Annotated in this window: 33 protein-coding genes (2 of these 33 running past the window's edge); 17 read left to right on the forward strand and 16 right to left on the reverse strand. The window is 62.1% G+C overall.

Annotated features, from left to right (window positions below; all coding sequences use genetic code 11):
* Positions 1-199 carry the final stretch of a response regulator gene (locus R4P64_RS16775; RefSeq protein ID WP_033232028.1) on the forward strand. It extends 461 nt beyond the left edge of the window, so only the last 199 of its 660 coding nucleotides appear in the window; its start codon lies beyond the left edge, outside the window; the stop codon is at positions 197-199.
* A gap of 12 nt (positions 200-211) precedes the next feature.
* Here the strand turns inward: R4P64_RS16775 and R4P64_RS16780 are convergent, their stop codons facing one another.
* On the reverse strand, positions 212-904 hold the full coding sequence (locus tag R4P64_RS16780) for a hypothetical protein (RefSeq protein WP_317821856.1): 693 nt from the start codon (positions 902-904) through the stop codon (positions 212-214).
* A 230-nt stretch (positions 905-1,134) separates the two neighbouring features.
* Here R4P64_RS16780 and R4P64_RS16785 point away from each other — a divergent pair, with 230 nt between their 5' ends.
* The 5 genes from R4P64_RS16785 (at position 1,135) to R4P64_RS16805 (ending at position 7,076) form a co-directional block, all read left to right on the forward strand.
* Positions 1,135-1,698, forward strand: a complete 564-nt coding sequence (locus R4P64_RS16785) for an FxsA family protein (protein WP_317821857.1) — start codon at positions 1,135-1,137, stop codon at positions 1,696-1,698.
* A gap of 18 nt (positions 1,699-1,716) precedes the next feature.
* Positions 1,717-3,315 carry an amidohydrolase gene (locus tag R4P64_RS16790; RefSeq protein ID WP_317821858.1) on the forward strand — a complete coding sequence of 533 codons (1,599 nt, stop codon included), beginning with the start codon at positions 1,717-1,719 and terminating at the stop codon, positions 3,313-3,315.
* A complete protein-coding gene (gene lnt / locus R4P64_RS16795; protein ID WP_317821859.1) occupies positions 3,305-4,906 on the forward strand; it encodes an apolipoprotein N-acyltransferase in 1,602 nt (533 codons plus the stop codon). The genes R4P64_RS16790 and lnt overlap by 11 nt, the downstream gene beginning before the upstream one ends.
* Positions 4,899-6,206 carry a TerD family protein gene (locus R4P64_RS16800; protein ID WP_317821860.1) on the forward strand — a complete coding sequence of 436 codons (1,308 nt, stop codon included), beginning with the start codon at positions 4,899-4,901 and terminating at the stop codon, positions 6,204-6,206. The genes lnt and R4P64_RS16800 overlap by 8 nt, the downstream gene beginning before the upstream one ends.
* A gap of 72 nt (positions 6,207-6,278) precedes the next feature.
* Complete coding sequence (locus R4P64_RS16805; RefSeq protein WP_317821861.1) at positions 6,279-7,076, forward strand: hypothetical protein; 798 nt, start codon at positions 6,279-6,281, stop codon at positions 7,074-7,076.
* A gap of 405 nt (positions 7,077-7,481) precedes the next feature.
* On the opposite strand, the gene R4P64_RS16810 is transcribed toward R4P64_RS16805, so the two are convergent.
* A complete protein-coding gene (locus R4P64_RS16810; RefSeq protein WP_033232034.1) occupies positions 7,482-7,820 on the reverse strand; it encodes an RNA polymerase-binding protein RbpA in 339 nt (112 codons plus the stop codon).
* A gap of 201 nt (positions 7,821-8,021) precedes the next feature.
* Here R4P64_RS16810 and R4P64_RS16815 point away from each other — a divergent pair, with 201 nt between their 5' ends.
* From R4P64_RS16815 to R4P64_RS16830, 4 genes are all read left to right on the forward strand, one after another.
* A complete protein-coding gene (locus tag R4P64_RS16815) occupies positions 8,022-8,363 on the forward strand; it encodes a hypothetical protein (protein WP_033232035.1) in 342 nt (113 codons plus the stop codon).
* Between the two features lie 315 nt (positions 8,364-8,678).
* The gene (locus tag R4P64_RS16820) at positions 8,679-35,213 is read left to right on the forward strand and encodes a non-ribosomal peptide synthase/polyketide synthase (RefSeq protein WP_317821863.1); all 26,535 of its coding nucleotides are present in this window, start codon (positions 8,679-8,681) and stop codon (positions 35,211-35,213) included.
* Between the two features lie 129 nt (positions 35,214-35,342).
* Complete coding sequence (locus R4P64_RS16825; protein WP_411742683.1) at positions 35,343-36,533, forward strand: lipase family protein; 1,191 nt, start codon at positions 35,343-35,345, stop codon at positions 36,531-36,533.
* 48 nt (positions 36,534-36,581) lie between these two features.
* The gene (locus tag R4P64_RS16830; RefSeq protein WP_033232036.1) at positions 36,582-37,025 is read left to right on the forward strand and encodes a DUF5709 domain-containing protein; all 444 of its coding nucleotides are present in this window, start codon (positions 36,582-36,584) and stop codon (positions 37,023-37,025) included.
* 19 nt (positions 37,026-37,044) lie between these two features.
* Here the strand turns inward: R4P64_RS16830 and R4P64_RS16835 are convergent, their stop codons facing one another.
* Positions 37,045-38,106 carry a GGDEF domain-containing protein gene (locus R4P64_RS16835; protein WP_317821864.1) on the reverse strand — a complete coding sequence of 354 codons (1,062 nt, stop codon included), beginning with the start codon at positions 38,104-38,106 and terminating at the stop codon, positions 37,045-37,047.
* Positions 38,107-38,989: 883 nt separating this feature from the next.
* On the opposite strand from R4P64_RS16835, the gene R4P64_RS16845 reads away from it, so the two are divergent.
* Positions 38,990-40,012 carry a hypothetical protein gene (locus R4P64_RS16845; RefSeq protein ID WP_317821865.1) on the forward strand — a complete coding sequence of 341 codons (1,023 nt, stop codon included), beginning with the start codon at positions 38,990-38,992 and terminating at the stop codon, positions 40,010-40,012.
* Here R4P64_RS16845 and R4P64_RS16850 read toward each other — a convergent pair.
* Positions 40,009-40,452, reverse strand: coding sequence for a MarR family winged helix-turn-helix transcriptional regulator (locus R4P64_RS16850; RefSeq protein ID WP_033232226.1), 444 nt, complete (start codon positions 40,450-40,452; stop codon positions 40,009-40,011). The genes R4P64_RS16845 and R4P64_RS16850 overlap by 4 nt on opposite strands.
* A gap of 228 nt (positions 40,453-40,680) precedes the next feature.
* Here R4P64_RS16850 and R4P64_RS16855 point away from each other — a divergent pair, with 228 nt between their 5' ends.
* The gene (locus tag R4P64_RS16855; RefSeq protein ID WP_317822079.1) at positions 40,681-41,448 is read left to right on the forward strand and encodes an alpha/beta hydrolase; all 768 of its coding nucleotides are present in this window, start codon (positions 40,681-40,683) and stop codon (positions 41,446-41,448) included.
* A gap of 21 nt (positions 41,449-41,469) precedes the next feature.
* On the opposite strand, the gene R4P64_RS16860 is transcribed toward R4P64_RS16855, so the two are convergent.
* The 10 genes from R4P64_RS16860 to R4P64_RS16905 form a co-directional block, all read right to left on the reverse strand.
* Entirely contained in the window at positions 41,470-42,006 is a 537-nt protein-coding gene (locus tag R4P64_RS16860; protein WP_317821866.1) for a nitroreductase family deazaflavin-dependent oxidoreductase, read from the reverse strand.
* 496 nt (positions 42,007-42,502) lie between these two features.
* A complete protein-coding gene (locus tag R4P64_RS16865) occupies positions 42,503-43,261 on the reverse strand; it encodes a metalloregulator ArsR/SmtB family transcription factor (RefSeq protein ID WP_317822080.1) in 759 nt (252 codons plus the stop codon).
* A 164-nt stretch (positions 43,262-43,425) separates the two neighbouring features.
* Complete coding sequence (locus R4P64_RS16870; RefSeq protein ID WP_317821867.1) at positions 43,426-43,764, reverse strand: hypothetical protein; 339 nt, start codon at positions 43,762-43,764, stop codon at positions 43,426-43,428.
* A gap of 213 nt (positions 43,765-43,977) precedes the next feature.
* Positions 43,978-44,355: a helix-turn-helix domain-containing protein gene (locus tag R4P64_RS16875; RefSeq protein ID WP_261984561.1), complete on the reverse strand. Its 378-nt coding sequence runs from the start codon at positions 44,353-44,355 to the stop codon at positions 43,978-43,980.
* A 153-nt stretch (positions 44,356-44,508) separates the two neighbouring features.
* The gene (locus R4P64_RS16880; RefSeq protein WP_317821869.1) at positions 44,509-44,910 is read right to left on the reverse strand and encodes a hypothetical protein; all 402 of its coding nucleotides are present in this window, start codon (positions 44,908-44,910) and stop codon (positions 44,509-44,511) included.
* Between the two features lie 184 nt (positions 44,911-45,094).
* Positions 45,095-45,295 carry a hypothetical protein gene (locus R4P64_RS16885; RefSeq protein ID WP_045067746.1) on the reverse strand — a complete coding sequence of 67 codons (201 nt, stop codon included), beginning with the start codon at positions 45,293-45,295 and terminating at the stop codon, positions 45,095-45,097.
* A gap of 152 nt (positions 45,296-45,447) precedes the next feature.
* The gene (locus R4P64_RS16890) at positions 45,448-46,584 is read right to left on the reverse strand and encodes a nucleotidyltransferase family protein (RefSeq protein ID WP_317821871.1); all 1,137 of its coding nucleotides are present in this window, start codon (positions 46,582-46,584) and stop codon (positions 45,448-45,450) included.
* A complete protein-coding gene (locus tag R4P64_RS16895; RefSeq protein WP_317821873.1) occupies positions 46,563-47,438 on the reverse strand; it encodes a hypothetical protein in 876 nt (291 codons plus the stop codon). Before R4P64_RS16895 ends, R4P64_RS16890 begins: the two co-directional genes overlap by 22 nt.
* Positions 47,439-47,446: 8 nt before the next feature.
* A complete protein-coding gene (locus R4P64_RS16900; RefSeq protein WP_317821875.1) occupies positions 47,447-47,719 on the reverse strand; it encodes a PqqD family protein in 273 nt (90 codons plus the stop codon).
* 28 nt (positions 47,720-47,747) lie between these two features.
* Positions 47,748-49,817: a glycosyltransferase family 2 protein gene (locus tag R4P64_RS16905; RefSeq protein ID WP_317821877.1), complete on the reverse strand. Its 2,070-nt coding sequence runs from the start codon at positions 49,815-49,817 to the stop codon at positions 47,748-47,750.
* 44 nt (positions 49,818-49,861) lie between these two features.
* Between R4P64_RS16905 and R4P64_RS16910 the strand changes: the two genes are divergently transcribed.
* Both R4P64_RS16910 and R4P64_RS16915 read left to right on the forward strand, forming a co-directional pair.
* Positions 49,862-50,134 carry a hypothetical protein gene (locus R4P64_RS16910; RefSeq protein ID WP_033232045.1) on the forward strand — a complete coding sequence of 91 codons (273 nt, stop codon included), beginning with the start codon at positions 49,862-49,864 and terminating at the stop codon, positions 50,132-50,134.
* 1,179 nt (positions 50,135-51,313) lie between these two features.
* Complete coding sequence (locus tag R4P64_RS16915) at positions 51,314-52,705, forward strand: NAD(P)/FAD-dependent oxidoreductase (RefSeq protein ID WP_045067742.1); 1,392 nt, start codon at positions 51,314-51,316, stop codon at positions 52,703-52,705.
* A 75-nt stretch (positions 52,706-52,780) separates the two neighbouring features.
* On the opposite strand, the gene R4P64_RS16920 is transcribed toward R4P64_RS16915, so the two are convergent.
* Both R4P64_RS16920 and R4P64_RS16925 read right to left on the reverse strand, forming a co-directional pair.
* On the reverse strand, positions 52,781-53,209 hold the full coding sequence (locus R4P64_RS16920; protein WP_317821878.1) for a PaaI family thioesterase: 429 nt from the start codon (positions 53,207-53,209) through the stop codon (positions 52,781-52,783).
* Between the two features lie 259 nt (positions 53,210-53,468).
* Positions 53,469-54,224, reverse strand: a complete 756-nt coding sequence (locus tag R4P64_RS16925) for a hypothetical protein (RefSeq protein WP_242484429.1) — start codon at positions 54,222-54,224, stop codon at positions 53,469-53,471.
* Between the two features lie 208 nt (positions 54,225-54,432).
* Between R4P64_RS16925 and R4P64_RS16930 the strand changes: the two genes are divergently transcribed.
* The 3 genes in view from R4P64_RS16930 to R4P64_RS16940 are tightly spaced (at most 2 nt apart) and all read left to right on the forward strand, a layout consistent with a single transcriptional unit that may run on beyond the window.
* The gene (locus tag R4P64_RS16930; protein ID WP_072782575.1) at positions 54,433-55,893 is read left to right on the forward strand and encodes an iron chelate uptake ABC transporter family permease subunit; all 1,461 of its coding nucleotides are present in this window, start codon (positions 54,433-54,435) and stop codon (positions 55,891-55,893) included.
* Positions 55,894-55,895: 2 nt separating this feature from the next.
* The gene (locus R4P64_RS16935; protein WP_141486181.1) at positions 55,896-56,999 is read left to right on the forward strand and encodes a FecCD family ABC transporter permease; all 1,104 of its coding nucleotides are present in this window, start codon (positions 55,896-55,898) and stop codon (positions 56,997-56,999) included.
* On the forward strand, positions 56,996-57,671 hold the 5' portion of the coding sequence (locus R4P64_RS16940) for an ABC transporter ATP-binding protein (protein ID WP_045067741.1). 179 nt of this gene lie beyond the right edge of the window; only the first 676 of its 855 coding nucleotides appear in the window; its start codon is at positions 56,996-56,998; its stop codon lies beyond the right edge, outside the window. The genes R4P64_RS16935 and R4P64_RS16940 overlap by 4 nt, the downstream gene beginning before the upstream one ends.

Consider the following 57,671-nt stretch of genomic DNA (forward strand, 5'->3'; position numbering starts at 1 on the left):
GTTGACCGAACGTGAACGGGAAGTGCTCAGCCATATCGCGGCGGGGCGATCCAATACGGAGATTGCCCAGGAACTGTACTTATCGGAGTCGACGATCAAGTCTCATGTGGGACGCATCCTCACGAAGCTGGATCTTCGCGACCGCGTGCAAGCTGTCGTGCTGGCCTACGAGACCGGGCTGGTGACTCCGGGCTCGTAGGCCGATACGAACTCAGGCGTCGAAGGAGCCGACCGTCGGAAGCACGATGCAGGACTTTCCGTCGGTGTAGTCGACCTTGCCGAACATCGCGGCCAGGACCTTGCCGTCACCGGTGTCGACGACCTTCGACAACAGGGGAGTGTCCAGAATCGGGAGGGTCTCGTCCAGAGGAACAATTCCGCCCTTGAATGTGCTGGTGTTGATCCAAGCGACACTCAACTCGGACGTTTTCGGAATCCCCACGTATGCGGGAATGGCCTGGAAGCGAAGCTGGTTGTCTTCCACCCACGGTGGCAGCGGGTAGTTGGGGCCGGATTGTGCCGTTGCCAGCGTCACCGTCGCCATCTGTCCGTCGAGCCCGCAACCAACCGTCGGTGCGGGATACATGAACGGCGCCGGTGTCGTGAAGCCGAGATCAACGCCCAATGCGTCAGCGATCTGGTCAGCTGCCGCCGTGCCGATCAATTGATTCAACGCAGCGGTTGCCTCGGGCGAGATTGCGCCGGCTTGATCGATCAGTGCCGCGAGGTCGGTAGGCACATTGATCTCGATGGGCACCGTGAACTCGGCAGGTGCCTGCGGATCTGCCACCGCAGAACCGGCTCCGACCAGGGCAGACCCTGCAGTCAGGGCTACGACGGCGGCAGCGCCGGCCAGCGCAGCGGGTAGACGCCGGGAAAGTCTGTTGCCGGGGAGTCGGCTCATGTCGGGCTCCTTCACGTTCACTAGGTCCGCTGGAAAGCGGGTGAAACGACTTGACCACACGCAGAGTCTAAAGATCAACTTTAGGGTTAGATCGTTAGCGGAGCGTTAGTTAACGTCGCGCACACCCGGCGTGGTGGGGAAGTGACTCACTACACAGGCAATGTCGGGCGCTCGGGAGAAAAACCGAACCGTCGTGCGTTGTAGTGGTAGACCGTCTGAAAGGGGACGTCATGATTGCCGCCATGTTCCTGCTTTACGTGATCGTCGAGATCGCCGCACTTGTCATCGTGGGCAACGCCATCGGCATTGCCTGGACAATTCTGCTGTTCCTGGCCGGTTCACTGGTCGGGATGGTGCTCATGCGTTCGCAGTGGCGAAAAGTCATGGACGGATTCCGCAAGGCAACGCGCGGTGAAGGTTCACCGTCGCTCGCCGTGGCAGACGGCGCGCTCGTTGCTACTGGCTCCGCGTTGATGTTCGTTCCCGGTCTTGTCACATCGGTCCTGGGTCTGCTCCTACTGATTCCCCCGACCCGTTGGGCACTGCGTCCTCTTGCTGCCCTCCTGGCAGGCCGGCGGGCAGCGGCGTTCGCAGCGGGCGGTGACGCCTTTGCAGGCACCGTCGGATACGCAGCCCGGATGCGTGGAAACGGTGAGGTCATCGACGGCGAGATCATCGTCGAAACACCTACCGCGACCACCGAATATGTGGCCAGCAACGGCAAGGAACTTGTCCTCGAGGGTGAGATTCTCGACACGGATACACCCACCCGTTCGCGGGGGCCGCAGTACTAACAGGCAGACTTGGCGCTCGTGACTACTCGATTGCTGGTCAACGGCCGGATCTACAGTTCCTTTGCACCTGACGCGACTTCGCTCGCCATCACCGACGACACCGTCGTCTGGGTAGGTGACGAACGCGCCGGACGCGCATTGCATCCCGGCGCCGAGATCGAAGATCTGGACGGTGCGTTTGTCACTCCCGGTTTTGTCGATACTCACGTCCACATCACTGCGCTCGGATTGTCCATAGTCGGACTTGATCTTGTCGGTGCACAGTCGCTCGACGAATGCCTTTTGCGTGTAACGGCATTCGCCGACGCCAATCCCGACGCCGTCATCTGGGGGCACGGTTGGGACGACACCGAGTGGGCCGATCAGACTTCGCCCTCGACGGCTGACCTTGATGCCGCAGCGCCAGGGCGCAAGGTGTACCTCTCCAGGATCGACGTGCACTCGGCAGTGTGCTCGAGCACGCTGCGGGACGGGATCGATGGACTGGCAAACGAGGCCGGTTACTCCGCCGACGGCCCGCTGACTTTCGAAGCCCACCATCTCGCCCGCGCCGCCGCACGCAACCTCCTCACGGCAGATCAGCGCGCCGCCGCCCGCACCGCCGCTCTCGATCTCTGCGCCTCACGCGGAATCATTGCCGTGCACGAGTGCGGTGGCCCGGATATCTCCGGCCTCACCGATTTCCAGGAACTCCTCGCTCACGATCACGGCGTCGAGGTCCGCGGATACTGGGGTGAGCACGTCAGTACAGCGGAGGACGCTCGAGCGCTCCTCGACAAGACCGGCGCGCACGGCCTCGGCGGCGACCTCTTCATCGACGGTTCGCTGGGATCGCACACTGCGTGGCTCGCCGAACCCTATGCAGATCAACCGGATTCGACCGGAAACGCCTACTTGGGCGTCGACGCCATCGCGGCGCACGTACGGGCATGCACCCTCGCCGGAATTCAAGCCGGGTTCCATGCAATCGGTGATGCCGCCGTCTCGGCCGCTGCGACAGCATTTCAGCAGGTTGCCGACGAACTCGGCGGACCCAAGGTCGCCGCACTGGGTCACCGTCTCGAGCACGCCGAAATGATGTCTGTCGCTGACGCCGAAACCTTCGCCGCGCTCGGCGTCATTGCCAGCGTCCAGCCGGTCTTCGACGAATTGTGGGGCGGCACCGACGGCCTGTATGCCACGCGACTGGGCGGCGAACGCGCCGTTGCACTCAACCCGTTTGCCCCGGCCGCATCCAAGGGCGTTTCCCTCGCATTCAGTTCCGACGCACCGGTCACTCCGGTGGAACCGTGGGCGATGCTCCGTGCCGCAGTGCATCACCGCACCGACGGAAGCGGCATCTCACCTCGAGCGGCCTTCTCGGCCGCAACCCGCGGCGCCTGGCGCGCCGGCGGAGTCCGCGACGGCGCGGCCGGAACACTCAACCCGGGTGCTCCGGCGTCGTATGTCATCTGGGAAGCGGGAGACCTCGAGGTAAGCGCGCCGGCCGACTCGGTCCAGCGATGGTCGACCGATCCGCGCTCGCGTGTCCCGGCGCTACCGAGTCTCGACGCCGACGCGCAGGCACCGGTGTGTGTTCGATCGGTGCATCGTGGACGCGTCGTTTATGAGCGTTGAGTCACCCGCCGGGCAGCGGTCTCGGATAACCGAGGTTCTGACCCGTTCGGTGTGGTTGCGGTCGCTGTACTCGGCAGCGGGTGGATATCTGATCTTTGTGGGGTTTCCGCCGCGGCCTCTGTGGTTTCTCGCACCGGTGGGCATTGCACTCCTCACGTGTGTGCTGACGAACTTCGGCCGCGGGGGACTGCGGCTGCGAGCTGGATTCGGATTCGGCTACCTGGCAGGTCTCGGCTTCCTGATTCCACTACTCCCGTGGATCGGGGTATTTGTCGGCGCAATGCCGTGGATCGCCCTTGCCGCCGTGGAGTCACTGTTCATCGGATTGTTCGGGCTCCTGGCAGTTTTGGTGTCTCGGTTACCGTGGGCTCCGCTCTGGATTGCCGCAATCTGGTCATTGACCGAATGGCTGCGCTCCAGTGTTCCGTTTGGCGGATTCCCTTGGGGCAGGCTTGCTTTCGGCCAGTCCGAAGGTTTACTGCTTCCGCTGGCCAGCCTCGGCGGAGCGCCGCTGCTCAGTTTCGGGGTGGCCTTGACCGGCACCGGTTTGGCTGCCGTAGCTATTGCCGTTGCAGGCAAACGCTGGGACAGGGGATTTGTCGGAGCGGTTGCCGCATCCGTCGTACCTGTTCTGCTGGCTGTTGCCGTGGCGCCGTTCCTCGCAACCATGGACTCCGGCGAGAAGACGATCACCGTCGCGGCAATTCAGGGAAGCGTCCCGCGGTTGGGGTTGGACTTCAATTCCCAACGCAAGCAGGTGCTCGACAACCATGTTGCCGAAACTCTGAGGCTTGCGGACGAGGTCGACGCCGGACGCGTCAAACAACCCGACATTGTCATCTGGCCGGAAAACGCCTCCGACATCGATCCGCTGCGCAACGTGGACGCAGCAGCCGACATCACTCGCGCTTCCGTATCGATCGGTGCGCCGATCCTGGTCGGTACCGTGCTGGTCAACGCCGACCGGACAACCACGAACTCCGTGATCGTCTGGGACGGAAACAAGGGTCCGCAGGAACAGCACGACAAGAAGATCATCCAACCGTTCGGCGAGTACCTGCCATATCGCGATTTCTTCCGGAAGTTCTCCGAGTACGCCGACCGCGCCGGCAACTTCGTACCCGGCGACGGCAATGGCGTTGTCCACGCCGCGGGTGTGCCCATCGGCATCGCCACCTGCTACGAAGTGGCATTCGACCGGGCATTCCAGGAATCAGTGCGCAACGGAGCGCAACTTCTTGCCGTACCGACCAACAACGCCACTTTCGGCGATACGGAGATGACGTACCAACAGTTGGCGATGTCGCGAGTTCGTGCCGTCGAACACGGCCAAGCCGTGGTCGTCGCAGCTACCAGCGGTGTCAGCGCCATCATCTCGCCGGACGGTTCCGTCACGTCGGAAACCGACTTGTTCGTACCCGAGTATCTGGTTGCGGATGTGCCGCTGTCGACCGACACCACCCTTGCAACGAAGCTTGGCCCCGCGCCCGAGGTCGTCCTGTGCCTCCTCGCTGCGGGCTCAATAGTGATAGCAGTAATTTCCCGACGACGTGAACCCTCCCTTCCCGAAACAGGAGAGAGCAATGACTGACGTAACCAAGGGCTCGAAAACCGATCTGGTGGACGCGAGCTACACCATCGCGCTCGACACCGGAAGCGTTCGCGGTGTGGTGGATATCGCGGCAGTTCTGCTCGGCGCCGACGGGAAAGTCCGAACCGACGACGACTTCGTTTTCTTCAACAACCCGAAAGCCCCCGGCGTTGCACTCGTTTCGGACGAGACGATCACCATCGACCTCGCCGCTCTGCCTGCTGACGTTCACCGCGTGTTGATGACCGGCAGCACTGAAGCGCAGGGAAAGAACTTCTCGGATGTCACTTCCATCCGAGTCGACGCCCGTGGATCGTCGCAGCAGTTGTCTTTTGTGCCAACAGGTTTGACTACCGAAACGGTGCTGCAGTTGGTCGCCTTGTATCGCCGCGGCACGGGTTGGCGTCTCGACGCCGTCGGACAGGGATACAGCGCCGGATTGGCAGCCTTTGCCGCCGAACACGGTATCGACGTCGATGACGACGAGCCCGCTACTGTTGCGGCTCCTGAAGCACCCGTAGCCGCTCCCGCCCCCACCATCAGCTTCGAGAAAGTCTCCGTCAGCCTCACCAAGGATTCACAGGACAAGACAGCGCGCATCGACCTGCGTAAGAGCCAAGGCGATCCCAGTTGGGTGTTGACTGTCGGCCTGGAATGGGATGGGCGCGGGGCGACGTACGACAAGAACGGCAAGGTCAAGAAGTACGGCGAAGGAGACCTCGACGTCTACTTCTTCTGCCGCAACGAAGAGACCAACGACTACGTCGTCATCAGCGGTGAGCCGAACCATCGTGGTGGACTCGAAACCTGGCCGCACATCTACCACTACGGAGACAGCGCCGGACCGGGCAAGGGGAAGAAGCCGGCCGTCGAGCAGGTTCGTGTGCTGCCCCACGAGAACGGCGATCTGCTGGTCAACGTTTATCAGAGCGTGGACAACGGGGCTGGTGCAATCGATTCGTTCGGCAATCCTCGCGTCGCCATTCGGTACGGCAAAGCCGGTAAGGACGGACTCCCTGGTTCGGACGCCGACGAGATCCTCGTGTACGTCGGCAACGGCAAGAACTCGTTCTGGGCGACCGTCGCGCACATCGATGTGCAGGACGGTGTGCTGACCGTCGACGGGGAGACGCGCTACAGCCGAACTCTCAGTGAACGCATGCCCGGTCTGGACGCCGACGGTCAGTGGGTACAGCGCCCCAAATCAGGCCCGACCGGACGCAGCAAGAAAGCGAACAAGGGCGTCGGACTGGACAAGTACTCCGGGCCGTGCGATTCGGGGCGCAAAAAGCGCCGTTAGGGGCACAAGAGCTTCGCTCCCTTCAATATCGGGTATTCGCCTTGACACCTAGTCGAGCAAAGGGCGTTTCCCATGATTGAAGATCAGAGTGTCAGCCGTAAAACGAGCGTTGTCGATGCTGTTCTACGGTCTCCACTTGCGGGATTGTCCCCGTGGATTCTGCTCTCACTATTGTCCGGACCAGGACGATTCGAGGAATCCGCTGCAGCGGCGCTCGGACTATCTCTGCTGATACTGGCCGCAAATCATCGGCGGGGCGGCACTCTGAAACTGCTGGAACTGTTCGATGTCCTCTTCTTCGGCATACTCGCAGGAATTGGACTGTTCGCATCGGCAAATACGATCGAATGGTTCGAATTGTGGGGCGGTGAGCTCACCAATATCGCGCTTGTTGTCTTCGCTTTCGGATCGATACTGCTGCGCAATCCGTTCACCATGCAATATGCAAAGGAATCCACTCCGGAGGAGTACTGGACCACTTCGCTTTTCTTGCGGATCAATTACGTGATCACCGCGGTCTGGGCGCTGGCCTTCACCTGGTCGGCGATTGTCGGACTGATCGGTGACGCAGTGCTGGGCGACAGCGGCAATTTCTGGACCGGTTGGATTCTGCAGTTGGCGGGCACGTTCTTCGCTATCTCGTTCACCGAGTGGTATCCGAGCTACGCCCGGAGCAAGGCCGGCCAAGCACTCGGGTTTCCGGTCGAGCCGCCGGAATCGATTGCTCGACTGTTCGATTTCGTGCCAGTTTTCGTAGCAGTCACCGGCATGACGGGACTGGTGACGGATTCGACGACCGTCGCTCTGGGCGTCGGGTTGATCGTGGTGGGGGCGGCGGGATACGTGGCGATGCGTCGCTGGACCGCGTAGGCGCAATCGCCGAAGGAAGCTGGGCCCCTTTTCCTCGAGTGAGCATGGTTTTCTGGGCGCTGGAGCCTGTGCTCACTGAGGAGAAACTGTGCTCACTCGCATACCGGCCGTACTCCATCCGTGACGTTTGGCAGCCGAGCCGTCAGGGGATACAGCAAACACTGGTACAGATATCCGTGCCGATGGCTTTCCCTGCCGAACAGTGCGAGGAAGGCTACCGGCACGGCGCTTGTCTGATCGATGAAAACTGCTGAGCGGGAACGCTTTCGGATGACATCGGCGTCGAAGAAGGGTTCGTGGACAATGACTGCAACACAAGGACCACATCGGCATCGAATGCAACGAGAAAGACCGCCCGGCACGTGGCCGGACGGTCTTCGACGTGCACACTGTAGTGCTAGTGCATCACGCTCCGCGGCGCTTGGCCTTCAGGAGATCGAGACGCTCTTTCAGAAGTTCTTCGAGTTCTTCGACGGAACGACGCTCGAGCAGCATGTCCCAGTGGGTACGCGGCGGCTTGACCTTCTTGGCTTCGGGCGCAGTGCCCTCCATAAGGGAACCCTCGAGGCCGTTGCGGCACATCCACGTACCGGGGATCTCGGCGTCGTCGGCGAACGGGATGTCAAAGATCTCACCGTTGTCGCACTTGTACTTCGCCATACGACGGGGGGCGAGGTCATGGTCACGGTCGGTCTCGTAGCTCACAGCTCCGAGTCGGCTACCTCGAAGTACGCGATCTGCCATGGTGGTGTCCTCTCTTCGTTCGTCACCGCTGGTGGGCGCCCGGTGTTGGGGAGTAGACGCTCACACTCATCTACAACGCCACGAGCACCGGATTGGTTCCCGTGTGGCGAGAAGACGCAACCTCCCCATCTTACCGGGTCCCGCGCGCTCGCATCCGAGCGGACATCGAGGGCGTCTGAATCTCGAGTAAACTGTCATCTCATGACCTCGAGCACGCGCCCCAGAAGCGCCGGTAGTCCTTGCGCGTGGTGCGGTCGTGGCGTAGCGGCAGTCGGCGTCGGCCGTCGCCGCCGGTACTGCTGCCAGTCATGCCGCCAGCGTGCGTACGAGCAGCGTAATGCGGTGAAGGGCACCAGCGTTCCCGCGGACGCGGTCATCCTGACGGCCACCGAGGCCGTCGAGTTGGTGGACCGAATGTTCGAAGTTCGTTGCGCTGCTGAAGACGTTGCCACTGCTGTCGCTGAGGGCGCCGATACTACCGAGCTACTCGCGTTGTGCGAGCAGCTGACGGTGCTCGCACGCGAGGCCGAACGTTTTCGATGAACCCGTAATTTCTTTCGATCGACGAGGTGTTTCGATCCTCCCCGTCTGGGCAATCACTTTGTAGCTGTGTGCGCGCCGCCGCGAATATGTGGTGGGCGCACGAGGCGACACAACTTCAATCCTTCAGTTCGGACCTTCGGGGAGGTTCGAACTCCGAGCCGACCCATTAATCGCGATCGACGCGATGTGCGGTGGCTCGCACAGGGTCGTTCATGGTTTCCACTCTCGATATCGAGGCGGTGCGATGTACTTCTTCAATCCCCGAACCACACCTTTCGATCGCCACTCCCGGCGAAGCATGCGGGGGTGGTTGTGATGGGTACCGACAATCGGGATGAGCAGTCGCGAACTCTGCCTGCCGGGGCGTTTCCGTTGTCCGCGGTGCAGCGGAGCATGTGGTTTGCGCAGCAGTTACACCCGGCGGTTCCGTATTTCATCGCGCAGTACATCGAGATCCACGGCGACCTGGACATCGACTTGTTGTCGCGGTCTGCGGTGGCGGCGGCGCACGAGTTCGAATCACCGTTCCTGCGGTTGATGTACCCGGATGGCGAGCCGTGCCAGATCGTCGACCCCACAATCGGCGCGGAGATCGACTACTTCGACTTTCGAGAATGTGACGATCCGCGCGAAGCTGCTGCGGAGTGGATGGACAACGATCACGCAACACCGCTCGATTTGACGCGAGACCGTCTGGTCGAAATGACGATCCTGCAAACGGGGGATCGAGATTACCTGTGGTACACGCGAATTCACCACGTAGCGCTCGACGGATACAGCGGCATGACCATCGTCAACCGCATAGCGGCGCTCTACACCTCGGAACTCGAGGGGCGTGAGCCCGCGCCCAACAAAGCGCTCGATGTGGTGAAGCTGTCGGAATTGGACCAGGCGTATCGGGCGTCGAGTCGATTCGATGCTGATCGGCAGTACTGGGCAGAGCGCATCGCGGGCGTGGATCACGGATCGACACTCGCGGGCCGGGAAGCACCACCTCGCGCGCATTCTCGGATTGTGACGGATTCGCTGTCGGAAACGTCCGTCGCAGCTCTGGACGAGTGGAGTGCACGTTCGGGTGCAACGCCGGCTGCTGTGCTGATTTCGGCGTTGGCCTGCTACCTATCGCGTCGTACCGGTTATCGGGACGTGTTGATCAATTTGCCGGTCTCGGCTCGCACCACAGCGCCGTTGCAGCGCTCGGGCGGCATGTTGGTCAACGTGGCTCCGCTGCATATCGAGGTGCTCCCGGGTGACACTGTCGATGATTTGGTGGGGCGAGTGCAGCTCGAGCTACTCGGCGCGCTTCGGCATCAGCGGTGCAGCCTCGAAGACATTCGCCGGGATGCCGGACTGTCGATGGAGGATCAGCGACTGTCCGGGCCGATGATGAACGTGATGCTCTTCCGTCAGGAAATCACCTTGGGCCCGATGGTCGGCGAGTACCACATCGTGACGTCGGGTCCGGTGGAAGACCTGCTGGTCAACATCTATCAGAGCGGTAGTCCCGTCAAGACGCTGATCGAGTTCCGCGCCAATCCGGATCGTTACGAGCGCACCGAACTCGAAGAGCACCACGCAGATTTTGCGGAGTTGATTCGTGAGTTGATCGCGGTTGGTCCCGGCACACCGCTGGATCACGTTCATCGCAGGACGGCTGAGATCGGTAGGGAGCGCGCGCGGGCTCGTGAGCTCGAGCAGTTCTGGGCCAGGGAGATGACGGACGCCCCCGAAGGCGCGTCGGTGGTGCTTGATCGTCCACGCACCTCGGATCACCGCGAGGAGATCGGAACTCTGCGCACCCCGATCGCACCCGAGTTGCACCAGCGCATGCGGACAGCGGGCACAGACGTGTTCAGTCTGGTTCACGGCGCCCTGGCCATCGTGCTGTCTCGGCTGACAAACACCGACGACATCGTGATCGGTGCTCGATTTGCGCCGGGCGCACCCGTAGTGCCGCTCCGCAGCGCAGTCGATCAAGCGCATTCGTGCGCCGATGTATTGAATGATGTTGCAGACCATGATGTTACGGTCCGCGACTACAGCCAGGGCGTAGTGGACACCGCCGGACTGCATGTCGTCCTGACCGACGGTCCTACCAACCGCACAATCGAGGGCGCAGACCTTTCCATCGGTGTGGTCGACGACGCGGGAACGTTGACGTTGGACGCCGCCTACGACCAGGATGTGCTCGACGAGCGCTCCGCGCAGCAGGTGCTCACGCGAGTGCTGCGGGCATTGGGCCGGGCGCTGGAATCTCCCGGCATGGCAGTGGGTGATCTGCCGATACTCGACGAGGCCGAAGGGGAATCGCTCCGCGCAGTTCCCGGTCCCGCAGCGGCGTCCCCTCGCACTCTCGCGCACATTCTGTGCACCGCCGCACAAGTGAATCCGGACGCCGACGCGGTAGTCGTGGGCGATCAGGCACTGACGTACCGAGACCTCGACGCCCAGTCGAATGCGCTGGCGCGAGAGTTGATTGCGCGCGGAGTCGGCCCGGGGACGTATGTTGCGCTCGCACTGGCACGTTCACGAGAATCGGTGATCGCCACCTGGGCTGTGGCGAAGGCCGGTGGCGCATTCCTTCCCGTCGACCCGCACTATCCGTCCGACCGGATCACGCACATGCTGACCGACTCCGGGGCGACGCTCGGGATCTGCACCAGTGATGTCCGGGGCGGATTGGGGGACACTGTCGACTGGCTGGTGCTCGGCGACCTGGAGCACCGTTCGAGCGCAGCTATCACCGACGCAGATTTGCTGAGGCCGCTGCGACTCGACGATCCCGCCTATCTGATCTACACCTCGGGTTCGACCGGCGTGCCCAAGGGCGTTGTGGTCACGCATCGCGGTGTGAGCAGTTTTGCCGAGGAACTACGAATCCGTTTCGGTACCACCCCCGACGCACGGACCCTGCACTTTTCTTCCCCCAGTTTCGACGCGTCCGTTCTCGAACTCCTGCTTGCGTTCGGAGCCGCGGCGACGATGGTGATCGCACCGCCCACGGTCTACGGCGGTGAAGAACTGGCGGAGGTCCTGCGCGCGGGCAAAGTGACGCACGCATTCATCACCCCGGCTGCCCTCGCGACTGTTGATCCGGACCACTTGCCCCTGCTGCGTGTGATCGCCACGGGCGGTGACGCGTGCTCGTCGTCGCTTGTCGAGCAATGGTCCGGGCACCGGTTGATGTTCAACGCGTACGGACCGACCGAGACGACTGTTGTCGCCACCATGGCCGGTCCGCTGCGCAGCGACGTTCCGGTCACGATCGGTCAACCCGTGCGGGGAGCGTCGGCGATGGTGCTCGACGCACGGTTGCACCCCGTGCCGATCGGGGTAGCCGGTGAGCTGTACGTCAGTGGTGTCGGCCTGGCCCGCGGCTACCACGGACAGGGCGCCACGACGGCTCAGCGTTTTGTCGCTGCCCCGAACGGGGAAGCCGGCGAGCGGATGTACCGGACGGGTGATCTGGTTCGTTGGACTGCCGACGGTGAGTTGGAATACCTCGGCCGCAGTGACTTCCAGATCAAAGTCCGCGGATTCCGGATCGAACTCGGTGAGATCGACGAAGTGCTGCGTCAGCATTCGAGCCTCGACGACGTGGTGACTGTCGGGGTGAGCGGCAGCAGCGGACAGACGATGCTGGCGTCTTACGTCACGGCAGCGCCGGGGATGCGTATCGAGGTGCCGGAGGTGACGGCGCATGCTGCGGCATCGCTGGCACCGCACATGGTGCCCTCGCGCATCGTGGTGCTGGACGCGATTCCCCTGACACCCGCCGGGAAGATCGACCGCAACGCCTTGCCGGCAATCGACGAGGCGTCGGGGATCGGCGAGTACCGCGCACCGGAAAGCTCTACCGAAAAGCGCGTCTCGGCTGTGTACTGCGATCTTCTCGGCATCGCCCGCGCCGGCACCAACGACAGCTTCTTCGACCTCGGCGGCGACTCGCTGATTGCCACGCGGGTGGTGGCGCGGGTGAACGGTGCGCTCGGCACGTCCCTGAGCGTGCTCGATCTGTTCGAGGCGCCGACCGTGTCCGGATTGGCTGCGCGCGCGGACTCCTCGGATTCACGTGAGACTCTCCTCCCGCCGTTGACGAGGATCGAGCGTCCCGAACCGATTCCGGCGTCACTGGCGCAGCAGCGCATGTGGCTGATCAACCAACTCGACCCGGCGTCGCCGGCGTACAACATTCCGATCGCCGTCTACTTGACGGGTCCTCTGAACGTGGCGGCATTGTCGACAGCCCTGCGGGATGTCCTGATCCGCCACGAGTCCCTACGCACGGTGTTCCCGGCCACCGCGTGGGGTCCGGTGCAGAAGGTGCTCGACGTCGCCGATGTGAATCCGGAACTGACCGTCGAGACGACTTCCGCCGGCGCGATGCGTGCCCGAGCCGAAGAGCTGGCGCGGCTGGGGTTCGACGTCACGTCGGCGCCCCCGGTGCGTGCAGTGTTGCTCGAAGCCTCCGAGCACGACCACGTGCTGGTCCTGGTGGTGCACCACATCGCCGCCGACGGTCTGTCGATGACACCGTTGGCCCGCGACGTCATGGTGGCGTATTCGGCCCGGGAGTCCGGACGGGTTCCGGCGTGGTTGCCGCTCGAGGTGCAGTACGGCGATTTCAGCGAGTGGCAACGCCGTGTGGTCGGTGATGCGGCAACACCCGATTCGATACTCGGCTCGCAGTTGAATTTCTGGCGCGGGGAACTCGCTGCCCGCGACGACCTTCCAGAACTTCCGATGGATCATCCGCGCCCGGCGCGTGGATTCCTGCGAGCCCACGACGTGAACTTCACGGTCGATGCACCGACCTATCGCCGTGTTGCGGCCATCGCTGCCGAGCACGATGCCAGCGTGTTCATGGTGGTGCATGCAGCGTTGGCGGTCCTCCTCGCTCGGGAGTGCGGCGGGAACGACATCGTCATCGGCACACCCGTAGCCGGGCGAAGTGAGCGTGCGCTCGACGACGTCGTCGGCATGTTCGTCAACACGTTGGCCCTGCGCACCGTCATCGACGCGGCCGCGAGTTTCGAAACCGTCGTATCCCGCACGCGCGCCACCGATGTGGCAGCACTGCGGCACAGCGACGTTCCCTACGACGTGCTGGTGGACGCTCTGAGCGGTGACTCGCCACTGTTCCAGGTCATGCTTGTCATGGAGGGTGCAACGCCCACCGAGGTTGCTCTGCCGTCCCTGACCGTCTCGGTGGACGAATTAGACACCGGCGCAGCAAAATTCGATCTCCAGGTCATTGTCACCGAGCGCGGTGATCACCTGGAGGGGAGATTGAACTACGCAAGTGATCTGTTCGACTCCGACACCATGTCCGGATTGGCAGATCGGTTTGTCTCTCTTCTCGACACAGCGACTCAGAAGCCGGATTCCGTCGTCGGAGACATCGACCTGTGCGCAGTAGGCGAGCGCACGTTGGTCCTCGAGCGGTGGAACGCGACGTCGCGACCGCTCGAGGCACTGACCCTGGACGATCTGACACGCGCCCAGGCCGAGCGGAGTCCCCAAGCCGTCGCTCTGCGCTTCGGTGACGCCGCTCTGACCTACGAACAGTTCGACAATCAGGTGAACGCACTGGCTCGGACGTTGATCGCCCGCGGCGTCGGGCCTGATCAGCGCGTCGCGGTGGCGATCCCGCGCTCGCTGGAACTGTTGGTGGCGATCCATGCGGTCATCCGCAGCGGCGGCGCATACGTCCCGGTGGATCCGGACCATCCCGAGGAACGAATCCGGTACGTGTTGTCCGTGGCATCACCGGTGTGTGTCCTCGGAAGCAATGGACATCACGGGCACCTCCAGACGGATATCGACATCCTCGATGTCGACCTCGAGGCTTCGCCGACCCCTCCGGTCACCGATGCCGACCGGATTGCTCCGCTCCACCCGGACAACATCGCTTACGTCCTCTTCACGTCCGGCTCCACCGGTCGCCCGAAAGGTGTTGCGGTATCGCATCGTTCGATAGTCAACCGGCTGAAGTGGATGCAAGGCGCCTACCCGCTGGAACCGTCGGATGTCGTGGTGCAGAAAACGCCGATCACCTTCGACGTCTCGGTCTGGGAACTGTTCTGGCCCCTGCAGACCGGTGCGGAGTTGGTGATCGCGGCGCCGGACGGTCACCGCGACCCGACCTATCTCTCGACGTTGATCGCCGAATCTCGGGTCACCGTGGCCCACTTCGTTCCGTCCATGCTCGCCGAGTTTGTTGCCGTCGCATCGCGCGGCGACTGCGCAACTCTGCGCCACGTGTTCAGTAGCGGCGAAGCACTGCCTCCGGCCACGGCGATGGCCCTGACCCGCGTGAGTGACGGCGCCCTGCACAATCTGTACGGCCCCACAGAGGCAGCTGTGGACGTCACCGCGTCCGAATACCTGCCCGGCCCGGGAACGTCGGTTCCGATCGGTGCACCGGTCTGGAACACCCAGGTCTACGTGCTCGACTCGCGCCTGCACCCGGTTCCGGTCGGCGTTCACGGCGAGTTGTACCTCGCCGGCGTCCAGTTGGCGCGCGGATATTTCGGCAGGAGCGAGCTCACCGCCGACCGCTTTGTAGCCGATCCGTACAGCCGAATCGGGGCCGCCCGCATGTATCGCACGGGCGACATCGTGCGGTGGCGGGTGGACGGTCAACTCGACTACATCGGCCGAAAAGATTTCCAGGTCAAGATTCGTGGTCTGCGGATCGAGTTGCCCGAGGTCGAATCGGCGATACTGCGCACCCCGGGGGTAGCGCAGGCAGCGGCCCGTGTTCATCACGACGACGCGCTCGGCGATTCTCTTGTCGGATACGCGATCGGCGACAAGGGGACTGCGCTCGACCCGGATCGGATTCGGCAGGTGCTTCGGGACGAACTTCCGGCGTACATGGTGCCGTCGTCGATCATCACGATGGACGCTTTTCCGCTCGGTTCCACCGGAAAACTCGATCGAACGGCGTTGCCGGATCCCACCTTTACGAGCACGCGGGCATATGTCGCACCGCGGACGCCGCTCGAACAGACCATCGCAGACATCCTCGCTGATCTTCTCGGTACCGACGAGATCAGCGTCGACGACAACTTCTTCGACATCGGCGGCAACAGCCTCATCGCGGCCCGCGCGATTGCCCGTATCAACGACGCGCTGGGGGTGAGCCTGTCGATTCGCAGTATCTTCGACGAGCCCACAGTCGAAGGCTTGGCAACGAACTGCGAGAGCGCGGCGCGCGCAGCGACAACGCTTCCACTGGAACCGCAGGCGCGTCCGGACCGAATCCCGTTGTCGCTGGCCCAGAAGCGGATGTGGTTCGTCAACCAGTTCGACATCAGCTCGTCGGCGTACAACGTGGCCATCGCGATCCGGATGCGCGGCGACCTCGATCACGGTGCCCTGCAGAATGCACTCGGCGACGTACTCGATCGGCACGAATCGCTGCGCACGTCGTTCCCGATGGTGGACGGTGTTCCCGCTCAGATCGTCGTTCCGGCAGGCGATGCGTTGCCGTCGCTACCACTGCTCCGCTGCGCGCCGGAAGAGCTCCGCAGCCGGATCAACGACGTGGCCACGGCAGGATTCGACGTCACCGCTGCACCGCCGATCCGGGCGGAACTGATCCAGGTTTCGACCGACGAACATGTCCTCGTTGTGGTCGTGCATCACATCTGCGCGGACGGTTTCTCGATGGCGCCGCTGGCAATCGACGTGATGACCGCGTATTCCGCGCGCACTCGCGGCTTCATACCGAATTGGGCACCGCTGCCGATCCAGTACGCAGATGTTGCGTTGTGGCAGCAGAGCGTTCTCGGCGACGTCACCGAGAGTGGAAGCGAACTGTCCCGCCAGCTCGACTACTGGACACACCGACTCGAAGGGCTCCCCGAAGTACTGCAACTGCCGACGGATCGACCCCGTCCGCGCGTTCAGGATCTGTCCGGCGCCGTTGTACGGTTCGAGATCGACGCGGACGTGCATCGACGGTTGCTTGCCACCGCGCAGAATTCTCGCAGCAGCCTCTTCATGGCGATGCACGCGGCATATGCGTTGTTGCTGGGACGACTGTCCGGGATGGACGACATCGCAATCGGTTCACCGATTGCCGGCCGAGGTAACGCGCTGCTCGACCCGATGGTCGGCATGTTCGTGGGAACACTGGTCCTGCGCACCGGGTTCGACCCCGCTCGTTCCTTTGCCGACGCTCTCGAGCAGGTCCGCAGTGTCGACCTGGACGCCTTCGACAACGCGGACATCCCGTTCGAGCGCGTCGTGGATGCCCTGGCGCCGCAGCGGTCGACGTCGCACTCTCCACTGTTCCAGGCGATGCTCGAGTTCAAGAACACCGAGCGGCCGGCATTGACTCTCGACGGCCTGGACGTGGACATTCTCGACCTCGAAACAGTGGTGTCCAACTTCGATCTCCAGTTGACGCTCGCCGAGAAGTTCGACGAGCACGGCGAACCGGCGGGGATCGAGGCCGGATTCACCTACGCGAGCGCATTGTTCGACAGCGCCACCATCGAGCGCTTTTCCGAGTACCTGCTCCGAATCACCGACGCCGTCACCCGGGATCCACATGCGCCCGTTGGCGACATCGACTTGCTCGGTAGCGCCGAGGTGCGCGCCGCCGACACGCGAGCACTTCCCGAACCCGCGCTTCTGCCGGACTTGATCTCGGCGAACTACCGTAGCGATTCGATCGCTCTGGCCTTCGAGGGAATCGAGATCGCCTACGAAGCTGCCGATCGGCACGCCAATCAACTTGCACGAGTGCTGATCTCGCACGGAGCAGGACCGGAGAGCGTCGTGGCACTTGCCTTGCCGCGATCGGCGACGTCCGTGCTCGCGATCTGGGCGGTCGCTCGAACCGGTGCAGCGTTTGTTCCCGTCGACCCGTCGTATCCGGCAGACCGGATCAAGCACATGATCACCGATTCCGGCGCGTGTGTAGTCGTGACCACCACGGCCGACACACACACCATTCCGGCGGACGTGAGCACGGTTGTTCTCGACACGATGGAGGTCCGCGCAGAATGCGCTGCCGCATCGGACGCGCCGATCCGCGATTCCGAACTCCGCGGGCCCCGATCCCTCGACCACGTTGCCTATGTCATCTACACGTCCGGCTCGACCGGACTGCCCAAGGGCGTCATGGTCACCCACCGTGGCCTGGCAGCACTCGCGGAGCAGGAACGCACCACGTTCGGGGTCGATGCACACTCGCGGACTCTGCATTTCAGCTCACCGAGCTTCGACGCTTCGGTCCTCGAACTGCTGCTCGCGGTGTCCGCGGGCGCAACAATGGTGATCGCACCGCCCTCGATCCTGGGCGGCGACGAACTCACGGCTCTGCTGCGCGACGAGCACGTCACTCACGCGTTCATCACACCCGCCGCTCTGGCAACCGTCGACGGAAGTGTCCTGGGCGAACTCGAGGCTGTCGGGACCGGCGGCGACGTCTGCCCGCCCGAACTGGTAGCTGCCTGGGCACGCCAGGGGCGGATCATGATCAACGCCTACGGGCCGACCGAATCGACCGTCGTCGCGAGTATCACCGAACCGCTGACGCCGTCGCGGCGCGTCAGTATCGGACGGCCGTCGCTCGGGATCACCGCATCCGTCCTCGACGCGCGACTACACCCCGTGCCGATCGGTGTGGCCGGCGAGCTGTACGTCAACGGCGACGGTGTGGCCCGCGGGTACCGGAACCGAACCGCCGTCACAGCCGAACGCTTTGTCGCCGATCCCGCCGGAGCTCCAGGCAGCCGGATGTACCGGACCGGTGACCTGGTCCGCTGGAACGGTGAGGGCGAACTCGAGTACCTCGGTCGCAGCGACTTCCAGGTCAAGATCCGCGGCTTCCGCATCGAACTCGGCGAGATCGAAACGGCACTCACAGGGTGCCCTGGTGTGGCTCAAGCTGTCGCGACCACGGTCGAGCGTGACGGCGGACCAGCACGGATCGTCGGATATGTCGTTGCCTCGGATACCGACGTCTCGCTTCTGAGTCCGGATGACGTGATCGCGGTGGTCAGCACTCAACTGGCCCCGCACATGGTGCCGTCGACGGTTGTCGTCCTGGACGAATTGCCGCGCACGTCCAACGGAAAGCTTGATCGCCGCGCACTCCCGGTCCCGGACTTCGCTGCCGCCCGAACGCATTCGCGAGCAGCGGAAACCGAACTCGAGACGGCTCTCGCCGCATTGTTCGCCGACGTTCTCGGGCTGGATTCGGTAGGCGTGGACGATTCGTTCTTCTCACTCGGCGGCGATTCGATCATGTCGATCCAACTGGTGGCTCGCGCTCGCACGAGCGGCATCGTGTTCTCGCCGCGTGAGGTGTTCGAAGCCAAGACCGTCGCCGCACTTGCGGCAGTGATCGAGCTCGCCGAAGACGCCGCACCGCTCGTGCTGGAGGAACTGCCGGGAGGGGGAGTGGGTTCGATGCCGCTCCTGCCGGTTGCGCACTGGTGGCTCGATCGATTTGCCGAGAACACGGCAGGACTGGACTCGTTCTCGCAGTCCACTCTGCTCAACGCCCCCACTGCTCTGCATGGCATCGAACAGCTCACTGCCGCAGTACAAGTCGTTCTCGACCGCTACGGAACGCTGCGCGCTCGACTCGAACTGCAACCGCACCGGGCGCTGGTCGTCGGCGAGATCGGGAGCATCGACGCGGCCCACGTGTGCCGACGCGTTCAGGTGGACGCCGAACCGGGAACGTCGGAGTTCGACGAGGCGATCGTCACCGCCCTCGACGACGCCCGCGACGCGTTGGATCCACGAAACGCGTCGATGATCAAGGTCACCTGGTTGTCCGGCCCCACCGGCGCCGGACGCTTGCTCCTGGTCATTCACCATCTTGCAGTGGACGGTGTCTCCTGGCGGGTACTGGTACCCGAACTCGCGGCAGCCTTCCATCAACTCGACGCCGGACTCACCCCCGCCTCGACGTCGACCCCCGGTGAGACGTCCCTGCGGCGGTGGGCAACCGCCCTCGCGGAGATCGCCCCGACCCGTCGCAGCGAGATAGACCTGTGGCGTTCCATGCTGGCCGGAGCGGACCCGCAAATCGGTTCGCGGCCGCTGGACCCGCACCTCGATACCGGCCGGGCGTTGGCGCGCGTAGCCGTCGAGGTTCCGGTGGACGTGTCCGAGACCGTACTGACCGCCTTGCCCGCGCTGTATTCGGGCTCGGTCAACGATGGACTGCTCGCTGCGCTGGCGCTGGCGGTGACGCAGTGGCGATCGTCTCGCGGAGTTCGGGCCGACGACGTGCTGGTCTCGTTGGAGGGACACGGCCGCGAAGCGCACGTTGTCCCCGGTGCCGATGTACTGCACACGCTCGGCTGGTTCACGACCGTGTTCCCGGTGCGGGTGGATCTATCGGCAGTCGATACCGCCGCACTGCTGTCCGGGCAGGGAAATGCCGCACCGCTTCTCAAATCGGTCAAGGAACTTCTTCACGCAATTCCCGACAGCGGCATCGGATACGGACTGCTCCGCTATCTCGACGATGTCGGGCAGCAACAACTCTCGGGACCGGACTCGCCTCAGATTTCCTTCAACTACCTGGGCCGATTCGGCGGCTCCGAATCCCCTCACGACGGCGACTGGGCGTTGGCCTCGGACGTCGATCTGGAAGCATCCGCGCGGGGATCCGACATGCCGCTCGCGGCCGTCCTGGACGTCAATGCCGTCGCCACCGACATCGACGGGCGACCACAGTTGTCGGCTACGTGGGCGTACCCGTCCGGCGTCCTGTCAGACGGCGATGTCCGCGAGATCGCGGACTTGTGGGTATCGGCGCTCACCGCACTGGCCGCTCACGCCGAGAATTCCGAACGCGGAGGGTTCACCCCGTCGGATCTCCCGCTGGTCGACCTCGATCAGAGCGCTATCGACCGCTTCGAGGACCAGATTCCCGATCTGGCCGACATCTGGTCACTCTCACCCCTGCAAGCCGGCTTGCTCTTCCACGCGCGGTACGCCGAACACACCGTCGACGCGTACACCGTGCAGTTGACCCTCGACCTCGAGAGCGTCGAACCTGCGCGTCTCCATCGCTCCGCGCAAGCACTGCTCGATCGGCACGACAACCTCCGCACCTCGTTTGTCACCGACGAGGCCGGCAACTCCGTGCAGATCGTCCACGCGAATTCGGTTGTGCCGTGGACCGAGATCGACATCTCCCCGCTGCCGCCCAGCGAGCAGGACACGGAATTCTACGAACTGCTCCGAGCAGATCGCGTCCGCGGGTTCGACATGGACACCGCGCCGTTACTGCGTTTCCTGCTCCTACGTACGGGGGAGACAACCTACCGACTCATTCTGACCAACCATCACATCCTCCTCGACGGCTGGTCCATGCCGTTGCTGCTGCGGGATCTGCTGACGCTGTACGCGACGGACTCCGACCAAAGTGCCCTCTCACGCGTCCATCCGTACCGTGACTATCTCGAATGGCTCTCACATCGCGACACCGAGTCGGCTTTGACAGCCTGGTCGCATGCCCTGGCCGGGATGGACGAACCGACCTTGGTCACGCATGCCCACACGGCCGAAGAACTGACCACCACATCGCGTGACACCTTCCTCGAACTCGATGTCGCGCGAACCGAAGCCCTGCGCGGGTTCCTTCGATCCCGCGGACTGACCATGGCCTCACTGATCCAGGTGGGCTGGGGAATCGTGTTGAGCGAGTTGCTCGGCCGCGACGACGTGATCTTCGGCGGCACGGTGTCCGGGCGTCCACACGAGGTGCACGGTATCGAATCGATGATGGGGTTGTTCATCAACACAGTTCCCATCCGGGTGCGACTCGACGCACGAGAGTCCCTGGCCGAGTTGTGCATTCGCGTGCAGAGTGAGCAAACTGCGCTACTCGACCACCATCATGTCGGTCTACCGGACATCTCGGCCGCAGTGGGCAGCGCAGCCACGTTCGACACATTGACCGTCTTCGAGTCGTACCCGGTCGATCGCACCGGGTTGTCCGCCGGAATAGACATCGCCGGAATGCACGTACTCGACGTGCACGACGCGCAGGACGCCGCGCACTACCCGTTGGCCGTCATCGCGTCCACCGACGGCGGCATGTTCAAGCTCAAGTTCGAGTACTTCCCGGGTGCACTCGCCGATCGGGACGTCGACGCAGTAGCCGACCGGTTGATGCGGACCCTCGAACTCATTGCCGCGCACCCCGACTTGCCGCTGGCTCACCTGTCCCTGATGCCCGAGCAGGAAATGCGCGAACTGGTTCCGGCATACGGGACGCCGGGCGGGTCGAATCGCACTCTTGCCGAACTGTTCACCGACGCCGCGGCCCGTTTTCCGGATCGGATCGCACTGACCGCCGGCACGCGCCAGGTCACCTACCGCGAACTGGACGACGCATCCGATCGCCTTGCCCGGATGCTCATCGCCGATGGTGTCGCGGCTGAGGATCGGATCGCGATCGGCGTCAGCAGGTCCGTCGAATCCGTCGTCGCGATGTGGGCGATCACGAAGGCCGGCGCCGCCTTTGTTCCGGTAGATCCGCGCTATCCACGTGAGCGAATCGAGTTCATGCTCGCCGACTCCGCCGCACACATCGGCATCACCACCACTGAGCACTCCGGTGACCTACCCGCCGCTATCGGATGGATCGAACTGGATTCACCCGAAACGCAAGCGCGTCTGGCCACCTTGGCATCGGGCCCCAGCGTTACCCCCACGCGCTTGGGCAACGCGGCGTACGTCATCTACACCTCGGGATCGACCGGACAACCCAAAGGCGTACTTGTCACGCACTCCGGCCTCGAGAACTTCGCCGACGAGGAACGTGAGCGTTTCGGGATAGACGAGCAGTCCCGCACCTTGGCATTGTCCTCGCCCAGTTTCGACGCCTCCGTTCTCGAATACCTCCTCGCGTTCCCCAACGGTGCCACCATGGTGATCGCGCCGACCACCGTGTACGGCGGCGAGGAACTCGCCGCAGTCCTGCGCGATGAGGCGGTCACCCACGGATTCATCACCCCGGCCATGCTCACCTCAGTGGATCCGAGCGGCATCGACGCGTTGACGTGCGTGATCGTCGGCGGTGAAGCGTGCCCACCGGAACTGCTGCACACCTGGGCACCTGGGCGGTCCTTCCACAACCTGTACGGGCCCACCGAAACCACCATCGGCGCCAACATCAGCGACCCCATACCCGCCGACGGCACCGTCGTCCTGGGCGGACCGATCCGAGGCGTGCGCGAACTGGTCCTCGACCGACGCCTCCAGCCGGTGTCCGTTGGAGTGCCCGGTGAGTTGTACATCGCCGGCGCCGGACTGGCGCGCGGCTATCACCAGCGTGCCGGGCTGACCGGCGAGCGCTTTGTCGCCGACCCCTACGGGGAACCAGGGGAGCGGATGTACCGCACCGGCGACGTCGTACGCTGGCGCGCCGACCGTACCGTCGAATACCTCGGTCGCAGCGACTTCCAGGTCAAGATCCGCGGCTTCCGCATCGAACTCGGAGAGATCGACACCGCCCTCGCCGCATTGCCTGGCGTCGAATTTGCCGTCACCCTCGCCGTACACGGACCGGCCGATCAACAGGCACTCGCGTCGTACGTCCTGATCGACAGCGATGCTGCGGTGACCGTCGCCGACGTCCTCGCACACGCACGTGAGCACCTGCCCGCGCATATGGTCCCCGCCAGTGTTGTCATCCTGCACGACATTCCACTGACCGGCACCGGAAAAGTCGACCGGGCGGCCCTACCGGAACCGCAGTTCGACACCGCGGGCGGAGAATTCACGGCCCCGACCACCGAGTTCGAACGACTGATTGCCGCAGCATTCGACGAAGTCCTCGAATCGGGACCGATCGGCCTCGACACACACTTCTTCGACGCCGGCGGAAACTCGCTCACCGCGACCCGCGTCGTCGCACGGGTGAACGCCGCGCTGGGCTGCGACATCGGCGTCCGGACCCTGTTCGACGCCCCGACGGTACGGGCACTGGCACACGCCGCCCAGAACGCCGGCCGCGACCTCACCGCGCGAGTGCCACTCACCCCGATCGAGCGCCCCGAACCCATCCCGGTATCCGTCGCGCAGAAGCGCATGTGGTTCCTCAACCAATTCGACATCAGCTCACCGGCATACAACATCCCACTTGCCGTCACCCTGACCGGAGAACTCGACCACGACGCGCTGACCCGCGCTTTCGACGACGTCCTTGACCGCCACGAAAGCTTGCGGACGATGTTCCCCGCCACCGCCGGAACACCGACGCAACGCATCGTCCCCGTCGATGACGTTCCACTGAATCTGGAACCGGAACCCGTCGCCGAGCAGGATCTGATCGACCGCATCCTCGAATTCGGATCAGCAGGCTTCGACGTCTCACGCGCTGTCCCGATTCGCAGCACACTGCTCGAGATCGCCCCGGATCGCCACGTTCTTGTGGTCGTGGCTCACCACATCATCGCCGACGGGTTCTCCATGAGCCCCCTCGCGCTTGATGTTGCCACCGCCTACGCCGCACGTAGCACCGGCAGCGCGCCGACCTGGGCCGAACTACCCGTCCAGTACGCGGACTTCACGCTGTGGCAGCAGGCGAACCTCGGTTCGGAGGAGGACGCGGACTCGGAGATCTCCCGTCAACTCGACTACTGGACACACCAACTGGCGGATCTGCCCGACCCTATCAATCTGCCCACCTCGTATCCCCGTCCGGCAAAGCAGTCGATGCAAGGCGCCGTGGCGGCGTTCGAGATTCCGGCGAGCACCCACCGACTCCTCTCCGATGTAGCCCGCCAGCGCGGCGTCACCATGTTCATGGTCCTGCACAGCGCTTACGCGGCACTTGCTGCCCGACTGTCCGGCCAGAGCGACATCGTGATCGGAACACCCATCGCCGGACGCGGTGAAGCCGAACTCGATCACCTCATCGGCATGTTCGTGAACACCCTGGTGCTGCGCACACCGCTCTCACTCGACTCCACCTTCGCCGACCTGCTCGATCAGGTGCGCGAGATCGACCTCGGTGCGTTCCAGCACGGTGACCTACCGTTCGAGCGACTGGTCGACACGCTGGACCCCGAGCGCTCCACATCGCACACTCCGCTGTTCCAGATCCTCCTCGAATTCCGCAACAACGTGGTGCCGACACTCGAACTTCCCGGACTGAGTGTGTCCGGAGTGGACATCGAACTCCCTGTCGCCAAATTCGATCTGCAACTCTCGGTCACGGAACGGTACGGGGAACACGGCGCTCCCGACGGTATCGACGCCGAGTTCATCTATGCCACAGATCTTTTCGACGCCGATCTCATGGAAACCTATGGTCGCCGGTTTCTCGAACTGCTCACCGCCGCCGCACAGGAGCCGACAACCAGACTCGGCGACCTCGACATCCTCGACGACAACGAGCGCCGCACAGCGCTGACCGAATGGAACACCGCAGGATATGCGTCACTTACCGCAGACGACACCATCGCAGATCGCTTCTACGCGAGCGTCGCGGCGCATCCCAACGCCACTGCGGTCGGTGACGGCACCACGTCACTCACTTATGCCGAACTCGACGGCCGCGCGAATCGACTCGCCAGGCTGCTGATCGCCCAGGGGATAGGACCGGAATCCGTCGTCGGCGTCGCACTGCCCCGCACCACCGAACTGGTGGTCGCGCTTCTTGCCGTGATCAAGGCCGGTGGCGCCTACCTGCCCATCGACGTCACCTACCCGGAAGAGCGCATCCGATTCCTCGTCGCCGACGCACAACCCGGTGCCCTGATCACGTCCGACGAGTTCCGGCGGATGTTGCCCGACGGCCTCACGGACGGTTACAGCCTCCCGGTGATCGAACTCGGGACACCGGAAACAGACCTGCGTCTCGAGCATCTTGCGCCTAGCAGGATCACCGACGCGGATCGTCTGGCTCCACTGCGCGGCGACTCGACCGCCTACATCATCTATACCTCCGGATCGACCGGAAAGCCCAAGGGCGTGCTCGTCTCGCACCGCAACGTCCTCACCCTCATGGACAACGCGTCCCCGACATTCGGCTTCGACCACACCGACGTGTGGACGATGTTCCACTCCTACGCGTTCGACTTCTCCGTCTGGGAACTGTGGGGCCCGCTCCTGCACGGTGGCCGCCTCGTTGTGGTCGACTACTACACAACCCGCTCACCGGACATGTTCGACGAGTTGCTGCGCCGCGAAGGCGTCACCGTCCTCAACCAGACACCCACCGCGTTCTACCAACTCGCAGAAGCCGACCGCGGTCATCACCCAGCACCGGGCGAACCAGACCTCGCACTGCGCTACGTCATTTTCGGTGGAGAAGCACTCGACCTCGGTCAACTACGAAAGTGGTTCGACCGCAGACCCACAACACCTGCACTGATCAACATGTACGGCATCACCGAGACCACCGTCCATGTCAGTCGCATCGCCTTGACCCGCGACGACGCGCATCGCGGCTCCGCCAGCATCATCGGCCGCGGACTACCGGGAATGAACGTCTACGTCCTGGACCAGCGACTACGCCTGGTACCGCCCGGCGTCGTCGGAGAAATGTATGTATCCGGTGACCAGATCACCCGCGGGTATCTCGGCAAGCCCGCATTGACCTCTACGCGGTTCCTACCCGACCCTTTCGGTGGCTCGGGGGATCGAATGTATCGAAGTGGGGACCTTGCGAAGTGGAACGACGCGGGGCAGCTGGAGTATGTGGGACGCAGCGATTTCCAGGTGAAGGTGCGTGGTTTCCGCATCGAACTCGGTGAGATCGAAGCCGCCATGCTCCGCTGCCCCGGCGTCGCGCAATCCGTTGCCATCGTGCGCAGCGACAGTGGCAGCTCGAGAATCGTCGGATACGTTGTGCCCGAAGCTGGAGCGAGCATCGATTCCGAGGCAGTGACCGTCTCCGTGTCCGCCGAATTGGCGTCGTACATGGTGCCGACGGTGATAGTGGTCCTGGACGAGCTTCCGCTGACCGTCAACGGGAAACTTGATCGGGGACATCTCCCGGCCCCCGATTTCACCGTGCTCACTCTGGGGCCGACGTCTAACCGAAGCCCTTCCACCACAACAGAATCCATGCTCGCCGATCTGTTCGCCGACGTTCTCGGCCTACCATCGGTCGGCATCGACGATTCCTTCTTCGGCCTCGGCGGCGATTCGATCATGTCGATCCAATTGGTCTCGCGGGCCAAGGACGCCGGACTGGCCTTCACTCCGCGCGACGTGTTCGAGGCAAAAACCGTGGCCGGACTCGCGCAGGTGGTCCGCAGCGAACCCGTCGAAACCGCACCCGCACTGGAGGAACTACCCGGCGGCGCAGTCGGAACAATGCCGCTCACGCCGATCATGACATGGCTCCTCGAGCGCAGTGGTGGTGATCTCGAACTGATCCGCAGCTACAGCCAGAGCGCGCTGCTCTCTCTGCCTCGTCACACCATTGCCCGTGCACTCGATGACACCCTGCAATCCCTGCTCGACCATCACGATGTGCTGCGAAGCCGCCTCGACACCGGCACACGCAGCCTGATCGTCGCCGAACCCGGAACGGTACGCGCATCTGATGTACTGCACCGCCTGGAGATCAGTGCAGATCAGGGGCCGCAGTTCCGCCGCACCGCCGAAGAAGCAATGGCATACGCGTCGAGTCGCCTTGATCCCGAGAACGGAAAGATGATCGCAGCGGTGTGGCTCGATCCTGTCGGAGCCAGCGCCCGTGGCCGGCTACTCCTGGTGATTCACCACCTCGCCGTCGACGGTGTGTCGTGGCGTCTACTCGTCCCCGATCTTGCGACCGCGTACGCCGCTGCCGAAGCTCGCACTCCGGTCACGCTGCCCGCAGGTGGGACGTCGATGCGCCGGTGGGCAACCGGCCTCGCCGAACAGGCACCCGCGCGCCGCGCAGAACTCACGCGCTGGGAAGCCACCGCCGGCCGCGACGCACTGCTGGGAAACCGGGCACTCGACCCGGCCGTCGACCTCGGTTCGACCGTGGAAAAGATCACCGTCGACATCGACTCCGCGGTCACCGACAACATTCTCACCGCCGTTCCGCACCTGTTCGGCGGCTCGGTGAACGACGGCCTGCTCGCAGCACTGGCGCTGGCCGTGACCGGGTGGCGTCACTCGCACGGCAAGCGCGGCACCGATGTCCTGATCAATCTCGAAGGCCACGGACGTGAGGAAGCCGCTGTACCGGGAGCCGACCTGTCCCGAACCGTCGGCTGGTTCACCACCATCTTCCCGGTACGACTCGACCTCGCCGGCATCTCCGTCATCGACGCTCTCTCCGGCGGCGACGCCATCGCGTCGGCAGTGAAATCGGTGAAGGAAACGCTGCTCGCCGTACCGGACAACGGCATCGGGTTCGGAATGGCCAAGTACCTCGACGACGCCCGATCACTGCATGAACTCCCGGCGCCGCAGATCTCGTTCAACTACCTCGGACGACTCGGTGGTACCGAGACCGGCAGCGAGGAAGTTCCGTGGTTGCCAGTGCCGGGAGTAACCCTCGACGAACCACACAACGGACAACTCCCGGCTGCGTCGGTGCTCGACATCAACACCGTGGCCACGGACAGCAGCAACGGCCTGGTCCTGCGCAGCACCTGGGCGTTCCCGAGAGGAATCCTCACCGCTACCGACGCGTCGGAGCTAGCTGAACTGTGGACCCGCGCCCTGACCGCGCTCAGCAACTACGTCGAGCAGACGCACACCCGGCAACTCACACCGTCGGACGTCGACCTCGTCACTCTCGATCAGCCTGCGATCGAACACCTGACCACACGATTCCCCGACCTGACGGACGTCTGGTCCCTCTCACCGCTGCAATCTGGGCTGCTTTTCCACGCACAGTTCGACGACACCGGCATCGATCCGTACATGGTGCAGTTGACTCTCGAACTCGGCGGCCGCATCGATCACGCGCGGATGCAACGCGCCGCAGCGGCATTGCTCGACCGTCATCCCAGCCTGCGAGCCGGATTCATCGCAGCGCCCGGCGGGCGCGCGTTGCAGATCATCCGATCCGACGTGACGGCGGACTGGACCGATGCGGACCTGTCCCATCTCCGGCCTTCCGAGATCGAAGCGGAGTGGACACGCCTCCTCGAGGCCGACCGCTCGCAGCGTTTCGATATGGAAACAGCACCGCTGATCAGGTTCATGCTCGTCCGCATCAGTGACGACTCGGCCCGACTTGTCATCACCAACCACCACATCCTGCTCGACGGATGGTCGACGCCCCTCGTGCTGCGCGACCTGCTCACGCTGTACGCCACCGACGGTGACCCCGAGATCCTGCCCCGCGCACCGCACTACCGTGACTATCTCGCCTGGCTGACCACCCGCAACAGCAACACATCGCTCGAAGCCTGGCGAGGCGCTCTGCAGGGGATCGACACACCAACGCTGTTGGGCGCGTCCACCGACGACCCCGAGCAGACAAGTGAGGTGTGCTCGGTCAGTCTCTCGCCCGAACGCACCGATGTTCTCCGCACCTTTGTCCGCTCGCACGGACTGACCATGGCAACCGTTGTCCAGGCCGCGTGGGGAATTGTGCTGGGGGAGTTGCTCGGCCGCGACGACATCGTATTCGGTGGAACCGTCTCCGGGCGCCCACCCGAAGTGTCGGGCGTCGAGTCCATGGTGGGCCTCTTCATCAACACGGTGCCCGTACGCGTTCAACTGAACGCACGAGAATCACTGTCCGAGTTGTGCGTTCGCATCCAGGGCGAGCAAGCTGACATGCTCGATCACCACTACGTCGGACTCACCGACATATCCGCAGCGGTGGGCCCTGCCGCCTCCTTCGATACCTTGACGGTCTTCGAGTCCTACCCGGTCGATCGCGCCGGACTGTCCGCCGGTACCGATATCGCCGGCATGCATGTCCTGGGAATCGACGGACGTGACTCCGCCCACTACCCCCTGGCAGTGGTCGCCTCCGAAGACCGAGCCCTCCACATCAAGATGGAATACCAGCCCAGCCAGTTCACCGAGCGTGACACCGAGATCATCGCCGAACGCATACTCATCGCGATCGAACGCATCGCGGCGACGCCGGACGAACCACTGTCCTCGATGCACATCCTCACCGAATTCGAGAGCCGCGACCTGGTCCCCGTCTTCGGCGCCCCCGGGCGATCCACTCGAACACTCCCCGAGATATTTGCCGACGCCGCCGCAACGTTCCCCGAACACATCGCACTCTCGGCCGGCGAACGCGCACTCACTTACCTGGAACTGGACCGCAAATCCAACCAGTTGGCCCGCGAACTCATCAAGCGCGGCGCCGGCCCCGAAACCGCCGTCGCGATCGGCATTGCCCGCTCGATCGAATCGGTGCTCGCAGTATGGGCCGTCACCAAAACCGGAGGAGTATTTGTTCCCGTCGACCCCAACTACCCAGCCGACCGCATCGAACACATGCTCACCGATTCGAACGTCCTGCTCGGCCTCACTGTCAGCGAGTCCGTCGACTCACTCCCACCTGCGGCGCCGTGGCTCGTCCTCGACGAAGAACCCTTCATCCGGGACGTCTCCCTCGCCTGCACACTCCCGATCAGCCAGGACGAACGACTGGGTGCAATCGACCTGAACAACGCCGCCTACATCGTCTACACCTCGGGTTCCACCGGGAAACCGAAAGGCGTCGTCGTCACCCATTCCGGCCTGGACAGCTTCGCGCTCGACCAACAACGACGCTTCCATGCCGACCACACTTCGCGCACATTGCATTTCGCGACGCCCAGCTTCGACGGCGCGATCTTCGAATACCTCCAGGCATTCGGTGTGGGGGCCACGATGGTGCTGGTGCCCACCGATATCTACGGGGGCAGCGAACTTGCCGAGCTCATCAAAACCGAACACGTCACACACGCCTTCATCACCACGGCCGCCCTTGCCACCGTCAACGCCGAAGGACTCGACGAATTCCGGCACGTTGTTGTCGGGGGAGAGGTCTGCCCACCGCACCTCGTCACGCAATGGGCCCCTGGGCGTGAACTCGCCAACGCGTACGGACCTACCGAAACCACCGTCATGGCCGACATCAGCGAACCCATGACCGTCGGCGCACCCATCACCATCGGCGGCCCCATCCGAGGCGTCAGCGAAATCGTCCTCGACAGCCGTCTCCAACCCGTACCTGTCGGCGCGCATGGTGAGCTGTACATCGCCGGCGTCGGTCTCGCCCGCGGCTACCACCAGCGCACCAGGTTGACCAGCGAACGGTTTGTGGCCAACCCCTACGGCAAGCCAGGGGAGCGGATGTACCGCACCGGCGACATCGTGCGCTGGCGCGCCGACCACACCATCGAATACGTCGGTCGCAGCGACTTCCAGATCAAAGTCCGCGGTTTCCGCATCGAACTCGGCGAAATCGACACCCAGATAACCTCTATCGACGGTGTCACCAACTCCGTCACCCTCGGCGTCGAAGGACCAGGGGGAGCGACCGTCCTCGCGTCGTACCTCACCGTTTCCGAAGGATCCGATCTCAGCCCCGCCGCCATCGTCGCGCACCTGTCCGGACGTCTGCCCACCCACATGGTGCCGACCAGCATCACCATCGTCGACGAACTACCACGCAACGCCGTGGGAAAGATCGACCGCAGCGCACTACCCGCTCCGGACTTCACCGCGCCGTCCACGGAATTCCTGGCAGCCCGGACACCACTCGAACGCCAGATCGCAGCAGTGTTCGCCGACATCCTCGACCTGGACAAAGTTGGCGTCAACGACAACTTCTTCGACCTCGGCGGCAACTCGCTGATCGCCACCCGCGTGGTATCCAGGCTGAATACCGCCCTCGAACTCGACCTCGGCGTGCGGACGATCTTCGAATCACCCACCACCGCGCAGCTGGCAGTACTGATCTCCTCGCAGCGGGAAGAGGGACCGTCGACCAGCATCCACGTCCCACTCGTTCCGTTCGAACGGACCGGCAACATTCCGCTCTCGCTTGCCCAGAAGCGGATGTGGTTCCTCAATCAATTCGACACCAGCTCAGCCGCGTACAACATTCCGTTTGCCGTGCGATTGACCGGCGACCTCGATACCCACGCCATGAAAGCCGCAATCGTCGACGTCGTCGGACGCCACGAAAGCCTACGAACCGTCTTCCCGACCGCGAACGGCGAACCGTTCCAGAAGGTGCTCGACATCGCCGACGCCCTACCCGCCGTCGCTACGGCAACGGTCGGACCCGACGATCTCTTCAGTCGCATCAGCGAGCTCGCTCAGGAAGGGTTCGACGTAGCCAACGAACTTCCGCTGCGCGTCACGCTGTTCACGATCGACACCACAACCGACGAGGCCGAACACGTCCTGTTCGTTGTGGTCCACCACATCTGCGCGGACGGGGCATCCATGGCTCCACTCGCACGCGACGTCATGACCGCCTACCTGTCCCGAACAGCCGGCATCGCACCGGCCTGGGAGCCGCTACCGGTCCAGTACGTCGACTTCACACTGTGGCAACAACACGTCCTCGGCTCCGAATCCGATCCCGAATCGATCATCAGCAGCCAAATCGCGTACTGGGACGCACAACTCGCCGGGCTCGACGACGTCATCGCGCTACCAGCCGACCACCCCCGGCCGCTCCAACAGACTTTCCACGGTGACCGCTTCGACTTCCAGATCAACGCGGACACACACCGCGCACTCACCGCGCTGACTCGTGAACAAGGCGTCACGATGTTCATGGCACTACACGGCGCGCTTGCCGTGCTCCTGGCAAAACTCTCCGGAGCTGACGAAGTCAGCATCGGCACACCCATCGCCGGACGAGGAAAAGACGAGCTCGAGAACCTCGTCGGAATGTTCGTCAACACACTGGTCTTGCGCACCCCCGTGAACCAAGATCAGACGTTCACCGACCTCCTCGACGGCATCCGCGACACCGATCTCGCCGCCTACCATCACTCGGATCTGCCATTCGAACGACTCGTCGACGTTGTCAATCCCACCCGGTCCACGTCGTACTCACCACTGTTCCAAGTCGCACTCGAACTGCAGAACAACGAGACGGTGGCGCTCGAACTACCCGGACTCACCGTCGAAGCACTCGGAACAGAATCCAAGACCGCAAAGGAAGACCTCGAACTGGTCGTCAACGAATCCTTCGACGCAGCCGGACAACCTGATGGAATGTCCGCAGCCTTCATCTTTGCCGTAGACCTCTTCGAACCCGACACCATTCACGCGTTGGCGCAGAGGCTCCAACTGATCCTCGACACCGTGGTCAGCAGCACCGACATCCACGTCGCCGACATCAACATCCTCGGCGCCGACGAGACCGAATCACTTGTCCCCGCATTGGGCGCCGACGCGACCCGACCGCGCACCTGGCCCGAGATCCTCGAGACCGCAGCCGCACTGAACCCCGACGCGCCGGCAGTCTCCAGCCAGGAACGCACCATGACCTACCGAGAACTCGACACCGAAGCCAATCGTCTGGCACGAGTGCTCCGCGCCCGGGGAATCGGTCCGGAAGATTACGTTGCACTCGCGCTGCCACGATCGGCCTCGGAAGTCGTCGCGATCTGGGCCGTCGCCAAGACCGGCGCCGCCTACCTGCCCGTCGACCCGAACTACCCGCACGAGCGCATTACCCACATGCTCGACGATTCTCAGGCGGTCCTCGGATTGACCGTCGCAGCACAGCACGCGAAGCTGCCCCCGAACATCGACTGGATAGTCGTCGACTCCGACCAGACCACCCGCGAACTCACATCTCGGAGTCCCGCACGATTCACCGATGCCGAACGCACCATGCCCCTGCGCCTCGGGCACCCCGCGTATCTCATCTACACCTCCGGATCGACCGGAAAACCGAAGGGCGTCATCGTCACACACCTCGGCCTGTCCAACCTCAACGCCGAAGAGCACCAACGCTTCAACGTGCAGACCACCTCGCGCATCGCGCACCTCGCATCACCGAGCTTCGACGCGTCGGTCTTCGAACTGATGATGGCGTTCGGCAGCGCCGCGTGCCTCGTCATCATCCCGCCGGCCGTATTCGGCGGATCCGAACTTGCCGAGATCTTCTCGGGCGAACACGTATCGCATGCCTTCATCACGCCCACCGCGCTGAGCTCGATCGAAAGCTCGGCGCTACCGGAGCTGCAAGTACTCGCAGTCGGCGGCGAAGCGTGCCCCACCGAACTCGTCGACACCTGGGGACGCGACCGGCGGATGTTCAACGGTTACGGACCCACCGAATCCACCATCCAAGCCGCCGTCAGCACGCCCATGCGGCCGGGGAAGAACATCAACATCGGTCGCCCCGCCATCGGTTTTGCCGGACTGGTACTCGACACTCACCTGCGGCCCGTCCCCGTCGGCGTCATCGGTGAGCTCTACGTCACCGGCCCAGGTCTCGCGCGTGGCTACCACCGGCGCCCCGGACTTACTTCCGACCGCTTTGTCGCGGACCCGTACGGCGAACCAGGCCAACGGATGTACCGCACCGGCGACCTGGTTCGCTGGAATGCCGATCACGCCCTCGAATACATGGGACGAAGCGACTTCCAAGTCAAGGTACGCGGATTCCGCATCGAACTGGGGGAGATCGACTCCGTTCTCACGTCACACCCGTCCGTGTCCTTCGCCGCAACCCTCGGCCAGGAAACACCGTCCGGCGACACCATGCTCGCGGCGTACGTGCAGCCCGTCGACGGACACACCATCGCGGAAGCCGAACTGCGGCATCATCTCTCGTCCAGACTTCCCGCACACATGGTTCCCGCGGCAATCATCGTCGTCGACAAGATCCCGATGACGCCGGTCGGCAAACTCGATCGCCGCGCACTCCCGACACCCGATTTCGAGAACCGCAACGTGCCGTATGCACCGCCCACAACTCACACCGAGGAAGTTGTGACCGAGGTCTTTGCATCCGTCCTCGGCGTCGACCGCGTCGGTATCGACGACAACTTCTTCGACCTCGGCGGCAACTCCATCGTCGCAACGAGGATCACTGCCGAACTCGACGAACGAATCGGCCGACGCGTCCGCCTGCAAGCACTTTTCCTCGACCCCACACCCGCAGGCGTTGCCCGAGCCGCAGACCAGGCGAATCAACCCGCCGACACTTCCGCCTTCCTCGCTCCGGTTGTCACTCTGCGCGCAGGCGGCACCAAACCTCCGCTGTTCTTCATCCATCCCGGCATCGGGTTGGCCTGGGGATACGCAGGATTCGCCGCGCATGTGGACCCGGATCGCCCTCTCTACGGCCTCCAACTGCCGTCCCTGAGCGGAGGACCCAGCTTCAGCACCCTCACCGAACTCGCGCAGAACTATGCAGACCGCGTCCAATCACTTGCACCCAGCGGGCCCATCCATCTGGTCGGGTGGTCACTTGGCGGCGTCATCGCCCACGCGGTGGCCCACGAACTCGAGAAGCGACACGCGGACGTCTCCACAGTTGCGATCCTCGACAGCTACCCATCCGCGGACAACGATCAACCTGTCGACCTATCCGTCGCCGAATTGGTCGCAGGACTCGGATTGCCGCCTGGGGAGACAAACGTCGCGACGTTCGAAGACGCTGTCGACCTCCTCGAGCGAACACTCGGGCCCGGCACCGGTATCGAGGCCGATCACCTCGCCCGGATCAGCGACGGCTATTCCCACTCGGTCGCACTGGTGAATGCTCACCGTCCGCCGTACTTCGGTGGCGACATCGCATTTTTCATAGCCGGACAATCTACTGAAAACGGTCACAGTGTCGACGAGTGGCGCGCATACGTGGGCGGTGAGATCGCAGCCGACACCGTTGACTGCGCACACAACCAGATGATCGATGCAGTGCCGTCCGCATACATAGCGGCAGCGTTGCGAGAGCATCTCATCTAGGACGATGCATGAAACTGGTAGCCGCTGGGTACTACTACGCACTAAGGTGCAAAGTGGCACCTACGGGGGAGTTTGTGCCTGCTCGACAAACAGGTAGAGGGGAAACAATTGAAATTCAGGACTCGACGGATGCTTGCTGGACCGATGCTGGCGACGGCGCTCACCGTGCTTGCGCTCTCCACGACACCAATGACAGCGTCCGCTGCGCCGGCCTCTCTGGATCCAGACCCGTTCTACTCACAAACCGAAGCCGCAACCGGCCCCGTCGGCACACCCATCGCCGTCCGACGAGCCCCTGACCTCTTAACCTTCCCAGGATCCGCAGTCTGGCAGGTGAACTTCAGATCGCTGAACTCGGCAAACAATCCGATCGTCGCGGTCACCACCGTCATAATCCCTCCTAACCACACACCAGACGGCCCGCTGTTGTCGTATCAACACATCGTCAACGCACTGGGCACTGAATGCGCACCGTCACGAGCGCTCTACAGCTCTGACCCCAGGAGCACCTACCGTGAAGCCGTAGCACTGAACATCGCCCTTCAACGCGGCTGGGCAGTTGCGCTTCCTGACCATCTGGGTCCCACCAGCGCGTACGGCGCTGCGCGCCTCGGCGGACAGATCACTCTCGACGGAATCCGCGCTGTGCAGAAGTTGCCCGAACTCGGGCTCACATCCAGTCCCGTCGGAATCGCGGGATACTCGGGTGGCGGTATGGCAACAGCGTGGGCCGCAGCGCTTGCACCGACATATGCCCCTGAAATCAACATCGTCGGCGTTGCCGAAGGCGGTGTACCCATGAACATCACCAAGATGGCAAACGCACTAGGCCGCGATCCTCACCCGGCATTCGGTCTCGCATTTGCAGCCGCACTGGGTCTCGAACGCGAATACCCGACCGAACTGCCACTGACCAGCCAACTCAACGGTCTAGGACATGCTCTGGCTACAGACTTGACCAACGCCTGCACAACCCAACTCCTCATCACCGGAGCCGGGCGAAGCGCCCTCGACGTAGCGCTGTCGACATCGATGCTGGACAACCCAGACGCCATCAGCGTCATGAACGACAACAGCGTGGAACTCTATCCCGGAGTTCCGACGGCACCGATATACGAATGGCACAGCGCCACAGACAATCTCATTCCGGTCGACTCCGTCGTGGCAACCATGGCCCGATACTGCGCAGCAGGCGCGACCATCCAAAGCGTGTTGGGCCCCAATCTGGATCACCTGACCGTGGGAGCCATCGGGCTGCCTGCCGCGGTCGACTATCTGCAAGACCGATTTGCCGGCCGACCGGCACCGAGTAACTGCTGACATGAGCGTTCCGTGGCCAAATCTCGCTCGCGGTGGCATCGTGAAGTCATGAATGATGCGGACGATACCGGCGCAGCAGCCGAAGGTAACTACAGCCTCGATCCAGACGACCAACTGCAACCAGAAGACACTCTGATCGACCGAGGCGTTGACGACATCCTCGACGAAGGGATTTCGCCGCCTGAGCGTCCCTATGCCCTCGGCGATTCGGAAACGGGGGAGACCCTCGACGAGCGTCTTGCCGAGGAAGAACCCGACCCTGCGGCCAAGCTGGGAGATCCGTTATTCGAGCAAGGTGACGCGGAAGACGCTGTCCGCGAAGCGGAATTCCCACCGGACCGTGAAGTGGGCACACGCCGTGCGGGACGCCTTGTTGCCGAGGACGAAGGGCGATACGAGGACGAGGAAAGCAACTTGGTAGCCGAGGACGTCGGTGTTGATGGAGCGGCCGCCTCTGCGGAGGAAGCTGCGATTCATATCATCGAGGACTAGGTTGCTCGAGGGTTGACGGCTACGGCGACGTCATCACGATTGTGTGGACGTGATTTCCGCCCAGTCGTTTGCTCTCGTACATCGCGGAATTGGCGAGACGATGAAGCGCGTCGATTCCGGCTTCCTCGGCGTCCGAATCCAGCCAACTGCCATTGTGGATCGCGATCCCGATACTTGTAGTCGATCGTGGTTCGACAATCGGCGTATTCATTGCGGGGTGGATTCGCGAGATCAGATCACCGACATCAGAGAGCGGCATGATCTGAACCACGATGAATTCGTCACCGCCGACTCTGGCAATTGCCGCATCTGCTCGCGCCCACGCGGTCAATCGATTTGCTGTTCGAATGATGACGCGATCACCGACATCATGTCCGAAAGTGTCGTTGAATTGCTTGAAATTGTCGATGTCGATGACAACCACCAATAGTGACTGGCCGATGCCGGACTTGGATCGAATCAGCTCCGCTGTACGACGAGCAAGACCGCGGCGATTGAGAAGATCTGTCAGGGGATCGAGCTCCGACCCTTGGGCGTCGTTACTCAGAAGGATCAATGCAATCTGCGTCAGGAACGGAACAACGCTGATGACGCTCACCGCAAAGAGAATTCGCCCAAAGGTATCGAAGAATGTCGTCGGTTCTTCGGTGAAAACACCGCAGCATGCTGCGACGACGATTGTGATCGAAAACAGCAGGTGAACCAGGTGAGCACGCATGTTGTGGAAGAAAGCGATATACGTGCCCATCAGCCCGAACACCAGTGATCCGAGAAGTCGCTGATCAAGATCCGCTTCGGTGAGCACGATAATGGCGATCGACACATCGCTCGCGATGACAAATTGAAGCGAACGGTTTCTGGTAGTCGTGAATACCGGGTATGCCAATCCGCCTATCAGCGCGAGTACACCGATCATCATGTCAAGCGGAATGCTGCTTACTTGATCGGATGCCGTTCCCAGTCGTTTTCCCACAACGGTGACTCCCATGGAAAAGACCATGAGGCCGATAAGTATTCGTGTGGCCTCGAGGAATCCGTTGCCACGAAGCAAACGGGTAAATCGATCAAACTGGTCAGGCATAGCAAGCCAGCGTTCGACCACTTCACGTATGGGGTTCACTGAGGACGTAGGCCTCGCGAACTCGTGAGCGGAAATTCGGGCATGCTGACAAGTTTAGTCGGTTATCGAATTTCTTAGAGCTTTCTGATCACCCACCAGAAAAGCTCAATATGTCACAGTGACGTATTGAGCTGGGGGACGCGGACCTTGGCAGCTGCCGACCACTAGCCGGAATCCCGCCCAGGCCCGTCAGTATGCCTAGGTCTGGGCCCGACGGCGTTGGTTGCCGTGGGCCCGTGGGTACGGGGCGTGGCGGCGCCGGCAGATCCGAGTCGGCGACCGATTCCACAGGGCCGCGGCCAGTCGGACGCGCGGATACTGACCGGATGAGTGCGTGTCCGTATAGGCACAGACAGGCATGACGAGAGATTGGGTTTATTCAGGCCATCCGACACATATCCGCAGGTCGGTAATTTGCCGATAATCTACATTATGTCAAGTAGTAGGGATCTGAGTGTCTGAAGGACCTTCCCCCATGGATCAGGCTCAGATCGAGCACGACGGTTCTGACACGCTCGTTTCCACATCTCGACCTGGAGTCGACGCAGCAACGACGGATGTCGTAGCGGACTGTCCAGGAGAATCCCGCTGACAGAATCGCCGGCCGGTTGATCTTCGAATATCGCGCGAGCCCATTCCTGAGTTGATGCTCTGGGCTCTGCGCCCTGAGCAAGTGCCGGCACGGCGCCAATTCAAGCAGCCATCGCGGCACCCGGCCCATACGAAACAAACGTCGCACCATCCGGAGCGTGCGCCCCGCGATAGAAGTTAACCGTGTTGTGAACTACGCCGCGCCGGACCATCAGTGCACGACTACGCGGTTACAGGCGACTAGCTTTGGTACATGGATACGGTCTCGATGATGCTGGGCTCGCCTCGTGGTCGGTTCTTCTGCGCAAATATCGGAAATGCCTGCAGCACGCACGAGTTGGCGTCGCGTTATGGTCTGCACTCCACACTCGGCGACGTTGTTGATGTCCTCGCTAACGTGGACTTCGGAGCCGTTGCCGCACTGTCCGAAATCGAAATTCTCGACCGGTTCGCCTATGCCGTGGATTTTGCACGCTACTGGCAGCCGCCGGACGAAGAGGACATCGTGTTGGTTGTCCCCCAGGTTGTCGAGCTTCTCCGACCCATCGCGCATGCAGTCTTGGCGTCACCGCACACTCAGTGGTGGGCCGAGTCCGTCGACCTCGTCAACCAACGAATGGTTCAGAAATACGAACGTACCGATGACCCAGACGTGACGCCCCTGTGCATCCGGCAGTTCGAGGACGGGCTGGAGCAGTGGCGAGCGCACACGCTGGACTATGAAGCGACGTTCGTCGAGTATCTGAAAGCGGATCCTGACAGGCAGATCGGCGGTGAATGGTGGTCGATCCCAGCCGCGAACGGGGCTTACGACACCACTCGCGCCCGGGACGTCCTCGGAGCTATCGAGTTGATGCTCGTTGAGGACAGCTCAGGATGGAGTTTCGCTCACGTGTGGCCGGTGAGCGTCCACAGAACACCTCGGGTGTACGAGATCTCGAGTCCTGCGGACTGGGCTCACCTCGTCGACACCTATCCCCTTGCCGTGCCGGCATCGCGTCGTTCCGTTTGGTACGACACCACGGGCGAGTATCACGACTGGTTCATTCCGGATTGGAGCAAGGTAGTCAACGACTACGACGCAGTTCACCTGAGCATGATCGGGTATCTCACCACTCCGGGTATCACGATTCCTCTGTCCGCCCGCTCAGGTGCCACCGTACTTGCAGGCTGGAATCCCGATACCACATTCTGGCTGAACACCAGTTTTATCACCGTCGACGGCAACATGACCGCCTGGCGCCCGAACTCTGAAAATCTCTGGGCGCCAGTCTAATCGGCTGGTGCCTGCGATCCTCGGGTGACCTCGACCGCGGCACTCATTTTCGTCAAGAACTCTCCTATCGTCGTCAATTGCGTCGGCGAAAAGGATTCCAAGACGTCGGTGGCCTGGCCGATCAGCGGTCCGAAAAATGACCATCCCAGATTCTTGGCGCTATCGGTGACATCGATGATCACGCGTCGACGATCACTCATGTCTCGTTCTCGAACCACCAGGCCGCGTTGTTCCATACGGTCGATCAATGCTGTTACCGACGCGGAGTTCAAACCCAGTTGCTGACCCAGCCATCCCGGCGTGGCTGGTTGTCCCGCGCGTTCAGCGTCAAGAAGGCTGATCAGCGCGCGCACATCTGTGGAGTGAAGTTGATGCTGCGCTGCGAAGTTCGCACCGAACAGATCCAGCTGCACGACCAACGCCCGCAGTAGGTGCACCATCTCGTGACCGCTGGTAGTCGACTTATTCGTATCGGTCACTTCCACTCCTCCGCTCGACGCAATTAGTTCCATTGTCTATTATCTCGACTATCGAGATAAATGAGGATGGAGTTCTCAATGCCTGCATCATCGATCGATCAGTTCGCGGCAACCGATAGCGGTGCGGCCTTCTACGCTGCCTACGACTCGGTACTGTCCACCTGGCCGGACGACACAACTACTATTGAGATCGAATCCGATTACGGCACAACTCATGTCAATGTATGCGGCCCTGAATCAGGCCCTCCGGTCGTTCTTTTACCAGGAGGTGGAGCAACATCGACCGTGTGGTTTGGCAATGTGACTGCGCTCAGCGGACAGAACAGAGTCTATGCAGTGGATCTGATGGGAGATGTCGGACGCAGCACCGCCCACGGCAAACCGATGAAGACTGTCGATGACCTGCGTGACTGGCTGAAGAGCGTCATAGACGGGCTAGACCTCGACTCCCCCAGCATCATCGGCCACTCGTACGGTGCCATGATCGCGTTGGACTACGCGCTACACAATCCCGACAGAGTGAGTCGGCTCATATTGATCGACCCCAATTCCTGCTTTGCCGGCATGAGGATGCAATACCTGGTGCATGCACTACCAATTCTTTTGCGCCCGAACGAAAAACGGGAACGGACGTTCATCGAATGGGAAACCGGTGGTGCATCGCTGGATGAGGACTGGATGTCACTCCTCACTCTTGGGGCAGCACACTTTCCAAAATCGAAGACGATTGTGCCGAAGCGCCCCGACAGGAAGAAGTTGGCGGGGTTTTCCGTCGACACCACGGTCATCCTGGCGGGACGAAGCAAAGTTCATGACAGCAGCCGAGTTGCGGCTTTGATACGTGCATCGCTCCCCCACGCGAAGACTCTGATTCTCGCTTCGGCGACACACCACGCACTTCCGATGGTGCCGGCACAAGAGCTGAACGCCGCACTGTGCTCCGCACTGGGGCGCTAGTCAGTCAGTGCTTGTGCTCTTTCACCGTGGAACAAGACAGAATATTCGCAGATCGCGGTCCGTACGATCTCGATATCTCGCATAGGCCTCACCGATTGCAACGAACCTTTCGAAGGTGCGCTCTTTCTCCGCGCCTAACAGAGGTGTCGCTTCCACCGGTACATCCACACCGCCAATGGTGACGGTGGCCTGGTTGTTGACCAGCAGGTTGTTCGACCAGGCCGGGTGATGGTCCTGCCCGAAGTTGCTTCCCACGACAAACAGTTGACCGTTTTCGCGGACGTATGTCAGCGGAGTTGTGTGAGGTTGCCCGGTCTTTCGGCCGACTGTCGTCAACAGCAGAAGTGGCAATCCGAGCGGCCCGAGGATCGTGTACCGACTCTTACTGCGCTGCAAAATCCACCGATCCAACGGTGTTGCAGTACGAATGAGCCACGATCCGACCTTGCTCGACGCGAAGACGGTGACGGGTTTACGCAATATCGGCCTATCGTGGCTCCACCTGACGTCAGGAAACGAATCTGCCGGCTGGCTCGGATTGTCGCAATTCTTGTCCACAATCGTTCCTCGGTTCGGAATAATTCGCGCCGCTAGACGCGCTCTCCCCCGGATCCAGCTTCCTCAATTCCATCGCAGCCGATGTTTACGCACAAGGGTTCGTCAAACATGCGAAATCGTGACAGGTCGACCCCTGTTGTCTGTGCTTTGTGCCCGACTTTTTTGTGGTGTGGTGAGCTGCGCGCTCATTTTTATTGCGTTGTTAGGTAATTTGCTGACTACATATATTCGGGAAATTACATGGTTCCGTCACCGTCCGATATTAGGCAATCGGAATAAAGAGATCAACGACAAGACGCCAATTTTTTAGCGAGCTGTCCTGTTCGATCAGCCAACCCCGATCGAAAACCGCACTATCACATGGGTTTTCTCGGAATTGGGTCGACTGCCACTCCCCCCTGAGCGCTGCACGACACTACCTCAATCACTCCCCCAGGCTTGCCGGCGCCCGGTCCACGAGGCCCTCCCCTTCCCCGTGAACCAGCCCGACTACCCTTCAGTTAGCCGGCATCTCCCAGGGCGTATCAGGCAGTACGTGCCCGGTCTCGAGTAGCGACTTGAGGTTGGACAGAATTGCCGGCCAGCCCCGGGAAATGCTGCTATGCGCTTCCTCGTCGGCAAGGTTTTCATGCACGACGGTGAGGCGAACAATCGAGCCGTACGGTTCGATTGTGTACGTCACCCGGGAGGTAGTGTCCTCGCTGGGATTGTCAGGAGACGCCCATGATGTAACCAGCCGGCTCGGCGCTTCACTTTCGATGACAGTGCCCACCACATCAGCGATACCGGAACCATCGGCGCGGCGGTGCTCCCACGAGGATCCGACATTCCAGTCGGAGACGTTCTGGTGCCCCCAATACGCCGCCGTGAGGTCAGCGTCGGTGAGTGCTCGCCACACCGCTTCCGGTGTGCTCTCGATGTAGGTGACGTATTTGTAGGTGGGCTTGACGGTCATTTCTGCCTCCGCATGTCGTTTGATTGCACTCAGCGCCTGAAGTCGCGAGTGTTCGAAAGTGTCAATCCATCGTTCGCGAATCTCCTCGAGTGGAACAGGATTGAGATAATGACGCTTCTCTCGACCATGGCGCACGTAGCTCACCAGATTTGCCGCCTCGAGCACGGCCAGGTGTTGGGTTGCAGACTGACGTGTCATCGTCACGCGCTCACATAACTCCCCCAGCGTCTGACCATTGTCTTCGCGCAGGCAGTCGAGAAGGAACCTGCGCGTTGGATCAGCCAGTGCTTTGAAAACCAGGTCGGTAGATGACGCCATGGACACATGATATGCAGGCAAATGACTGCATGTCTAGCGTTGTACACAAACTAATCAGTTCGAATTTCGGCAAACAACAAGGCCAAATCGAGGCCGACCGTCGAAGGCTTGAGCACTAGCGTGGAGGTAGCAACCGAAGCTTCTGTTCAGCGCCGCAGCGCTGCTGCCGAAATCGGAAGACCCGCTGCCACAAGACGGTCGCACACATCCGCTGGCGTCCCCGGAGGATTTCGCCATCCCGCTGCAGTCGCACTGACCGCCTGATGAACCCGCACCCCGTCGAGGTTGAACAAATCCATCACGAACTCGTCCGGATGCTTGGCCTCGACGCCGAATTGGGCGAGTTCGGATTCCGGAAAGTCCCGCAGATTCGCGGTGACAATGACCTGGGCTCCCGCTCGGATCGCTGCGGCAAACACATGCCGATCATTGACATCAGGCAGCGTCGGGGCGGGGATGAGTTTTCGTAACCAGCGATCAGACAATCCGGAACCGCGACATTCATCAACTCACGCAAATTGTCCAGTTTCGCGATCGGGATGTCCGGACGGTCCTGCGCCAAGTTCCCGAAAGCTTCGTCGAGAATGCGGTCTGTCCAACGGGCATGAACAAGCCCGGTCTGCGCGAGCCGTATCAACACATCTCGTAGAACATTGGGGTACAACACGTTTGCGTCGTACAACACGGTGAAGGTCACGTCAGTACAGCCCGAGCTCTTCCGTGTGAGCTGCCAACTCGTCGGCGGCACTGCGCGCGGCGCCAAGCTGAGACCGCCGATAGGCAATCAGCGACGATGCGAGGATCCGGCGATGACGCCCGACCAACCGATACTCGATCTGTCGTTCGTCGAGCAGCTTGATCACATGTGGGCGAGAGACATTGAGCATCTCGGCGGCCTGCTGCGTGGTCAACTCGGCATGCGCCGGGACGACCGTGACACCTTGCCCGGCAGCCATATTCGCCAACACATCCCGGATCAACTCGAATGCTGCACGTGGCAAATGTAGCGACTCCGCAGTGCCCGCAACCTTGAGTTCAAGCGTCTCCCCCACGTCGGGTTCGACACCGCGCAGCACCTGCAACGCCTGACGCGCCTGTTCCTGCTCGATGACACTGGAACCATCGACACCTCGAGGCCCCGGTGGTCGACTGATCTTCCATATCCTCGGCTGACGTCGAGAGGGGGTCTTCTTAAGGGTGACCGGCCCCATTCGTGAGTCGGGACTGGCTCACCACCCTGAACTCCCAGGTGATCCGAAGTTGCTGGGCGTTAAGGAGAAATTACCCGCAGCCAGAACGAAACCCAGAACGAAGTCCAACGAGGTGCCCACAAAGGAGACGCCAAAGGAGTCGTTAACCGCTTGAGGGGCCGAGGCGCGCGCACCGATCGGCGGGATCATCATCCCTATCGGGAGGGTGCCCGCAGGTAGGTTGAGGACGGCGTTGATGTCGTAGACGGTGTTGTCGGCAGTGTTGGTCACCGAAAACGAGACGCTGCCGAAGTCGGTGACCGGACTATCTGCTGACGCGGTACCAACTGCACTGCCGAGGGTGATCCCGACAGCAAGTGCGCCGGCTCCAAGCAACGAGGTGGTCCGGGACCAACGAGCGGGCGTTTCGAGACCATTCACAGATGTACTCCTTTTCGTGGTGACAGCTTCCGTGCACGCGAGGCGGAGCAGCCACGAGATTGCAACCATTACCGAGGAAGATAACGGACATTCACCTCATAGCGGGGTAGTTCAACACGAAGTGTTCCGCCACTGAATGCGAAGCTGCTGCACGCATCAGATGGCGATGGGAGCGCCGTGGCGGCTACGACAGGTACGGCACCAGCGGCAGGTTGAAGAACCAGTTGGCCAGACCGACGAAGATCGGCTCGAGCCACGGCCGGACCTGCGGACCCATCCACCAGTACGGGTCCGGTCCACCCGGCGAGGCGGCAGCGAACCCACCGCCGAGGAACAGTGCCAGGACAACCGTGGCGACGACAGTCAGAACCCGCGCTCGTGTCATACCTGGGGTATCGCGCGGCAGTCCTCTGTCCGTTACCGGCGCACCCACCGGTAACTCTAAGGCGGTCGGTTTCGAGTCCTTCTGAACGCAGGTCCAGCGGAGCTGCCGTACATGATCAACGAGAAAGCTGAGAAAGCAAGTAGAGAACTTCCCTAAGCATGCGCGGAGGTGCGCTGCGCGTCACCGAGTGCGGTCCGCGCGCGGCGGGTAAAATACGTCAGTCGGGCGCGTGCCAGCGAAATTCCGCGAAGCTCCTGTCCTGCCCTGATCGAGAGTCGATCACGATCGAGGAACAGCGGAACCATGACCAGATCCCGGTAGAGCGAGTGCATGCGCGGGTGATCCGCCAACCACAGCGTCCATCGCCACCACAGACGTGCCGACGCAGTTACGCCGACAACGCTTGTGCCGAAGACTGATTCCACGGCTGCCAATTGCACGTTCACGGCCCGGCGAACGTCGCGCGCCATCGGGCGGCTCGCCAATGCGTGGCCGATCGACGGATCATGAGCAAGTAGATATCCGACGTCGAAAATACTGTTCAGCGCTAGATCAGCGCGTACCAATGCCCGGTCGGCAAGGCGGGCATGGGAGATAACGTGCAGGGCCACATCGTCAAGCGCAAGTTTCGCGCCGGCCGACGACACGATGTTCTGCACCGCACGCTCTCGGGTGAGCGCGTGTCGGGCAAAGCGCGGCAGAAGGTGTGCGTGGATTTCGACGGAACCATGTCGATCGTCTCGAAGCAGCGCTGGTTCCTGATGGTCGTCGTGATCGATGGAATCTGCGGACACCTCGTCGGAGCGCACCATGCGGTATCCGTGGTCGATGATCGCGTCGTTGGCGGGGACCGCGTGAGCAAGGTCCACGACAAGCAGATCTATGTCGGTCATCCGCCGCGCCGCGGGATTGGGCCAGATGTTGCGTTCGAGTAACGCCGCGCCTTTGAGTGTAACAGTGGGAAACCCCTTGTCGCGCAGCATCTCCTGAAGTTCAGCCCGCTGAGATTCCAGATCGGCGATTCGCAGCGTATTGCGATGATGCACCAGGCTCAGTGTCAATTGTGGGCTGGATACGTCGGCGGTCGATGTTGCCAGCATCGTTGCAAAACTCGGAGACAGAATCGAGGCGAACTCAGCGTCGACAGCGGCAGCGGCGAGTAGCGGTAGCGCCTTGTGCCGCGCGGCAACGTCGATAAGACGCGGCCAGTCGTCATCACTACATGAACGGATGACCTCAGCGCCGTCCTCGGCGTCGAGCATCGCGATCAGATACTGCGTGTCACGCACGACGCCACCAATTCCTCGACGGCCGCGATCCCGGAATCCAGGTGCTGGCGGGTCAAACTGAAGCACGCCGTATTCGACAACAGCGCTGCGATGTTTCGGAGCGTCAGCCGGTGATTGTCTGACCACAGTGCGGATTGTTCGGCCAACGATTGCAAAGCTACGGCGGTGGGCACTGGCTCAACACGCGTCGTGTCGCTCCACCCCTCGAGGATCAACAGCACATCGATCCCCCGCAACCCGGCCACGACGTCAGGTGGCGTGGGCAATGATGTCGGGTCAAGTGCCCACACCGGGGGTTCATACGGCAGATGCAGAAGTTCGCGGCTGCTGATCTTCGGCAATACGTCGAACGTGCCCGCCTTGACGTGGACGCGGCGCGGTAGACCGACAGCTTCTTCACCTCGGATGAAAACGCCCTCGTCCGCGTGAAGCTGTGCGCCCCGCAGGGCGAGCGCCAACGAAAGCGTGGTCTTCCCTGCCCCCGAGTGCCCGGCAATCGCCACCCGCACGCCGCCACAATCCACCAGAGCAGCGTGCAACCGCGTCCACTGGTCGATGCGAGCCGCGGTCATGACATCGCGGTGCACGGTGCGATAGATACTCTCGGCAGCCTGCAGACCGTCGAGTCCGACCAGGTTTTCACGGGTCGCATCGATTGTGGAGCGGATGGTCGCATCCCATCGCCCTGGCACCGATTCGCTGGGCACAACGTGCGCGTCTACCCGGTGGTTCGCAGACCACGGGCTGGCAACCTTGTGTTCGACGACGCGAACTTCGGGAACCGCGGTGCCCGTGACGTGTGCGTCGACCCATAGGTACTGCGAACGGATGTTCTCCGCACCGCCAGCTGTCACCTAGGACCTCACACCAACAACCGTGACGTGTTCAGCTGTCCGTACGTTTCAACTACCACGGATTGCGCGTCAGCAGTGGGGATTTCGAGGACTTCGGCGACAGCGTCGACTATGTCGCCGACAGTCCGCCCGTCGCACAGTTCCCATACCAAGGTCGCAACGGGATTGAGGTGATGCGCCACCTCACTGGAGCTGTCGTAGAGAACAACTCCGTCGGCGAGATCATTGCTTTCCACGCTGCGTACGCGCTGCGGCCGGGTGTCTACGAGCAATTCGGTCAAGGGAGCCTCCCGTGGATGTGTTGTGCAATCAGAGGGTGAAGCGTCGTGAATATTCGGATTCGAGTGCGCCTGAACGGAGCAAGGTCCGGTTGGTGGCGATGCCTGGGGACAACGACAGACAGGTCAGCATGCCTGACGCGCCGGCATCCACGACAAACTCGGCGAGGGAACGATATCGACCAGCCCACTGCGCAAACTCGGCGGATTGCGATTCAGGATCGGGAATGGCGGCAAGTATCGTCTCGTACGCACGAGAATTCACAAGTACCGCATGCACCCCACGGTTTTCCCCGCTGACTCGAATCAACGACGAATCACCAAAAAGGGTTCCGTCCTGTGACTTCGGATCATGGCCGAGATGCACCACGTCCCACTCGAGATTGTCGAGTTCACTGCGTGCTGAGTCGAGTATCGACGACGACACATCGAGCAGATCAAGATTGTCGGCCGCGACGAGAACCGAACCCCATTCTTTCTCTGCTGCCCGTGTGATGGCACGACGGCAGGAGACCGCAAAACCGATGGCCGGGTTCGCGCGGTCCTCGTACGCCGAAATTCTCTCTACCCCAGCGATGTTCGCGAGTCGATTGAACTTCCGCCACGAGTGCGACCAGCTTTCGCGGTCCGTATCGAGATTTACCAGGGCCACTCCCATGGTGGCCACAGGGTCATCCCCGGAGGGTGCCCGGCGGCGTGCCAGATCCTGTTTCAGCGTTACAGCGCTCGCCCCCTCAGAGACGAGCCAAACCGGCAAAGAGAACTCACCCTCACCCATGCGGGTGATGCAGTCGGACAGTCGGTCATGCAAGCGCTCGTAGGCACTACTGCGCACGATCACCACCGCACCGGACACGTCGTTTTCGGCCCCGTGGATAACTGCACAATCGACGTCTTCGGCGAGATCGATCATGACGTTTCGAAGTTTGTACGGCAGCGCACCGTCGATGACGTTGTGTTCCGACAGGAAGACCACGGACTTCCAGCCCAACAGAATCGCCTTGTCGATTCCTGCGACAAACGCACCCGCCGGTCGCCACGGATCCTCGGTGTCTTCCGCGGGCACCACTCGGTGCACTGCCACATCGACCGACTCGGCCTCGGCTAGGCACGACCGCCATGGCGCGACGCGGCGATCGTCACTCAGGACGAGCAGACCACCGAAGATCAACTCGGGCTTCTGCACGCTCCGCTCGGCGCGCTCACGAATGCTCGGGTACGAGTTACCCAGATGTTTGGAGAACTGACGGTGTACCGACTCGACATCCCAACCGATCTCCTGCCAACCGAGGAGGTAATTGTGAATCCGATCGTCCCAGTTGATGCGATACGGCACCCCGGCCGGGCGTTCGAATCGGTGCAACCAGCCGAATGACGGCAAGCACACCACTTTCCCGCCGTTGATCCGGAATTTTTCGTGAATATAGCCCTCTTCACCACCAAACCCGGTGAAGTGCGAGTTCAGTCCGGGCCACGCCTCACGTCGACACGCAAACGACCCCAAACCTTGCATGGGGATCTCGAATGGAACGTCGGGGTTTTCCTTCGCCCGCGGATCGACACCCCAGGCGCCGAACATCCCTCGCCGCCAGACCGGCTCCATGTGTGTGGCCGCGATGTGTGACGAGTCCTGCGACAGCATCGGACCCTGGATCAGATCAGCTGTTTCAGGATGCGCGTCGAAATAGTCCAGCAGCGACTCCAATGACCCAGGAGACAGGATCACGTGGGAATCGAGCACCAAGACGTACTTTCCAGTTGCCTTGCGGAACAGCACATCTCGAACGGCAGTCGAACGTACCTCCGTGAACGGTATATAGCGGAACCGGTCCACGTACTTCGCGAAGGATTCGAGCATCGGTGCCGGCAACCCCTCGGGGAAATTGTCCAACAACACGAACTCGACTCGATCGAGGACTTCACGATGGTGAGTCAATATCGAGTGGATCGTGAAATACGCGCCATCGAAATCGTCATACGTCGCAATTGCAATCGTCAGATCCACTGGTTTCCCGTGAGGCGGTGTCTCCTTCACCTTCACGGTGCCCGCGCTCTGAAGTTTTTTCAGAGCGCGGTGCAGCGCGGCATCGAACTCACTCATCGTGTGGGTAGCCCCTCGTAATCGACAAGGATCAGGTCGGCTCGGTGGGATTTGTGGGTACTGTCGGGATTGTAGGTTCGGTCGGGTCAGTCGGAGCTGTTGGCTCGGTGGGGTTGGTGGGTCCCGCCGGGATGGTGGGTTCCGTCGGCACCGTGGTGGTTGTTGTGCCGCCCGAACCCGAGGAACTCCCCGATGATCCCGAGCTACCCGAACTGGATCCCGATGAGCCGGAAGATCCGGAACTACCTGACGAACCCGACGACCCCGAAGAACCAGAGCTACCCGAAGATCCCGAAGACCCGGAACTGCCGGGCTGACCGGATCCGCTGTCGCCCTGACCCGGCTGGCTGCCTTGACCGCCTTGGCCGTTCTGTCCTTGCTGACCACGATTCGGCAGACCCGACAAGTTCGGTGTGTCTCCCGATGCAAATGCCGGTGCGGCACCACCCAGGCTGATGGACGTCACTACCGGAACTGTGACCGCAGAAGCTGCAAGCACAGTTTTCACAAATTTCCGTCGATCTACCGGCACAGTCTGAAAAGCATCGCCACCCACGGGTGTCCTCCCGAATCCATTCATTCACGCTCAATCGACCTGTTTGCGACAAAGCTAGCATCCATCTAGCGAACAAACCGACCCAAAACGCTGATTTTGGTCGAATTCAGCAATCTTTTCTGATCCCTCTGCGGGTTTCGTTCGATTACCGAACCAATCCTCAATTCTCCCTATGTCGTAATTGTCCGATTCTGCGAATGGGGATTCCCTGGACGCCGATTGAACGTTCGGGCAGAAGCTCATCATCGCGAATCACCCTTGTAGATACGCTGTTTCAGGCACGATGCCGTTTCCCCTGTGGACCAAGAGGGGCGTCAGCTCAGCCAAACAGTCGAAGCGCTTACCGCGTCGCGACAAGAATCATGCGTTCGGTACACCGGACCGCCACGGCACTCACATCTGTAAGAACTGCATACTTTCGGCAACGCCGCTGGCAAACCATCAGCGATAACTGACCGACCAATGCGATAGCTGGCCCGTCGCGATCCGCGCTTCCAATCGGACCGTAGCCGGAACCCGTAATTCACAGTGCGCTCCGGCGCGCCAAGACGGGGTTATGCCGACGAATCCACGGCACATCAGTACCGTGATGTGAGCGAGCCAACTTTTGGCATTAAAAGGAGAGGGTCAACACATGGACTTGGCAGCAATTGGTGTGGGCGTCGGGTACGCGTCTGTCGCGTTGTCGATCTTGGTTTTCGTAGGCGGTTGTATCGCCCTGTTCATCCTGTCGATTCGGCAGTAAACCGGCGCTCTCGCGCTCGGCGCGATCATCCAGCCGTTCCTACTTGTCCGATGCGGCAAGTAGGACGCTGGGGACACTTCACTTGATCGATTCTTGATCGATTCCGGAAGAGTCGGACATCTTGCGGACTCGCAGAGAACCTCAGCGTAGGTGGGACTACCGTAGAACCGTCGTCTACAACTCGAGGAGCACGGAATGAGCATCCAGTCGGTTGAATCGCACCGCCACCGCGTCGTGGTGATCGGTTCCGGCTTCGGTGGATTGTTCGGCACACAGGCTCTCAAAAAAGCCGATGCCGAAATCACGATGATTGCGCGCACCACCCATCATCTTTTCCAACCCCTTCTCTACCAGGTAGCCACGGGAATTCTGTCCGTCGGCGATATCGCGCCGGCAACCCGATTAGTACTCCGCAAGCAGAAAAATGCGCAGGTACTGCTCGGTGAGGTCGAGACGATCGACTTGGAGAAGAAGACCGTAACTTCACGGCTGTTGGAACGGGTTACCGTGACGCCGTTCGACAGTTTGATCGTCGCTGCGGGCGCCGGACAGTCGTACTTCGGAAACGATCACTTTGCCGAATTCGCGCCAGGTATGAAAACAATCGATGACGCGCTCGAGCTTCGCGGTCGTATCCTGGGCGCGTTCGAGCAGGCAGAACTGTCGGACGATCCCGCCGAGCGCGCACGCCTGCTCACGTTTGTTGTTGTCGGCGCAGGCCCGACGGGTGTTGAGCTCGCGGGTCAGATCGCGGAATTGTCGCGTCGCACCCTCGATGGCGCATTCCGGAAGATCGATCCCCGTGAGGCTCGGGTAGTTCTCCTTGACGGTGCGCCCGCTGTGCTTCCGGTCTACGGCGGCAAGCTGAGCCGCAAGGCCGCAGAAACGCTCGAGGGCCTCGGTGTCGAGATTCAGTTGGATGCCATGGTCACTGACGTCGACAACGACGGACTGATCATCAAGGAGAAGGACGGCACACTGCGCCGCATCGAGTCGCAGTGCAAAGTGTGGTCGGCCGGTGTTCAGGCGAGCCCTCTCGGCAAGCAGCTGGCAGAGCAGAGCGGCGGCGAGACAGACCGCGCCGGTCGGGTCATGGTCAACCCGGATCTGTCGCTGCCGGGTCATCCCAACGTGTTTGTTGTCGGCGACATGATGTCGCTGGACAAATTGCCGGGCTTGGCGCAGGTTGCGATGCAGGGCGGCAAGTACGCTGCCAAGCAGATCAAAGCCGAGATCGACGGACAGGCACCCACTACTCGCGTTCCGTTCAAGTACTTCGACAAGGGAAGTATGGCCACCATTTCGCGATTCAGCGCGGTGGCAAAGGTGGGCAAGCTCGAAATCAGCGGTTTCATCGGCTGGGTGGCGTGGTTGGCCATCCACCTGTTGTATCTGGTCGGTTTCCGCTCACGTGTGTCCACGATCCTGTCGTGGACGGTGACGTTCTTCGGCCGTGGCCGTGCTCAGATGGCGTCGACCGAGCAGCAGGTGTTCGCGCGAAATGCCATGGGCGAGTTGGAGAAACACAACAAATCCAAGGCGGCGGTCGAGAGCGGAAAAGGCAAACCTGAACAGGCTGCCGGCTGAGCCTCTCGATTGACACGGAAAACGGCGGTGGAATCTGATTCCACCGCCGTTTGTTGTTCTCAGGCCTCGCCGTCGTCAGTTGCCGATCGCTGAGGTGTCCGTGATGTTCGCAAGGCGTACTTGCCCCTTGGACACCAGTCGACCTTGCTCATCGGTGATGCGCACCTCCCACAACTGGGATGTACGACCGCGATGAATCGGGTTGGCCTCCGCGGTCAGCGTCCCTTCGCGGGTCGCGCGCAGGAAATCGGTGTTGTTGTTGACGCCGACAACGTGTCCGCGCTCCCCCAGCCACACCGTGCCGCCGATGCTGGCCAGTGATTCCACTACGGAGCAGTACACGCCGCCGTGCTGGATACCGGCCGGCTGGTGAAGCGTCGGCTTGACCGTCCACTGAGCGCGAACTCGATCTGGTGTCACCTCGGTGTATTCCAGTCCGATGGTGGCGTCGAAACCGGTTCCCAGCAAGCTCTTCATGTCTGCGATGTCAGCTGTGTCGGACATGCCTTCTCCATCTGTGTTTCCCGTGGCGCCGGTGCGGCGGCCGCTGACTACTTGCCTACACCAGCCGTAACTCGAGCGACGATTCAGGTCCGTAAAGACGAACAGGCGGGTTCCGCATCGTGACGATGCGGAACCCGCCATGGGAAGGACCGGGAGTCTCTGCAGCCCTCAGGACTCCGGCGCGGTCCGGCAGTTTCTTGAACTCGGCGGGTTGTTCTCCCCGCTTTGCCTTGCTCAATCATAGGCAAGGTTTACCTAATTAAGCAAGCGTTTCGTCAAACTGATTCCAACGGGGGCGCGCTGCGATCTTTCGACGAGACCGCACCGGCACTCCGGCGCCGACAAATGCGTCGAGCAGTCCCTGACCTCGGCGCTGCGCTGCCGTTTCGCCGCCACCCGCGAGAATCGGGACGTACGCAGTTGCTCCCAGGATGGCTTCGCCCACCAAACCCCAGAATCGATAGGGATCTATCGGCGCGCAACGAGACACAGCGGCGAGCACTGCATGCAGGGCTCCAAGGCACCTGTGCGCGGTCCAGACGAAAAGCGCTTCCTCACAGGGCATGCCGACAACGCCATCCCGGCCGTACTCGGTACCGCCCGGCGCCACGCGCAGCGTTTCGTCAACCACGCCTGCCCAGTCGATACCACTGTCGCTGTCCATATGTATCCAGAGGTTCTCGAGACCGGGATCCCACGCCGAGCCCTCCGCCACGATGGAAGCGGTTACCCTGCCGACAACGGCGTGGATCAAGGACGTCGCAACCTGGATTGCCGCGGCCTCCGGATTGTCGAGATCCTGGAGAGATCGCAAATACAGCTGTTCGACTCGTTCACTGTGCAGACCGGTACTCAGTTTCCACCATCGGCGTTTGCCCTCACCAGCCATGGCAGCAACTGCATACACGCGCGGGTAATCGGGGTTGAGCCCCCGTAAGCGTGTGCAGGTGCGGCTGAATGCGTCAGTCCGGAAATCCAAGTCACGAATCTGCACATGCTCGGTGGTGAGGGTCATGGTCACCATGCACTCCAATCGGCCGTAGGGGTCTTACACACTCAACATAGGTTAGCCTCACCATAATTCAAGAGTAAAGATCTGTGAGCCTCGGCACGCATATTCGGTCCGGAAACCAACCCGCGCGAGGTTCCCGGGGATAGGGTTCCGTAACCTAAGATCTGAAATCCCTGCGAGCCAAGACCAGGAGTTCGATCCACCAGTGACCATGACCGACACGCCCGGGAGCGAACATCCGCGCGGGCCCAGCGAGAACTACGGACGACGTGTCGTACCCCGAGGACCGGCGCCCGTCCGATTGCGCATCCTTGCCGGACTGTTCGACGTCGCAATCATCGCGCTCCCTCTCGTGATCGGCTGGTACATAGTCCAGTCCTTGCAGGACGACAACGGCGGCGGTGAAGCTGATCGCGCAGTGTTCGGCGGGACAGCAATCGCCATCGCTATCGGGCTTCTCATCTGGAACTTCGGATTCCGTGAGGGCACGAATGGACGAACGTCCGGAAAAGGTTGGGTCGGCCTGATCACCCGGGATGCACAGACCAAGCAACCCATTGGCGTCAGACGCGCACTCTTGCGCCCGATCAACCGATCCGGAATCGACGTTGTCCGCGAAAGCACCGCTCGCGACGAGGGGTTCGCCGAACTCGAGCGCGACAACTCGGTATCAGCCACCCGCAGGCGTCGTCTCATCGGTCTTGCAGTTCTGACCGTCCTTCTGGTGTTGGTCATGCTTGCCAGCATCGCGGTCGGTGCGCGTCCGCTCACTTTTGCCGAGATCTTCCATGCAATCTTCAACTCCGACGGATCGCAAACCGACATCATCGTGCGAACTCTGCGCGCGCCGCGAACAATCCTGGGCTTGGTTGTCGGCATCGCGCTGGGAATCGTCGGTGCACTCATTCAGGGGCACACCCGAAATCCCCTTGCCGACGCCGGCCTCCTCGGCCTCAATGCCGGCGCTGCGTTCTTGGTTGTCATGTCGATCTACCTGTTCGGGTTCACCGCACCGAGTCAGTACATGTGGTTTGCATTCGCTGGTTCGTTCATCGCGAGTGTTGTCGTATTCGGCTTGTCATCCATCGGCAACGGAGGTTCCAGTCCGCTCAGCCTGGCTCTCGCCGGGGCCGCTGTCGCGTTCTTCCTCCAGGCCATGACCAATGCGGTGATCATCCTCGACCAGGCAAGCCTCGACGCGTACCGATTCTGGGTGGTCGGCTCGGTGTCCGGACGCGGATTCGACGTGTTGTGGCAGGTGCTTCCCTTCCTGGTCGTCGGTCTCGTCATTGCTCTCGCGAGCACGCCAGGACTCAACGTCCTCAGTCTCGGCGACGACGTAGCCAAAGCGCTCGGAACCAACATTGTCTTCAGTCGCACCCTCGGCATTGTCGCGATCACCTTGCTGACCGGCGCCGCCACCGCTGCCTGCGGACCTATCGCCTTCATCGGCCTCGTCGTGCCACACGTTGCCCGGGCCATCACCGGCCCTGATTACCGTTGGCTCGTCCCGTACGCGGGTCTGCTCGGCGCGATCATGTTGATCACCGCCGACATCATCGGACGCGTTGTCGTCCGTCCGGGTGAACTTCAGGTCGGAATTATTCTGGCGATCTTCGGTGCGCCGTTCTTCATCGCTCTCGTACGGCGCAGGAAGTTGGCAAGTCTGTGACCATCACACAAGGCAAGGTTCTCCGGGGTGAACCTGGCGTGCTCCCCCGAACTGTTCCCTCCCGCAAAGCGATTCGTGTCGGTTCGTTCTCGCTGGTGTATCGCCCGCTGGCGGTGTCGGTGTGCGTTGCACTGACTGCCGCACTGTTCGTGCTGATCTGCCTGAGCGTCGGACGCGGCGACTACCCGATCTCCATCCCTGACGTGATTTCAGTTCTGTTCGGTGGCGGCACAAAAACCCAGAACCTCATCGTCTTCGATCTCCGCTTGCCCCGGTCGCTGACAGCTCTGTTCATCGGTATGGCACTCGGCATCGCGGGCGCGATCACGCAGACCATCGCCCGCAATTCACTCGCGAGTCCGGACATCCTGGGTATCACCGCCGGTTCCAGCGCGGCCGCTGTCGCACTGATCGTTCTCGGTGGTGGCGGATCGTTCGTGGGTCTGCTTGCGACACTCGGCATTCCGCTGGCAGCGCTGGCGGGCGGGCTACTGACCGCCGTGGTCATCTACACGCTGGCATGGCGCAAAGGCGTCGAAGGATTCCGTCTGATCCTGATCGGCATCGGCGTCAACGCGATGTTGGTGGCAACTACCGGGTGGCTCCTGATTTCAGCCGATATCAACGATGCGTCCCGGGCGCAGGTATGGCTGAACGGCTCGCTGAACGGAGCGACCTGGAACCAGATGTGGCCAGTTGCCGTCGCGGTGGTAGTTGTCGGTGGATACGCCGTGATCGCGTCGTTCACCATGGGCGCACTGCGATTGGGCGAGGACAACGCGACGTCACTGGGCGTGCGCCTTCAGTCGTCACAGGCCAAGCTCCTGCTCTCGTCCGTCGCATTGGCTGCGATCGCCACCGCCGCCGCCGGGCCTGTCGGCTTTGTCGCCCTGGCTGCTCCGCAGGTAGCGATGCGTTTGGTTCGATCTGCCGGCCCCCCGATCGTCGCGTCCGCGCTCACCGGCGCTGTGCTTGTTGTCGGCAGTGACGTGATCGCCCGCACGGTTCTTCCCGTCGAATTGCCGGTCGGCATCGTGACATCAGCGCTCGGCGGACCGTTCCTGCTCTACCTCTTGGTTCGTAACAATCGGAAGGTCACAGCATGACCACGTTGTCCCAGTCCGTCGACGCCCCCGCACGGCTCGTCGCAAAGGATCTCACCCTGGGTTACGGGGATCGCATCATCGTCGACGGTCTTGATCTCGAAATCCCGACCGGCGTGATCACGACGGTCATCGGACCGAACGGCTGCGGTAAGTCGACGCTCTTGCGTGCTCTGGGACGACTGCTCAAGCCCAAGAGTGGGTCGGTAGTGTTGGACGGCAAGGCAATCAGCTCGATGAAGACCAAGGACGTCGCACGAGTCCTTGGCATGTTGCCGCAAACTCCAGTCGCTCCCGAAGGGTTGACCGTCGCCGATCTGGTTGCGCGTGGCCGCCATCCCCACCAGTCGTGGATCCGTCAATGGTCGGCAGACGACGAAGGCGAAGTAGCTCAGGCGCTCGAGTTGACCGGGGTATCAGATCTTGCAGATCGTCCGGTCGATCAGCTGTCCGGCGGTCAGCGGCAGCGGGCGTGGATCTCGATGGCGCTGGCGCAGGGCACAGATATCCTTCTGCTCGACGAGCCAACGACCTACCTGGATCTTGCGCACTCCATGGAGGTTCTCGACCTCGTTGATCAATTGCACGAGGAGATGGGCCGCACTGTGGTCATGATCCTGCACGATCTCAATCTTGCGGTGCGCTACAGCGACCATTTGATCGTGATGCGGGACG

Source organism: Rhodococcus sp. IEGM 1366, from assembly GCF_033142425.1.
Taxonomy (GTDB): domain Bacteria; phylum Actinomycetota; class Actinomycetes; order Mycobacteriales; family Mycobacteriaceae; genus Rhodococcus_F; species Rhodococcus_F globerula.

What these genes read in the sequence shown, in the direction of transcription:
- R4P64_RS16930 (WP_072782575.1), top strand. Translation starts at nt 54,433, where the DNA reads ATGACCGACACGCCCGGGAGCGAACATCCGCGCGGGCCCAGCGAGAAC.
- R4P64_RS16830 (WP_033232036.1), top strand. Translation starts at nt 36,582, where the DNA reads ATGAATGATGCGGACGATACCGGCGCAGCAGCCGAAGGTAACTACAGC.
- R4P64_RS16785 (WP_317821857.1), top strand. Translation starts at nt 1,135, where the DNA reads ATGATTGCCGCCATGTTCCTGCTTTACGTGATCGTCGAGATCGCCGCA.
- R4P64_RS16780 (WP_317821856.1), bottom strand. Translation starts at nt 904, where the DNA reads ATGAGCCGACTCCCCGGCAACAGACTTTCCCGGCGTCTACCCGCTGCG.
- R4P64_RS16885 (WP_045067746.1), bottom strand. Translation starts at nt 45,295, where the DNA reads ATGACACGAGCGCGGGTTCTGACTGTCGTCGCCACGGTTGTCCTGGCA.
- R4P64_RS16810 (WP_033232034.1), bottom strand. Translation starts at nt 7,820, where the DNA reads ATGGCAGATCGCGTACTTCGAGGTAGCCGACTCGGAGCTGTGAGCTAC.
- R4P64_RS16850 (WP_033232226.1), bottom strand. Translation starts at nt 40,452, where the DNA reads ATGGTGCACCTACTGCGGGCGTTGGTCGTGCAGCTGGATCTGTTCGGT.
- R4P64_RS16905 (WP_317821877.1), bottom strand. Translation starts at nt 49,817, where the DNA reads ATGAGTGAGTTCGATGCCGCGCTGCACCGCGCTCTGAAAAAACTTCAG.
- R4P64_RS16925 (WP_242484429.1), bottom strand. Translation starts at nt 54,224, where the DNA reads ATGACCCTCACCACCGAGCATGTGCAGATTCGTGACTTGGATTTCCGG.
- R4P64_RS16915 (WP_045067742.1), top strand. Translation starts at nt 51,314, where the DNA reads ATGAGCATCCAGTCGGTTGAATCGCACCGCCACCGCGTCGTGGTGATC.
- R4P64_RS16815 (WP_033232035.1), top strand. Translation starts at nt 8,022, where the DNA reads ATGACCTCGAGCACGCGCCCCAGAAGCGCCGGTAGTCCTTGCGCGTGG.
- R4P64_RS16820 (WP_317821863.1), top strand. Translation starts at nt 8,679, where the DNA reads ATGGGTACCGACAATCGGGATGAGCAGTCGCGAACTCTGCCTGCCGGG.
- lnt (WP_317821859.1), top strand. Translation starts at nt 3,305, where the DNA reads ATGAGCGTTGAGTCACCCGCCGGGCAGCGGTCTCGGATAACCGAGGTT.
- R4P64_RS16835 (WP_317821864.1), bottom strand. Translation starts at nt 38,106, where the DNA reads ATGCCTGACCAGTTTGATCGATTTACCCGTTTGCTTCGTGGCAACGGA.
- R4P64_RS16825 (WP_411742683.1), top strand. Translation starts at nt 35,343, where the DNA reads ATGCTTGCTGGACCGATGCTGGCGACGGCGCTCACCGTGCTTGCGCTC.
- R4P64_RS16800 (WP_317821860.1), top strand. Translation starts at nt 4,899, where the DNA reads ATGACTGACGTAACCAAGGGCTCGAAAACCGATCTGGTGGACGCGAGC.
- R4P64_RS16805 (WP_317821861.1), top strand. Translation starts at nt 6,279, where the DNA reads ATGATTGAAGATCAGAGTGTCAGCCGTAAAACGAGCGTTGTCGATGCT.
- R4P64_RS16845 (WP_317821865.1), top strand. Translation starts at nt 38,990, where the DNA reads ATGGATACGGTCTCGATGATGCTGGGCTCGCCTCGTGGTCGGTTCTTC.
- R4P64_RS16920 (WP_317821878.1), bottom strand. Translation starts at nt 53,209, where the DNA reads ATGTCCGACACAGCTGACATCGCAGACATGAAGAGCTTGCTGGGAACC.